Source organism: Streptomyces sp. NPDC048057 (assembly GCF_040653095.1).
Lineage (GTDB): Bacteria > Actinomycetota > Actinomycetes > Streptomycetales > Streptomycetaceae > Streptomyces.
In genome coordinates, this window is the sequence record NZ_JBEZNF010000002.1 from 286,787 (window position 1) to 344,457 (window position 57,671).

Annotated in this window: 48 protein-coding genes (2 of these 48 running past the window's edge); 30 read left to right on the top strand and 18 right to left on the bottom strand. The window is 73.3% G+C overall.

From position 1 onward, the window contains the following. On the top strand, window positions 1-243 hold the 3' portion of the coding sequence (locus AB0E05_RS03390) for a WhiB family transcriptional regulator (protein WP_361957984.1). It extends 3 nt beyond the left edge of the window; 243 of the gene's 246 nt are visible here — the last part of the coding sequence; the start codon falls outside the window, past its left edge; it ends in the stop codon at window positions 241-243. An 80-nt stretch (window positions 244-323) separates the two neighbouring features. On the opposite strand, the gene AB0E05_RS03395 is transcribed toward AB0E05_RS03390, so the two are convergent. Then, entirely contained in the window at window positions 324-1,241 is a 918-nt protein-coding gene (locus AB0E05_RS03395; protein ID WP_361957987.1) for a serine hydrolase, read from the bottom strand. Beyond that, complete coding sequence (locus AB0E05_RS03400; protein WP_361957990.1) at window positions 1,238-2,194, bottom strand: LysR substrate-binding domain-containing protein; 957 nt, start codon at window positions 2,192-2,194, stop codon at window positions 1,238-1,240. The genes AB0E05_RS03395 and AB0E05_RS03400 overlap by 4 nt, the downstream gene beginning before the upstream one ends. An 85-nt stretch (window positions 2,195-2,279) precedes the next feature. Here AB0E05_RS03400 and bla point away from each other — a divergent pair, with 85 nt between their 5' ends. Next, window positions 2,280-3,233: a class A beta-lactamase gene (bla, locus tag AB0E05_RS03405; RefSeq protein ID WP_361957993.1), complete on the top strand. Its 954-nt coding sequence runs from the start codon at window positions 2,280-2,282 to the stop codon at window positions 3,231-3,233. A 27-nt stretch (window positions 3,234-3,260) separates the two neighbouring features. Here the strand turns inward: bla and AB0E05_RS03410 are convergent, their stop codons facing one another. The 5 genes from AB0E05_RS03410 to AB0E05_RS03430 form a co-directional block, all read right to left on the bottom strand. Next, entirely contained in the window at window positions 3,261-4,235 is a 975-nt protein-coding gene (locus AB0E05_RS03410) for an acyl-ACP desaturase (protein ID WP_361957996.1), read from the bottom strand. A 245-nt stretch (window positions 4,236-4,480) separates the two neighbouring features. Continuing rightward, window positions 4,481-6,745 carry an excinuclease ABC subunit UvrA gene (locus AB0E05_RS03415; protein WP_361957999.1) on the bottom strand — a complete coding sequence of 755 codons (2,265 nt, stop codon included), beginning with the start codon at window positions 6,743-6,745 and terminating at the stop codon, window positions 4,481-4,483. Between the two features lie 139 nt (window positions 6,746-6,884). After that, on the bottom strand, window positions 6,885-8,540 hold the full coding sequence (locus AB0E05_RS03420) for an ABC-F family ATP-binding cassette domain-containing protein (RefSeq protein ID WP_361958002.1): 1,656 nt from the start codon (window positions 8,538-8,540) through the stop codon (window positions 6,885-6,887). A gap of 346 nt (window positions 8,541-8,886) precedes the next feature. Next, on the bottom strand, window positions 8,887-9,312 hold the full coding sequence (locus AB0E05_RS03425; protein WP_361958005.1) for an SsgA family sporulation/cell division regulator: 426 nt from the start codon (window positions 9,310-9,312) through the stop codon (window positions 8,887-8,889). Window positions 9,313-9,447: 135 nt separating this feature from the next. Next, the gene (locus tag AB0E05_RS03430; protein ID WP_361958008.1) at window positions 9,448-9,747 is read right to left on the bottom strand and encodes a YciI family protein; all 300 of its coding nucleotides are present in this window, start codon (window positions 9,745-9,747) and stop codon (window positions 9,448-9,450) included. A gap of 55 nt (window positions 9,748-9,802) precedes the next feature. Between AB0E05_RS03430 and AB0E05_RS03435 the strand changes: the two genes are divergently transcribed. The 3 genes from AB0E05_RS03435 to AB0E05_RS03445 all read left to right on the top strand — a co-directional run bounded on the left by AB0E05_RS03435 (window position 9,803) and on the right by AB0E05_RS03445 (window position 11,929). Then, window positions 9,803-10,504, top strand: a complete 702-nt coding sequence (locus AB0E05_RS03435) for an endonuclease V (protein ID WP_361958164.1) — start codon at window positions 9,803-9,805, stop codon at window positions 10,502-10,504. Window positions 10,505-10,805: 301 nt separating this feature from the next. Continuing rightward, on the top strand, window positions 10,806-11,027 hold the full coding sequence (locus tag AB0E05_RS03440) for a hypothetical protein (RefSeq protein WP_361958011.1): 222 nt from the start codon (window positions 10,806-10,808) through the stop codon (window positions 11,025-11,027). A 446-nt stretch (window positions 11,028-11,473) separates the two neighbouring features. Continuing rightward, entirely contained in the window at window positions 11,474-11,929 is a 456-nt protein-coding gene (locus AB0E05_RS03445) for a tellurite resistance TerB family protein (RefSeq protein ID WP_361958167.1), read from the top strand. 499 nt (window positions 11,930-12,428) lie between these two features. Here AB0E05_RS03445 and AB0E05_RS03450 read toward each other — a convergent pair whose 3' ends face one another. Continuing rightward, window positions 12,429-13,631, bottom strand: a complete 1,203-nt coding sequence (locus AB0E05_RS03450; RefSeq protein WP_361958014.1) for a saccharopine dehydrogenase NADP-binding domain-containing protein — start codon at window positions 13,629-13,631, stop codon at window positions 12,429-12,431. Window positions 13,632-13,905: 274 nt separating this feature from the next. Here AB0E05_RS03450 and AB0E05_RS03455 point away from each other — a divergent pair, with 274 nt between their 5' ends. The 3 genes from AB0E05_RS03455 to AB0E05_RS03465 are packed head-to-tail and all read left to right on the top strand — an operon-like array spanning window position 13,906 to window position 18,541. Next, complete coding sequence (locus AB0E05_RS03455) at window positions 13,906-15,060, top strand: CaiB/BaiF CoA-transferase family protein (protein ID WP_361958017.1); 1,155 nt, start codon at window positions 13,906-13,908, stop codon at window positions 15,058-15,060. A 25-nt stretch (window positions 15,061-15,085) separates the two neighbouring features. Then, on the top strand, window positions 15,086-16,306 hold the full coding sequence (locus AB0E05_RS03460; RefSeq protein ID WP_361958020.1) for an acetyl-CoA C-acetyltransferase: 1,221 nt from the start codon (window positions 15,086-15,088) through the stop codon (window positions 16,304-16,306). Between the two features lie 39 nt (window positions 16,307-16,345). Next, window positions 16,346-18,541: a 3-hydroxyacyl-CoA dehydrogenase NAD-binding domain-containing protein gene (locus AB0E05_RS03465; protein ID WP_361958023.1), complete on the top strand. Its 2,196-nt coding sequence runs from the start codon at window positions 16,346-16,348 to the stop codon at window positions 18,539-18,541. On the opposite strand, the gene AB0E05_RS03470 is transcribed toward AB0E05_RS03465, so the two are convergent. From AB0E05_RS03470 to AB0E05_RS03480, 3 genes are all read right to left on the bottom strand, one after another. After that, a complete protein-coding gene (locus AB0E05_RS03470) occupies window positions 18,538-19,344 on the bottom strand; it encodes a MerR family transcriptional regulator (RefSeq protein WP_361958025.1) in 807 nt (268 codons plus the stop codon). The genes AB0E05_RS03465 and AB0E05_RS03470 overlap by 4 nt on opposite strands. Window positions 19,345-19,466: 122 nt before the next feature. Continuing rightward, the gene (locus tag AB0E05_RS03475) at window positions 19,467-20,120 is read right to left on the bottom strand and encodes a response regulator transcription factor (RefSeq protein ID WP_361958028.1); all 654 of its coding nucleotides are present in this window, start codon (window positions 20,118-20,120) and stop codon (window positions 19,467-19,469) included. After that, a complete protein-coding gene (locus tag AB0E05_RS03480) occupies window positions 20,108-21,310 on the bottom strand; it encodes a sensor histidine kinase (protein WP_361958031.1) in 1,203 nt (400 codons plus the stop codon). The genes AB0E05_RS03475 and AB0E05_RS03480 overlap by 13 nt, the downstream gene beginning before the upstream one ends. Window positions 21,311-21,420: 110 nt before the next feature. Here AB0E05_RS03480 and AB0E05_RS03485 point away from each other — a divergent pair, with 110 nt between their 5' ends. Both AB0E05_RS03485 and AB0E05_RS03490 read left to right on the top strand, forming a co-directional pair. Next, complete coding sequence (locus AB0E05_RS03485) at window positions 21,421-22,224, top strand: ABC transporter ATP-binding protein (RefSeq protein WP_361958034.1); 804 nt, start codon at window positions 21,421-21,423, stop codon at window positions 22,222-22,224. After that, window positions 22,221-24,650 carry an ABC transporter permease gene (locus AB0E05_RS03490; protein ID WP_361958037.1) on the top strand — a complete coding sequence of 810 codons (2,430 nt, stop codon included), beginning with the start codon at window positions 22,221-22,223 and terminating at the stop codon, window positions 24,648-24,650. The genes AB0E05_RS03485 and AB0E05_RS03490 overlap by 4 nt, the downstream gene beginning before the upstream one ends. A gap of 113 nt (window positions 24,651-24,763) precedes the next feature. On the opposite strand, the gene AB0E05_RS03495 is transcribed toward AB0E05_RS03490, so the two are convergent. Then, window positions 24,764-25,852 carry a S1 family peptidase gene (locus tag AB0E05_RS03495; protein ID WP_361958040.1) on the bottom strand — a complete coding sequence of 363 codons (1,089 nt, stop codon included), beginning with the start codon at window positions 25,850-25,852 and terminating at the stop codon, window positions 24,764-24,766. Window positions 25,853-26,136: 284 nt separating this feature from the next. Next, window positions 26,137-27,060, bottom strand: coding sequence for a sphingomyelin phosphodiesterase (sph, locus tag AB0E05_RS03500; RefSeq protein ID WP_361958170.1), 924 nt, complete (start codon window positions 27,058-27,060; stop codon window positions 26,137-26,139). A gap of 249 nt (window positions 27,061-27,309) precedes the next feature. On the opposite strand from sph, the gene AB0E05_RS03505 reads away from it, so the two are divergent. From AB0E05_RS03505 to AB0E05_RS03520, 4 genes are all read left to right on the top strand, one after another. Then, window positions 27,310-27,801, top strand: coding sequence for a hypothetical protein (locus AB0E05_RS03505; protein ID WP_361958043.1), 492 nt, complete (start codon window positions 27,310-27,312; stop codon window positions 27,799-27,801). 251 nt (window positions 27,802-28,052) lie between these two features. Continuing rightward, window positions 28,053-30,029 carry a Xaa-Pro dipeptidyl-peptidase gene (locus AB0E05_RS03510; protein ID WP_361958046.1) on the top strand — a complete coding sequence of 659 codons (1,977 nt, stop codon included), beginning with the start codon at window positions 28,053-28,055 and terminating at the stop codon, window positions 30,027-30,029. Beyond that, a complete protein-coding gene (locus AB0E05_RS03515; protein ID WP_361958049.1) occupies window positions 30,029-31,315 on the top strand; it encodes a M14 family metallocarboxypeptidase in 1,287 nt (428 codons plus the stop codon). Before AB0E05_RS03510 ends, AB0E05_RS03515 begins: the two co-directional genes overlap by 1 nt. A 133-nt stretch (window positions 31,316-31,448) precedes the next feature. Beyond that, window positions 31,449-33,155 carry a BCCT family transporter gene (locus AB0E05_RS03520; protein ID WP_361958173.1) on the top strand — a complete coding sequence of 569 codons (1,707 nt, stop codon included), beginning with the start codon at window positions 31,449-31,451 and terminating at the stop codon, window positions 33,153-33,155. A gap of 66 nt (window positions 33,156-33,221) precedes the next feature. Here AB0E05_RS03520 and AB0E05_RS03525 read toward each other — a convergent pair whose 3' ends face one another. Beyond that, the gene (locus tag AB0E05_RS03525) at window positions 33,222-35,636 is read right to left on the bottom strand and encodes a Tex family protein (RefSeq protein WP_361958052.1); all 2,415 of its coding nucleotides are present in this window, start codon (window positions 35,634-35,636) and stop codon (window positions 33,222-33,224) included. A gap of 132 nt (window positions 35,637-35,768) precedes the next feature. Between AB0E05_RS03525 and AB0E05_RS03530 the strand changes: the two genes are divergently transcribed. From AB0E05_RS03530 to AB0E05_RS03540, 3 genes are all read left to right on the top strand, one after another. Beyond that, window positions 35,769-37,178 (top strand): CoA transferase, encoded by a 1,410-nt coding sequence (locus AB0E05_RS03530; RefSeq protein WP_361958055.1) that lies wholly within the window; start codon window positions 35,769-35,771, stop codon window positions 37,176-37,178. A 111-nt stretch (window positions 37,179-37,289) separates the two neighbouring features. Beyond that, window positions 37,290-38,261: a GlxA family transcriptional regulator gene (locus AB0E05_RS03535; protein WP_361958058.1), complete on the top strand. Its 972-nt coding sequence runs from the start codon at window positions 37,290-37,292 to the stop codon at window positions 38,259-38,261. Between the two features lie 32 nt (window positions 38,262-38,293). Beyond that, on the top strand, window positions 38,294-38,929 hold the full coding sequence (locus AB0E05_RS03540) for a DJ-1/PfpI family protein (protein ID WP_361958061.1): 636 nt from the start codon (window positions 38,294-38,296) through the stop codon (window positions 38,927-38,929). A 7-nt stretch (window positions 38,930-38,936) separates the two neighbouring features. On the opposite strand, the gene AB0E05_RS03545 is transcribed toward AB0E05_RS03540, so the two are convergent. Further along, a complete protein-coding gene (locus tag AB0E05_RS03545; RefSeq protein ID WP_361958064.1) occupies window positions 38,937-39,713 on the bottom strand; it encodes an enoyl-CoA hydratase/isomerase family protein in 777 nt (258 codons plus the stop codon). A gap of 63 nt (window positions 39,714-39,776) precedes the next feature. Between AB0E05_RS03545 and AB0E05_RS03550 the strand changes: the two genes are divergently transcribed. Continuing rightward, window positions 39,777-40,412 (top strand): DUF308 domain-containing protein, encoded by a 636-nt coding sequence (locus AB0E05_RS03550; protein ID WP_361958067.1) that lies wholly within the window; start codon window positions 39,777-39,779, stop codon window positions 40,410-40,412. 144 nt (window positions 40,413-40,556) lie between these two features. Then, window positions 40,557-41,117 carry an ATP-binding protein gene (locus AB0E05_RS03555; RefSeq protein ID WP_361958070.1) on the top strand — a complete coding sequence of 187 codons (561 nt, stop codon included), beginning with the start codon at window positions 40,557-40,559 and terminating at the stop codon, window positions 41,115-41,117. On the opposite strand, the gene idi is transcribed toward AB0E05_RS03555, so the two are convergent. The 3 genes from idi to galE form a co-directional block, all read right to left on the bottom strand. Next, on the bottom strand, window positions 41,083-41,688 hold the full coding sequence (gene idi, locus AB0E05_RS03560; RefSeq protein WP_361958073.1) for an isopentenyl-diphosphate Delta-isomerase: 606 nt from the start codon (window positions 41,686-41,688) through the stop codon (window positions 41,083-41,085). The two genes, AB0E05_RS03555 and idi, sit on opposite strands and share 35 nt — an antisense overlap. Window positions 41,689-41,942: 254 nt before the next feature. Further along, window positions 41,943-42,884 carry a cation diffusion facilitator family transporter gene (locus AB0E05_RS03565; protein ID WP_361958176.1) on the bottom strand — a complete coding sequence of 314 codons (942 nt, stop codon included), beginning with the start codon at window positions 42,882-42,884 and terminating at the stop codon, window positions 41,943-41,945. A gap of 287 nt (window positions 42,885-43,171) precedes the next feature. Further along, a complete protein-coding gene (galE, locus tag AB0E05_RS03570; RefSeq protein ID WP_361958076.1) occupies window positions 43,172-44,149 on the bottom strand; it encodes a UDP-glucose 4-epimerase GalE in 978 nt (325 codons plus the stop codon). A gap of 250 nt (window positions 44,150-44,399) precedes the next feature. Between galE and AB0E05_RS03575 the strand changes: the two genes are divergently transcribed. From AB0E05_RS03575 to AB0E05_RS03625, 11 genes are all read left to right on the top strand, one after another. Next, entirely contained in the window at window positions 44,400-46,223 is a 1,824-nt protein-coding gene (locus tag AB0E05_RS03575) for a DUF5941 domain-containing protein (protein ID WP_361958179.1), read from the top strand. Continuing rightward, window positions 46,220-46,957 carry a phosphocholine cytidylyltransferase family protein gene (locus AB0E05_RS03580; RefSeq protein ID WP_361958079.1) on the top strand — a complete coding sequence of 246 codons (738 nt, stop codon included), beginning with the start codon at window positions 46,220-46,222 and terminating at the stop codon, window positions 46,955-46,957. Before AB0E05_RS03575 ends, AB0E05_RS03580 begins: the two co-directional genes overlap by 4 nt. Continuing rightward, entirely contained in the window at window positions 46,945-48,006 is a 1,062-nt protein-coding gene (locus tag AB0E05_RS03585) for an iron-containing alcohol dehydrogenase family protein (protein WP_361958082.1), read from the top strand. Before AB0E05_RS03580 ends, AB0E05_RS03585 begins: the two co-directional genes overlap by 13 nt. Continuing rightward, window positions 47,984-48,763, top strand: coding sequence for a CDP-alcohol phosphatidyltransferase family protein (locus AB0E05_RS03590; RefSeq protein ID WP_361958085.1), 780 nt, complete (start codon window positions 47,984-47,986; stop codon window positions 48,761-48,763). Before AB0E05_RS03585 ends, AB0E05_RS03590 begins: the two co-directional genes overlap by 23 nt. Before the next feature lie 36 nt (window positions 48,764-48,799). Next, window positions 48,800-49,729 (top strand): ABC transporter permease, encoded by a 930-nt coding sequence (locus AB0E05_RS03595; RefSeq protein WP_361958088.1) that lies wholly within the window; start codon window positions 48,800-48,802, stop codon window positions 49,727-49,729. A 520-nt stretch (window positions 49,730-50,249) separates the two neighbouring features. Continuing rightward, the gene (hpnC, locus tag AB0E05_RS03600) at window positions 50,250-51,218 is read left to right on the top strand and encodes a squalene synthase HpnC (protein ID WP_361958091.1); all 969 of its coding nucleotides are present in this window, start codon (window positions 50,250-50,252) and stop codon (window positions 51,216-51,218) included. A 26-nt stretch (window positions 51,219-51,244) separates the two neighbouring features. Continuing rightward, entirely contained in the window at window positions 51,245-52,165 is a 921-nt protein-coding gene (gene hpnD / locus AB0E05_RS03605) for a presqualene diphosphate synthase HpnD (protein WP_361958094.1), read from the top strand. A gap of 85 nt (window positions 52,166-52,250) precedes the next feature. After that, window positions 52,251-53,657, top strand: coding sequence for a hydroxysqualene dehydroxylase HpnE (gene hpnE / locus AB0E05_RS03610; protein ID WP_361958097.1), 1,407 nt, complete (start codon window positions 52,251-52,253; stop codon window positions 53,655-53,657). A 122-nt stretch (window positions 53,658-53,779) separates the two neighbouring features. Continuing rightward, window positions 53,780-54,856 carry a polyprenyl synthetase family protein gene (locus AB0E05_RS03615; RefSeq protein WP_361958100.1) on the top strand — a complete coding sequence of 359 codons (1,077 nt, stop codon included), beginning with the start codon at window positions 53,780-53,782 and terminating at the stop codon, window positions 54,854-54,856. A gap of 278 nt (window positions 54,857-55,134) precedes the next feature. Then, on the top strand, window positions 55,135-57,228 hold the full coding sequence (gene shc, locus AB0E05_RS03620; RefSeq protein ID WP_361958103.1) for a squalene--hopene cyclase: 2,094 nt from the start codon (window positions 55,135-55,137) through the stop codon (window positions 57,226-57,228). Then, a protein-coding gene (locus AB0E05_RS03625; RefSeq protein ID WP_361958106.1) for a 1-hydroxy-2-methyl-2-butenyl 4-diphosphate reductase crosses the window boundary here: on the top strand, window positions 57,228-57,671 show its 5' portion. Its footprint extends 210 nt past the window's final position; the window shows 444 of its 654 coding nt (coding positions 1-444); its start codon is at window positions 57,228-57,230; its stop codon lies off the right edge, out of view. Before shc ends, AB0E05_RS03625 begins: the two co-directional genes overlap by 1 nt.

Below are 57,671 nucleotides of genomic sequence, written 5' to 3' on the forward strand. Positions count from 1 at the left end.
CTGATCAACACCACCGCCGCCGATGAGCTCTCCTGGCAGGAGACGGCACTCTGCGCCCAGACGGGCCCCGACTTCTTCTTCCCCGCCCCCGGCTCCTCCACCCGCGAGGCCAAGCAGCTGTGCCGGGCGTGCGAGGGCAGGGTGGCGTGCCTGGAGTACGCGCTGGAGCACGACGAGAAGTTCGGGGTGTGGGGCGGCCTGTCGGAGAAGGAACGCCACCGCCTGAAGTCCAACCGCGCCTGACCCGCTCGGTACGGGTCCGCGGCGAACGGGACCGCCGCGACGACTCGTCGGCCCCGCACGGGGGGTGGCCGGTCCGCGCGCTACGGCGCGCCCGCCCCCGCCCCCGGTGACCGCAGCGCGTCGACGGCGATCCGCGCCGCCGTGCCGATCACCGCGTCCGCCGCCGGCAGCGTCGCCGCCGGGGACGCCGCGCGGGTGAAGACCCCGACGGCGTACCGCCCGCCGTCGGGGTACTCGACGACGCCGACCTCGTTGCGCACCGTGGGCGCGCTGCCCGTCTTGCCTGCGACGTGGACGTCGTCGAAGGGGAAGCCCGAGGCCAGGCGGTGCGGCCACACCTGGAGCCCGAGGACGCGCCGCATCGCGGCGCAGTGCTCGGGGGTGCCGGCCTCGTCGCGCCAGATCGCCGACAGCAGCCGGGTCATGTCGCGGGGCGTGCTGTGGCTGGTGCGGGCCGGGTCGACCGCCCGCAGCCGGGCGATCACCCGGGGGTCCGCCAGCGCCTGCGGACCGGTCGGGCCGACGTCCTCCCTGATCGTGGTGAGGAACTCGCGGAAGGTCTGCACGGCGCGGGTGCGGGTCAGCCCCAGTCGGCGGGTGGTGTCGTTGACGGCGTCCAGTCCCACCCGCGCCAACAGCAGGTCCGCGGAGGTGTTGTCGCTCACGGTCATCATCAGATGGGCCGCGTCGCGCAGCGACAGCCGCACCTCGTCGAGCATCGCCGCGAGCCCCGTGGGCCCCGGGGTGCGGTCCCCCGGCGGCACCACGGTCTGCTCCGTGAGGTCCAGCCGGCCCGCGTCGGCCTCCCGGTGGAGGGCGACGAGCAGGCACAGCTTGTGCACGCTGGCCGTGACGACGGCATGGTCCGCGCCGACGTCGACCTGCCCGTCGGCGTCGACGTCGCGGGCGTGCAGCCAGCCGGTGACACCCGCGCTCGCGAAGGCATCCCGAATGCGGTCCTGGGTTCGGGTGTGGTCGGGGGTGGTGGATTCGGTCATAGCCAGTACTCGGCCGCCGGTCGTAGGTGCAGGGGACGGGACGGAAGGTCGGGGCCGGCTCCGGTGGTGCGGCCCAGGGCATCGGTGACGGTGTCGGCGAACGCGCGCACCGCGGCGTCGCCCCGCCCCTGGAGCCAGGCCGCGGAGTGCCGCAGGGCCAGCGGCGCACCGCCGAGCGGACGCCAGCACAGCTCGGTGTCGCCGGTCAGATGGGCGTCGCGCGGCGCGAACGCCACGGCGCGCCGGGACAGCAGCAGGCCACGGGTGAAGCTCGGGCCCTGCCCGTGGCGGATCGCCGCCGGGGTGTAGCCGTGCCGGGCACACGTCGTCAGCAGGTCGTCGTAGACCGCGGGCGACAGTGCGCGCGGGAAGAGGATCAGTTCGTGCCCCGTCAGCGCGGCGAGCGCGACGGTCTTGGTCCGGGCGGCCGGCGAGTCGTGGGGGAGCAGTACGCCCAGGTCGTGCCGGAGCACGGGGCCCAGCTCCAGACCGGAGACGTCGCACGGGTGGTGGATGAGGCCCACGTCGAGGTCGTGCGAGGCGAGTTGCGCGAGCTGCTCCGCGGTCGACAGCTCGTGCAGTTCCAGCTCCACGCCCTCGTGCCGGTCCCGGAACCCGGTCAGGACCGCGGCGACGGTCGCCCCGGACACGTCCGGCGGCAGCGCGGCCCGCAGCAGTCCGCCGTGCCCGTCCTGGACGCGTCGCGCCGTGGCCTTCAGCGCCTCCGCGCACGCCAGCAGCTGACGCGCCTCCGTCAGCAGCAGCTCGCCGCCCTTGGTGATCGTGACCTGACGGGTGGTGCGGTCGAAGAGTCGTACGCCCCATTCGCGCTCCAGCCGCTGGATGCGTTGTGACAGGGGTGGCTGGGCCATGCCGAGGCGCTGGGCGGCACGACCGAAATGTAACTCCTCTGCAACAGCCACAAAGCACTGCGCATGCAGGATCAGGTCCACGACCAGGGATCATATCCAAGTTCAATCAATGCAAGACTCATATGTGTCTTGGACGCAATGAGGAGCGCGCTGCTCTTCTCGGGGCATGAGGACCACACCCGTGAACCCCCGCACCGTCCGTGCGTCCCGCCGAAGTGCGCTCGCCGCCCTCGCCGGTCTCGCCGCGATCCCCCTCAGCGGGTGCCAGAGCAGTCCGTCGAAGGACGGCTCGGCGCGCCCTGCCCCCGGCACTTCGGCGCCGGCCTCCGGGGCGCTCCGCGACCCGGCGCGTGCTTTCGCCGAGTTGGAGCGGCAGTTCGACGCCAGGCTCGGTGTGTACGCGATCGACACCGGATCGGACCGGGTGATCACGAACCGGCCCGACGAGCGGTTCGCCTACGCCTCCACCTGCAAGGCGTTCCTGGCCGCCGCCGTGCTCGACAAGCGCTCGCTGACCCAGCTCGACCGGCGGGTGCGTTACGACCGCGGTGCCCCCGTGGGCCACTCGCCGATCACCCGGGAGAACCTCAGCACCGGTCTGACGCTGCGCGAGCTGTGCGACGCCGCCGTGCGCCACAGCGACAACGGCGCCGCGAACCTGCTCTTCGACGAACTCGGCGGGCCGTCCGGCCTCCAGGCGGCGCTGCGCGCCATCGGCGACCGGGTCACCCGGTGCGACCGCTACGAGGTGGAGCTGAGCGAGGCCACGCCGGGGGACCCGCGCGACACCAGCACGGCCCGCGCGCTCGCCACCGACCTGCGCACCTACGTCCTCGGGAACGCCCTGCCCGCCGACAAGCGGGCCCTGCTGACCGACTGGCTCAAGCGCAACACCACGGGTGACAAGGTCATCCGGGCCGGTGCTCCCGAGGGCTGGGTGGTCGGCGACAAGACCGGCACCGGGGGGTACGGCACCCGCAACGACATCGCCGTCGTCTGGCCGCCGAAGGCCGCGCCGATCGCGCTGGCCGTCCTGACCCGCCGCGACGTCCGCGACGCCGAGCCGAACGACGAACTCATCGCCCGCGCCGCGGAGGTCACGCTGAAGGCCCTGGCCTGAGCCAGGGCCTCGGCGAGGCGGGTGCGGTCAGTGCGCCGCGCGCGCCGCCAGCCTGGCCTTGCGCGCGGCCAGCTTCTCGTCGAACTTGAGCGCCTCCGCGTTCAGCCCGCCCATGTACAGGCCCAGCTCCTCCTGGGCCTTCAGACCGTCGGGGCCGAGCCCGCCGATCTCCAGGACCTTGAGGAACCGCAGCACCGGGGCGAGGACGTCGTCGTGGTGGATGCGCATGTTGTAGACCTCGCCGATCGCCATCTGTGCGGCGGCCCGCTCGAAGCCCGGGATGCCGTGGCCGGGCATCCGGAAGTTGACGACGACGTCGCGCACCGCCTGGAGCGTGAGGTCGGGCGCCAGCTCCAGGGCTGCGACCAGCAGGTTCCGGTAGAAGACCATGTGCAGGTTCTCGTCGGTCGCGATGCGCGCCAGCATCCGGTCGCAGATCGGGTCGCCCGACTGGTGGCCGGTGTTCCGGTGGGAGATCCGGGTGGCCAGCTCCTGGAAGGCGACGTACGCGATCGAGTGCAGCATCGAGTGGCTGTTGTCCGACTCGAAGCCCTCCGACATGTGCGCCATCCGGAACTCCTCCAGCTTGTCCGGGTCGACGGCGCGGGAGGTGAGGAGGTAGTCGCGCATCACGATGCCGTGGCGGGCCTCCTCGGCCGTCCAGCGGTGCACCCAGGTGCCCCAGGCGCCGTTGCGGCCGAAGAGGGTGGCGATCTCGTGGTGGTAGCTGGGGAGGTTGTCCTCCGTCAGCAGGTTCACCACGAGGGCGATCCGTCCTATGTCCGTGACCTTGGACTGCTCCGGCTCCCAGGCCACGCCGTCCTCGAAGAAGCCCGGGAAGTTGCGGGCGTCGCCGAAGGGCACGTACTCGTGCGGCATCCAGTCCTTCGCGACCTTCAGATGGCGGTTCAGCTCCTTCTCGACCACCTCTTCGAGGGCGAACAGCAGCCGGGCGTCGGTCCACGCTTCCGAACTGCCGAGGTGGGGAGAGGTGATGGTCACGGGTGCTCCTGGGGACGGGAGTGGAACCAGAGGGGAGGGGTTACCTACGGCTTCGTAGGTTACGAGACCGTAGGTTAAGGGCGGGGTAAGCCTTCGGCCAAGCCGGACCCCCGGAACCTCTCTTGTGTGGGATAAGTCACTCCACTTTGTCCAGGTTTTCACCCCTCGGGACGGGCCGACGAGGGCGCCCCGGCCGCGCGCCCGCCGAGAGGCAGCTCACGTCGTTCCCCTCCCGTGCGCGCCCCTCAGCCCCTGTCGAGGTCGCGCCGCAGGTACCGCGCCGTGACGGACTTCGGGTGCTCCAGCAGCGCTGCCGGAGTGCCTTCGAAGACCAGTTCCCCGCCGTTCTTGCCGCCGTCCGGCCCCAGGTCCACGATCCAGTCCGCCCGCTTGACCACGTCCGTGTTGTGCTCGACGCAGATGACCGAGTTGCCCGCGTCGACCAGCCGGTCCAGCAGGGTGACCAGGGTGTCCACGTCGGCCATGTGCAGTCCGGTCGTCGGCTCGTCCAGCACGTAGGTGCTGCCCGTGCGGTGCAGCTGGGTGGCGAGCTTCAGCCGCTGCCGCTCGCCGCCGGACAGCGAGCTCAGCGGCTGTCCCAGCGACAGGTACGTCAGCCCCACGTCGTCCAGCGTGGCCAGCTTCCGCCGTACCGCCTCGTCCTCGAAGAACCCCGCCGCCCGCGCCGCCGTCATGTCGAGCACGTCCACCACGGAGTGCCCCGCCACCCGGTGCCGCAGCACCTCCTCCTTGAAGCGGCGCCCCTCGCATCCGGGACAGGTCGTCGTCACCGGGTCCATGAACGCCAGGTCCGTGTGGATGACGCCACGCCCGGAGCACTCCTCGCAGGCGCCCGCCGAGTTGAAGCTGAACAGCTTCGGCGACACCCCGGCCGCGCGGGCGAAGACCTTGCGGAGGGTGTCCATGATCCCGAGGAACGACGCCGGGGTGGAGCGCGACGAGGCCGTGATCGCGCTCTGGTCGATCACCACCGCCTCCGGGTGCGCACCGGTGAACACCTCGGACACCAGCGTCGACTTCCCGGAGCCCGCGACGCCCGTGACCGCCGTGAGCACCCCGACGGGGAAGCTCACGTCCACGCCCTTGAGGTTGTGCAGATTCGCGCCCCGCACCGGCAGCCACCCCCGGGGCGTACGGAACGCCTCCTTCAGCTCCGTACGGCGCCGCAGGTGGCGCCCGGTGAGGGTGTCCGCGTCCCGCAGCGCCGCCACCGACCCCTCGAACACCACCCGACCGCCGTCCACGCCCGCCCGCGGGCCCATGTCGACCACGTGGTCCGCGATCGCCAGCACGTCGGGGTCGTGCTCGACCACCAGCACCGTGTTGCCCCGGTCCCGCAGCCGTGCGAGCAGGTCGTTCAGCCGTCCCACGTCCCGGGGGTGCAGCCCCACGCTCGGCTCGTCGAAGATGAAGGTCAGCCCGGTCAGCGAGCTGCCGAGGTGGCGCACCATCTTCAGCCGCTGGCCCTCCCCGCCCGACAGGGTCGTGGTCTCCCGGTCCAGCGAGAGATAGCCGAGGCCGATGTCGACGAGCCGGTCCAGCCGCTCCCGCGCCTCGGCCGCCACCGGGGTCGCCACCGGATCATCGATCCGGCCCAGGACCTCCACCAGGTCGGACACCTCCATCCGGCAGTGGTCGGCGATGCTGCGCCCGTCGATGCGGCTCGCCAGCGCCGCTCCGTTCAGCCGGGCCCCGCCGCACGTCTGGCACGCGTGCTGCACGGTGAACCGGTCGACCGCCTCCTGGCGCCGCTGCGAGAGGGTCCCGGTGTCCCGCTTCAGCGACAGTCGGGTGAACCGGTTGACGATCCCCTCGAACTGCAACTCGGCCGCGCCCGACTTCATGTCGATCCGGACCGAGAAGCCGCTGCCGTACAGCAGCAGCTCGCGTTCGGCCTCGGTGTACGCGCCGAGCGGCTTGGTCACGTCGAAGCGGCCGGACTCGGCGTACAGCTTCCACTCCCAGGAGCCGGGGGAGAGCCCGGGCAGCAGCAGCGCCCCGTCCGCGAGCGACTTCGACCAGTCGACGGCCCGGTCCACGTCGAGCTCCACCGTGCGGCCGATGCCGTCACAGTCGGGGCACATCCCGGAGGGGTCGTTGAAGGAGTACGAGGTGGCCGGCCCGGCGCTCGGGGTGCCGTGGCGGGAGAACAGCACCCGCAGCACCGCATTGATGTCCGTCATCGTCCCGACGGTGGAGCGGACGTTGCCGCCGATCGGCTTCTGGTCGACCACGATCGCCACGGACAGCTCGTCGATCGCGTCGACGTGCGGGCGCTCGTACTTCGGCAGCCGGTTGCGCAGGAAGGAGGTGAAGGTCTCGTTGAGCTGCCGCTGGGACTCCACGGCGATGGTGTCGAAGACGACGGACGACTTCCCCGAGCCGGACACCCCGGTGAAGACGGTGATCCGGTTCTTCGGGATGGTGAGGGAGACGTCCTGGAGGTTGTTCTCGCGTGCGCCGGTGATGACGATGTCTTGCTCAGGCATGCCGGCGAAGCTAACCAGAATACCGGACATCCCTTGTCTGGGTTTACGGGCGGGTTCTCGCGTGAGGCGTCGTGCGGACGCCCGCGGCGCGGGCCCGCCGGCGGGGGCGCCGTCCAGGACGACGCCCCCGCCGACCGCGCTACTGCTGCGGCACCGAGTGGTGCAGCCTGCCCTCCCGGACGTCCTCGGCGCTGACGTCCCGCAGCTCCCCGTCCAGCAGCAGCCAGCGGGTCACCCCGATCGACTCCAGGAACGCCACGTCGTGACTGGCCACGACCAGCGCGCCCTCGTACGCGTCGAGCGCGTCCGTCAGCTTGCGCACGCTCGCCATGTCCAGGTTGTTGGTCGGCTCGTCGAGCAGCAGCAACTGGGGCGCCGGCTCGGCCAGCAGCAGCGAGGCGAGGGCCGCCCGGAACCGCTCGCCGCCCGAGAGCGTCCCCGCCGGCCGGTCCGCCTTCGCGCCCCGGAAGAGGAAGCGCGCGAGCTGGGCCCGGATGCGGTTGTTCGTCGCGGTCGGCGCGACCGCGGCCACGTTCTCGACCACGCTCCGTGCGTCGTCGAGCACGTCGAGGCGCTGCGGCAGGAAGCGCAGCGGCACCTGCACCTCCACCTCGCCCGACACCGGGTCCAGGCCGCCCGCGAGGGTGCGCAGCAGCGTGGTCTTGCCCGCGCCGTTCCGCCCCACCAGGGCGATCCGCTCGGGCCCGCGGATGTCGAACTCGCCCGCGACCACCGCCCCGTAGTGCAGCTCCAGTTCCTTCATCCGCAGCACTTCCCGGCCCGGGTGGACCTGGGTGTGCGGCAGGTCGATGCGGATCTCGTCGTCGTCCCGGACCGCCTCCTGCGCCTCGCCCAGCCGTTCCCGGGCGCCCGCCAGCCGCTCCTGGTGCACGGCCCGCTGCTTGCCCGCGGACTCCTGGGCGGAGCTCTTGAGGGTGTTGGCCACGACCTTGGGGACGCGCTTCTCCTCCTGGGCCTTCTTCCCGTACCGCAGCCGACGGGCCTGCTTCACCTGCGACTCGATCAGTTCGCGCCGCTGCCGCCGTACGTCGGCCTCGGCGACGCGCACCATGCGCTCCGCCGCCTCCTGCTCGACGGCGAGCGCCCGCTCGTACGCGGTGAAGTTGCCGCCGTACCAGGTCACCTCACCGTCCCTCAGGTCGGCGATCTGGTCCACCAGCTCCAGCAGTTCCCGGTCGTGGCTGACCACGACCAGCGCGCCGGACCAGGACGCGACCGCGTCGTACAGCCGGCGCCGCGCGTACAGGTCGAGGTTGTTGGTGGGCTCGTCCAGCAGCAGGACGTCCGGCCCGGCGAGCAGCAGGGCGGCCAGTTGCAGCAGGACGCCCTCCCCGCCGGAGACCTCGCCGATGGTGCGGTCCAGGTCGACGTGGTCGAGTCCGAGCTGGTCGAGCGCGGCCCGGGCCCGCTCCTCGACGTCCCAGTCGTCGCCGACGGCCGTGAAGTGCTCCTCGCTCGGATCGCCGGCCTCGATGGCGTGGAGCGCGGCCCGGGCGGCGGCGATCCCCAGCACCTCGTCGACCCGCAGCGCGGTGTCGAGTACGAGGTCCTGCGGCAGGTAGCCGACCTGCCCGGCGGCGCGGACGGTGCCGCCGGCGGGCGTCAGCGCACCCGCCATCAGCTTCAGCAGGGTCGACTTGCCCGAGCCGTTGAGGCCGATCAAGCCGGTCCTGCCGGGGCCGATCGCGATCCGGAAGTCGTCGAAGACCTCCGTGCCGTCGGGCCAGGAGAACGAGAGCGCGGCGCAGGACAGATGGGTGGCGTTGGTGGACATCCGGGTCTCCCGGTTGCGTGGGGTGGAACAAGGGCAACGGGTGGAGACACCGCAGTGCGTACGACGGGGCGGGAAGAGGCCGTGCAGCCGCGCGGACCGGGCGGCGCAGGGAAGGGGTCCCGCGGAGGAAGGACGGCACGACAGGCCGAGGTCGCACGCACTGCGCACACGCCGAAGACGGCGGTGACGCACGGTGTCTCAGGACCTCAGACCTTCAACGTCCTTCTCCAATCGACGGTGATGGGACGGGGGAAACGTAACGGGGGCGCGCGAGGGGAGTCAACGGCTTTTTCGCGCCCGGCGCGGGCGACGTGCTCTCAAGGTGCGTTGGGGGCGGGACGCACCTTCAGCGCACGTCGCCGAGCAGCTGGCTCAGACCGTGGTCGAGGTCGAGGTAGCGGTGCTCGTGGCCCTCGGGCGCCACGTCCTCCACCCGCCGGAGGAAGCGCCGCACGTCTCCGCTGCGGACGTGCACCACCGCGATGCCCTCGGGGGCGTGGAACTCGACCACGGTCCGGTCGTAGCCGTACGGCCGCACCCGCACGTCACCGACCCCGACCGGCTCCGCCAGGCCCGCGGACAGCAGCGAGCGGGCGAACGCCCAGGACACCTCCCTGCCCTCCAGCGTCGCGTTCGGCGGGAACGCCATCCGCACCGCGAAGGGGTCGTCCGTCTCGTACCGCAGGGTGACGTGGAGGGGCTCCGCCCGAGGGGCCGAAGCGACGATCCGGGCCTGTGCGGCCTGCTCGATGACGACGGTTGATGTGGACATGGACGGACCCCTGTTCCCTGCACGCGCAGCCCCGCGGACGCTTCCCTGACACGGGGAAGGACGTCCACCGCGGCCCATCCGTGCATCGGCGGGGTGCGTGAGCTGTGTCACCGAGGGCCGGACCACCTCGCGGCGTCAGCCCGTCGGCTCGCCGCGCAGGGTCTCAAGGCCGGGCGCGGTCCTGGTCACGGCGACGGAGGTGATCCGGTACGCGCAGACTCCGGCGAGCACGAACGGATCGGTCGCCACGACCGCGTCGATCCGCGCGCGGTCGTCCCCCGCGGCCAGGACCACCCCGCCGTCCCGGGTGGCCTTGCGCCCCGACGCGAGGAACAGGCCGTCCGCGTAGTGGTCGTTCACCCAGGACATGTGCGCGTCGCGCACGGCGTCGACGCGCTCGACGGGCGCGGTGTAGGTCAGCTCCAGTACGAACATGATCGTCAGGCTAAGGGTCGGCCTCCTCGGCGCGCCGCATAGGGTGGGCGCCACCATGGAGATCATCGACACGCCCGACGACTGGCCGCGCGACGAGGCCGCCGCCCTCGCCCTCCAGGACGAACTGCGCGACCGCGTCGTCCTCGACGAGTCGGGACCCCCGGTCGGGTCCGGGACGGTGACCGGCGTGGACGTGGCGTACGACGACGGGCGCGACCTCGTGGCCGCGGCGGCCGTCACCCTGGACGCCGCCACGCTCGACGTCGTGGCGCGGTCCACCGCGGTCGGCCGGGTCTCCTTCCCGTACGTGCCCGGGCTGCTGGCCTTCCGCGAACTGCCGGCCGTGCTCGCCGCGCTGCGGGCGCTGACCGTCGCGCCCGGACTCGTCGTCTGCGACGGGTACGGGCGCGCGCACCCGCGCCGCTTCGGGCTCGCGAGCCACCTCGGGGTGCTCACCGGCCTCCCGGTGATCGGCGTGGCGAAGAACCCCTTCGTGTTCGCCCACGACGAGCCCGGGACGGAGCGGGGCGACTGGGCGCCGCTGACCGCCGACGACGGCGAGGAGGTCGGCCGCGCACTGCGCACCCGGGCCGGAGTGAAGCCCGTGTACGTCTCCGTGGGACACCGCGTCACCCTCGAAGCCGCCTGCGCCCACACCCTCCACCTCGCCCCCCGTTACCGCGTCCCGGAGACCACGCGCCACGCGGACCGCCTGTGCCGCGACGCCCTCACGGCGGCGACGCAGGACGTGCCGTAGGGCGTGTCCGCTGCGCCTCTTGACGGAGCCGCCGTTGCTCCGGGAGTGGCCGCCCTCGTCTGGCCGGGGCGCTTTTCGGACGTCCTGGAGCTTTCGGCCGGGACGCGGTGCGCGACGGTTCTTCCACCCCTATGCTTCTACATGCTTGTAGAAGAAGCGAGGGGTGGGTCGGGTGTTCCCGGCTGCCCCGCGGGCGGCGGCGGGAGGCGCGCAGGCTTGGAACGGCTCGCCGTCCACCGGGCGCGGCGACCGCGGCAGGCCGCCCGGACCACTGATTCACATGTGCCCTGGGAGGACTGTCGTGGCTTCGATCGATCTGGAGAAGGTGTTGGACAAGGCGTGGGCGGACAAGGGTCTGCCGGAGATCCTCGCCGCGCCCGTGTCCGCGCTCAAGGGAGTGTCCGACCGGGACGGTGAACTCCTTCAGGAGGCGTTCGGCGTGAAGACGGTCTCCGACCTGGCCGGCCTGAAGTACGTGCGCTGGGCCCAGGCGCTCGCCGCGCTGGACGCCCCCTCCAGGTAGGTGCGGCAACGCTGTCGGCACCCTGCTGGTCGCGGGGTGCCGGCAGCGTTCTGGCTTGCCCGGTGCGCCTGTACTGCACTCCCCGTACGGCTCCCGTGGCATCCCGGACGTGCGCCCGGTTCGGCTGTGGTCAGGTTCACCCCAGGGGCGGCGACGCCGACTTGGCCGCCGAGTGCATCGCCCGGAGGCTCGTGGCCCGCGTCGAGGTCGCGGGGCTGGATCTGCCGCCTCGTCGGGCATCGCGCTCACCGTGGCGCCCACGGCGCGCACGAGGAGGGCGGCTTGCTCTCCGTGCACGGCGCGATCCCGTGCCTGCGAGGCTCGGCATGCGTCTGCCCGACGGTCACGGGAGCCAACCCTTCCACTGCTATGTTCTACATTGCTGTAGAAGTTAAGGCGGTCCGCGCGCCCCTGGCGGAGCGGCCGCCCCGATGCCGGGAGTGTTCATGGCCCTGTGGGACCGCATCAAGGAGTCCGCGTCGCAGATGCAGACGCAGTTGGTCGCCAAGCAGAACGACCTCAAGTCCGGCGCCTTCCGGGACGCCTCGATGGCGATGTGCGCTCTGGTCGCCGCCGCGGACGGCACCGTCGACCCGTCCGAGCGGCGCCGGATCGCACAGCTGATCGCCTCGAACGAGGTGCTGCAGAACTTCGACGCGATGGACCTTCAGCGCCGCTTCGACGAGAACCTGGCCAAGCTGACGGCCGACTTCGACTTCGGCAAGGTCGGCGTGCTCCAGGAAATCGCCAAGGCGAAGAAGAAGCCCGCCGAGGCCCGGGCGGTCATTCAGATCGGCATCGTCATCGGTGGCGCCGACGGCGACTTCGACAAGACCGAACAGGCCGTCGTGCGCGAGGCGTGCTACGCGCTCGACCTGCCGCCGCACGAGTTCGACCTCTGAGGGTTGCCCCGTGGTCCCCGGCGGGCGCGCGGCGTCAGCCACGCCCCTGTGCCCGGCGGGCACGGCGGTACCCCCACGCTGCGTTGTCGGATCTTCCACGTGCATCGAGCGTGCGAACGCTCACCCCCGGCTTCTCCGGGAGGGCCCCACCTTGCGATCCACAGCACCAGACCCTGCTCGCTGACCCAGCCCGATCCGGAGGGGAGGGTTCAGGGAGTGTCCGGAAACCCCCGCGGGCTTCCCTGTGACCTTGGGCGGAGCCGCCGTAATCCCTGAGGGAGCGTTGGTCTCTGAAGCCCGTCTGTGGCTTGTCGCGCAGCTCCCCGCGCCCCTTACTGCCCACGGCCCTGCGGGCGTAGGGGGCGGAACTGCGCGAACAGCCCACCGCCGGGCCGAGGTCGCCACGACCACCGAGCCATCCACCGCGCTACCGGGCCTGCCGAGGCAGCGCATGTGCGTGCCGGGCGTCGCGGACCAGGCGGGGCATTCCGGACAGGCCCTAGCGCACCGCCGCCGTGCGGAAGCGGATGCCGGCCGCCCGCAGCCGGTCCAACAAGGCGTCGCCCATCGCCACCACCGGGGTGACCTGGCCCGCGACCTGCGGCAGTTCGTCGTGGGCGAGGCTGAGCGCGGACTCGGCGAAGATCTTCGCGGTCTCGTCGTAGCCGGGGTCGCCGCCGGAGACCTCCGTGTACACCGTCCGCCCGCCGCCCTCGCCCACGAACCGCACCGAGAACCAACTCCGCGCCCGGCGCTCCGCGTCCGGCCCCTGGCCGGGGCTGACGATCCGTTCGGACAGCCAGCGGCGGGCCCGCGGCAGCTGGGCAAGACCCGCGAGGGCGCCGGCCGCCGCCACCCCGCCCAGCGCCGTCGGCAGGGTGGGCACCGCGGCGTAGTGGCGGAAGCGGAAGTCGGGGCCGTAGCGGGGCAGCGCCCGCGCCGAAGCGGTGACGACGCGCCCGTCGAGCAGCGGCAGCGGCAACGCCCAGGCGCCCGCCTCCCGGCTGTAGCGGGGGCCGCCCAGCGGGGCGCGGGCCCGACGCGCCACCTGCCGGGGCTCGTACAGCCGCCGCTCGTGCGCCGCCCGCCGCATCTGTCGCCCGCGGCCGAGCGCGTTCAGCGCGGACGCCAGCGTCCCGCCGGAGAACGTGGCGTCGGTGCGGACGAAGCCGTCCACCCTCAGCGGCACGTCCTCCGGCAGCTGACGGACGGTGAAGTACACGCCCAGGTCCTGCGGCACGCAGTCGAAGCCGCACGCGTGCACCAGCCGGGCGCCCGTCTCCCGGGCGCGCGCTTCGTGCCGCACGTACATCAGGTCCACGAACTCCGGCTCGCCCGTCAGGTCCAGGTAGTCCGTGCCGGCGTCCGCGCAGGCGGCGACCAGCGGCTCCCCGTACCAGAGGTAGGGGCCGACCGTGGTCGCCACCACCCGGGCGGACGCGGCCAGCCGGCGCAGCGCCGCGGGGTCGTCCGCCGTCGCCTCGACCAACGGCAGCCCGGCGCAGTGCGGGTGGTCGGCCGCCAGCCGGTCCCGCAGGCGCTCCAGCTTCGCCCGGCTCCGGCCGGCGAGCGCCCAGCGGCAGCCCTCGGGCGCGTGCGCCGCCAGATAGCGGGCCGTCAGCTCGCCGACGAACCCGGTCGCCCCGAAGAGCACGATGTCGTGGGGGCGCCCAGCGCGACCGGCCCCGTCCTGCCTGTCCAATGGATCCTCCGCCGATGACGCCGTGCCGACGGGCGGGCCGCCGGCCACGAGGGAGTGCGGGCAGACCCTAACGCCGCCCGAACGCCCGGGGAAAGTGCAGGCCGCACCGGCCTGCGGAACCCGGCTCCGGGGGCGCACGGCACCCGGGCGAAGCGCGCCCCTCGGACGGCCGGGGAAAGTCGCGGAAAGACCGGGAAACCCTTGTAAGCGCTGAAACACGTTCTTACCATCGCTGGTGTTACATCAGATGTGTCACATCAAGGCTGGGGACTCGATGACGCCGACCTCGACGGCAGCGACAGGGAACGGCCCGCTCAGCGGGGTCAGGGTGGTCGAGCTGGCGGGCATCGGGCCCGGCCCCTTCGCCGCGATGCTCCTCGCCGACCTCGGCGCCGACGTGGTGCGCGTGGACCGGCCCGACGGCTCGGGGCTCGCCATCCCCGCCCCGTACGACCTCACCAACCGCAACAAGCGGTCCGTCCTGGTCGACCTCAAGGCAGCCGACGGCGCCGAGCGGGTGCTCGACCTCGTCGAGCGGGCGGACGTGCTGATCGAGGGGCTGCGGCCCGGGGTCGCCGAGCGCCTGGGCGTCGGCCCGGACGCCTGCCTGGCCCGCAACCCCCGCCTGGTGTACGGCCGGATGACCGGCTGGGGCCAGGACGGCCCCCTCGCCCAGCGCGCCGGACACGACATCGCGTACATCGCCGTCACCGGCACCCTCGGCATGATCGGCACGCCCGACGAGCCGCCGGCGGTCCCCGCGAACCTCCTCGGCGACTACGCCGGCGGCTCCCTCTACCTCGTCGTCGGCGTCCTCGCCGCGCTCCAGCACGCCCGCTCCGAAGGCGGCACGGGGCAGGTCGTCGACGCGGCCGTGGTGGACGGCGCCGCCCACCTCGCCACGATGATCCACGGCATGATGGCGGCCGGCGGCTGGCAGGACCGCCGCGGCGGCAACCTCCTGGACGGCGGCAGCCCCTTCTACGGCTGCTACGAGACCTCCGACGGCGCGTACATGGCGGTCGGGGCGCTGGAGCGACAGTTCTACGACGAGTTCGTCCGGCTGCTGGGCATCGCGGACCAGGCTCCGTCCCGCAAGGACTTCGACCGCTGGGACGAACTGCGCGAGCTGGTCGCCGCCCGCTTCAAGTCCCGCACCCGCGCCGAGTGGACGGCGGTCTTCGAGGGCTCCGACGCCTGCGTCGCCCCCGTGCTCTCCCTGCGGGAGGCCCCGGCGCACCCGCATCTGGCCGCCCGCGCCACCTTCACCGACCACGGCGGGATCACCCAACCGGCGCCGGCGCCCCGGTTCTCCACCACGCCCACCTCGATCCGCTCCGGCCCCACCGCGCCGGGCGCGGACGCCGCGTCCGTGGCCCGCGACTGGGACCTGCCCGCCCGCCCCGGGTCCGCCGGCGAAGCGCCCTGACCTCCCCACCCGAAAGGCAGTCGTCTTGACCACCGAAGCGTACGTGTACGACGCGATCCGCACCCCGCGCGGGCGCGGCAAGGCCAACGGCGCCCTGCACGGCACCAAGCCGATCGACCTCGTCGTCGGACTGATCCAGGAGCTGCGCAGCCGCCACCCCGAACTCGACCCGGCTGCCATCGACGACATCGTGCTCGGAGTCGTCGGCCCGGTCGGCGACCAGGGCTCCGACATCGCCCGGATCGCCGCCGTCGCCGCCGGGCTGCCCGACACCGTCGCCGGAGTCCAGGAGAACCGCTTCTGTGCCTCCGGCCTCGAAGCGGTCAACATGGCCGCGATGAAGGTCCGCTCCGGCTGGGAGGACCTGGTGCTCGCCGGGGGCGTGGAGTCCATGTCCCGCGTCCCGATGGGCTCCGACGGCGGGGCCTGGTTCGCCGACCCGATGACCAACACCGCCGTCGGCTTCGTCCCGCAGGGCATCGGCGCCGACCTGATCGCCACCATCGAGGGCTTCTCCCGGCGCGACGTCGACGAGTACGCCGCCCTGTCGCAGGAGCGGGCCGCAACCGCCTGGAAGGCGGGCCGCTTCGACCGCTCCGTGGTGCCCGTGCGGGACCGCAACGGACTCGTCGTCCTCGACCGCGACGAACACCTGCGCCCCGGCACCACCGCGGACACCCTCGCCGCCCTCAAGCCGTCCTTCGCCGGCATCGGCGACCTCGGCGGCTTCGACGCCGTGGCCCTGCAGAAGTACCACTGGGTCGAGAAGATCGACCACGTCCACCACGCCGGCAACTCCTCCGGCATCGTCGACGGCGCGGCCCTCGTCGCCGTCGGCACCAAGGAGGCCGGCGAGCGCAACGGGCTCACCCCCCGCGCCCGGATCGTGTCGGCCGCGGTCTCCGGCTCCGAGCCGACGATCATGCTGACCGGGCCCGCGCCGGCCACCCGCAAGGCCCTCGCCCGCGCCGGGCTGACCATCGACGACATCGACCTCGTCGAGATCAACGAAGCCTTCGCCGCCGTCGTCCTGCGCTTCGCGCGCGAACTCGACCTCCCCCTCGACCGGATCAACGTCAACGGCGGGGCGATCGCACTGGGCCACCCGCTGGGCGCGACCGGGGCGATGATCCTCGGCACCCTCGTGGACGAACTGGAACGCCAGGACAAGCGGTACGGACTGGTCACGCTCTGCGTCGGCGGCGGCATGGGCGTCGCCACCGTCGTCGAACGCGTCACGTCCTGAGCTTCCGCCGTCCGCCACAGCCCCCCGGAGACCGCAGCCATGACCACGACCACCGACGCGACCACCCACCCCGCCATCCGCTGGGAACGCGACGACACCGGCGTCATCACCCTCGTCCTGGACGACCCCCAGCAGTCCGCCAACACCATGAACGCGGCGTTCCGCGCCTCCGTCACCGCGATCGCGGACCGGCTGGAGGCCGAGCGGGACACCGTCCGCGGCATCGTCATCACCTCCGCCAAGAAGACCTTCTTCGCCGGCGGCGACCTCAAGGACATGATCGAGATCGGGCCCGCGCAGGCCCAGCAGGCGTTCGACGCCGGCATGGAGGTCAAGCGCGCCCTGCGCCGGATCGAGACCCTCGGCAAGCCCGTCGTCGCCGCGGTCAACGGCGCAGCGCTGGGCGGCGGTTACGAGATCGCGCTCGCCTGCCACCACCGCATCGCCCTCGACGCCCCCGGCTCCAAGATCGGACTGCCGGAGGTCACCCTGGGCCTGCTGCCCGCCGCCGGCGGCGTCACCCGCACCGTACGCCTCCTCGGCATCGCGGACGCCCTGCTCAAGGTCCTCCTCCAGGGCACCCAGTACTCCCCGCGCCGCGCCCTGGACAACGGCCTCGTCCACGAGGTGGCCGCGACCCCCGAGGAGATGCTCGCCAAGGCCCGCGCCTTCGTCGACGCCCACCCCGAGTCGCAGCAGCCCTGGGACGTCAAGGGGTACAGGATCCCCGGCGGCACCCCCTCGTCGCCGCGGTTCGCCGCCGAACTGCCCGCCTACCCGGCGAACTTGAAGAAGCAGACCGGCGGCGCCCCCTACCCCGCGCCGCGCAACATCCTGGCCGCCGCGGTCGAGGGCGCGCAGGTCGACTTCGAGACCGCGCAGACCATCGAGGCCCGCTACTTCACCGAACTGGTCACCGGACAGACCGCCAAGAACATGATCCAGGCGTTCTTCTTCGACCTCCAGGCGGTCAACTCGGGCGCCAGCCGCCCCCGGGGCGTCGAGCCGCGCCGGGTGGGCAAGGTGGCCGTGCTGGGCGCCGGGATGATGGGCGCCGGCATCGCGTACTCCTGCGCCCGCGCCGGGATCGACGTCGTCCTCAAGGACGTCTCCACCGAAGCCGCCGAACGGGGCAAGGCGTACTCGCAGAAACTGCTCGCCAAGGCGCTGGCCCGGGGCCGGACGACGGAGGCCAAGCGGGACGCCCTGCTCGCCAGGATCACCCCGACCGCGGACGTCGCCGACCTCGCGGGCTGCGACGCGGTGATCGAGGCCGTCTTCGAGGACACCGCGCTCAAGCACAAGGTGTTCCAGGAGGTCCAGGAGGTGGTGGCGCCCGACGCGCTGCTGTGCTCCAACACCTCGACCCTGCCCATCACCGCCCTCGCCGAAGGGGTGGCGCGCCCCGCCGGCTTCGTCGGGCTGCACTTCTTCTCACCGGTCGACCGGATGCCGCTGGTGGAGATCATCAAGGGCGCCGGCACCGGCGACGAGGCGCTGGCCCGCGCCTTCGACCTGGTGCGGCAGATCAACAAGACCCCGATCGTGGTCAACGACTCCCGCGGCTTCTTCACCTCGCGGGTCATCGGCCAGTTCATCAACGAAGGCGTTGCCATGGTCGGCGAGGGCGTCGAGCCCGCCTCGATCGAGCAGGCCGCGGCGCAGGCCGGGTACCCGGCCAAGGTGCTGTCCCTGATGGACGAACTCACCCTCACCCTGCCGAGGAAGATCCGCCGTGAGGCGCAGCGCGCGGTCGAGGAGGCCGGCGGCACCTGGGCCGCGCACCCGGCGGAAGCGGTCGTCGACCGGATGGTGGACGAGTTCGGCCGCCCCGGGCGCAGCGGGGGAGCGGGCTTCTACGAGTACGGCGAGGACGGCGCCCGGGCCGGCCTGTGGCCGGGGCTGCGCGAGCACTTCACCCGGCCCGACGTCGACGTCCCGTTCGTCGACCTTCAGGAGCGGATGCTCTTCTCGGAGGCGCTGGACGCCGTCCGCTGCCTGGAGGAGGGCGTGCTGACCTCGGTCGCCGACGCCAACATCGGCTCCATCATGGGCATCGGCTTCCCCGCGTGGACCGGCGGAGTGGTCCAGTACGTCAACGGCTACGAGGGCGGCCTGCCCGGCTTCGTCGCCCGGGCGCGCGCCTTGGCGGCCCGCTACGGGGAGCGGTTCGAGCCCCCGGCGCTGCTGCTCGCGAAGGCGGAGCGCGGCGAGCGCTTCACCGACGCGACCTAGCCATCCTGCTGCGGGCCGTCCACCGTGAAGGCGGCCCGCAGCTCCTCCTTCAACGACCGCTGGAACGCGGTCACCAGGGCCTGCACCACCAAGGGCCGCATGGGGGCGGACAGCGCGCGCATCGCCTCGGCGCGCTCCGCCTCCCCCTGGGCCCGCCCGTCGTCCTCCTCCCGGTCCCGGTACGGGTGCCACACCTCGTCCCGGAACAGTCGGGTCAGCTCGTGCGCCACCGAACGGGTGTGCTCCACCAGGACGGTGCGGGCCGCCAGGATCGTCTCGTACGCGATGGGGACGTCCAGCAACTGCGCGCCGAGCCGCAGCAGGCCCGGGTCGACGCGGTACGTGCCCGGCGCGCCGTCGCGCTCGCGCTCCACGGCGCCCATCGCGACCAGCCGCTCCACGTCGCCCTCGGCGAGCGTCCGCCCGAGCCGCCGCTCCACCTCCGCGTGCGTGGCCACTTCCGCGGAGTCCGGCATCCAGGACGCCACAAGGGCCCGGTGGATGGCCAGGTCCTGCGCGCTCAGGTCCCCGGGCAGCTGCTCCAGGTACCGCTCGACGGCGGCGAGCGTCATGCCCTGGCGCTGCAACTCCTCGATGAGCGCGAGGCGCGACAGGTGCGCGGCGCCGTACCGGCCCACGCGGCGGGGGCCGATCACCGGCGGCGGCAGCAGTCCGCGGGTGCCGTAGAACCGGATGGTCCGCACGGTCACCCCGGCCCGCGCCGCCAACGCGTCGACCGTGAACGTCGGCCCGTCGCCGTCGGGCGACCCGGGGTCCGTGGTCGCGCCGGTGCCGGTACCCATCCCTGCGCCTCACTCTCCCCTTCGCGGTGCAACAGTATTGCTGTCTCACCACTGCTGTGAAAGCCCCCGTGGACGGTCTGCCGCCGCGCCGTGGACGCCAGTGCCGCACGGTGCGCCCGCGCTCACGTGCCGCGGAGGTACGTGAGGACCGCGCGGACGCGGCGGTGGTCGTCCGGGGCCGGGGGGAGGTCGAGCTTGAGGAGGATGTTCGCGATGTGCTTCGCGACCGCCGCCTCGGTGACCACCAGCGCCCGCGCCACCGCCGCGTTCGAGCGGCCCTCGGCGATCAGGCCGAGGACCTCCCGTTCGCGCGGGGTCAGCCGGGACAGCGGATCGCGGCGGCGGGCCAGGAGTTGGCGTACGACCTCCGGGTCGACGACCGTGCCGCCGTCCGCCACCCGCTCCACCGAGGAGACGAACTCCTCGACGTCGCCCACCCGGTCCTTGAGGAGGTAGCCCGTGCCGGCCCGGTGCCGGGCGGCGACGAGTTCGTCCGCGAAGGTCTGTTCCACGTACTGACTGAGCACCAGCGCGCCCAGCGACGGTCGGAGCCGCTGGAGCTCGCGGACCGCGCGCAGCCCCTCGTCGGTGAAGCCCGGCGGCATGCGGACGTCGGCGATCACCACGTCGGGTCGGTGTTCCAGGGCCGCCGCCACCAGCGACGGCCCGTCCCCCACGGCCGCGGCCACCGTGTGGCCGAACCGTTCCAGGAGCCCCACCAGACCCTCCCGCAGCAGCACCGCGTCCTCGGCGATGACGACCTTCAGCGTGCGCACGGCGCGGCCTCCCCGGACGTCCCCACCGGAATCTCCACCCGTATCAACGTCGGCCCGCCGGCCGGGCTGGACAGCAGCATCCGACCGTCCACCGCGGCCACCCGGTCGGCGAGGCCCGTCAGCCCGGAGCCGCCGTCCGGCGACGCGCCGCCCCGGCCGTCGTCGCGCACCTCCACGACCAGCGTGCCCGCGTCGACCCGGCCGCTGATGCGGCAGCGGGCGGCGCCGCTGTGCCGCGCCGCGTTGGTCAGGGCCTCCGACACGGCGTAGTACGCGGCGACTTCGACCGTCGACGGCAGCCGCCGCGCCAGGCGCAGGTCCAGGTCGACGGGGACGGGGGAGCGGCCCGCCGCGTCCCGTACGGCCGCGGGCAGCCCGCGTTCGCTCAGCACCTGCGGATGCACCCCGCGGATCAGCTCCCGCAGCTCCGCCAGCGCCTCCTTGGCCATCCGGTGCGCATCGGCGACCTCCTGGGCGGCGCGCGAGCCGGGTGACAGGTCGAGCCCGGCGAGGCCGAGCTTCATCGTCAGGGCCACCAGCCGCTGCTGCGCCCCGTCGTGCAGGTCCCGCTCGATGCGCCGGCGTTCCGTCTCGTACGCGTCCATCAGCCGGGCCCGGGAGCGCCGCACCTCCCGCAACTCGCCCTCACGCGGCACCAGCACCGCCCGGGCGACGGCCGCCCGCGCGCCCGCCCACGCGGTGACCGGATACGCGGCCACCGGCAGCAGCAGGACACCCGCGACCGGCCCCGCCACGGCCGCCCACGGCGCCGCCGTGGGCTGGAGGGGCGCGGTGAGCAGCACTCCGGGGATGCCGGCCGCGACGATGAGCAGCGCCAGGTCCACCCATCCCACGGCGAGCACGGACAGGGCGCCGTACCCCAGCGCGCGCCAGCGGTCGCGGGGCTGCCCGTCCGCGCCGTCGGCCGTCGGGTCCACCAGGCGCAGCCTGCGCAGTTCCAGCGAACCGGAGATGGCCGCGACGAACGCGAGCACCGCGACCGCGCCCGATGCCGCGGTGACCGCCCCGATGCGGGGGGCCGCGGCGACGAGTCCTCCGACGGCCACCCAGGCGGCGACCCCGAGCAGCCCGCCGGACAGCAGGTAGCCGATCGAACGCCAGGGCCAGGACGTCAGCAGGAAGCGCAGCGGCTGCCGGGTCAGCGCCTCCAGGGCGGTGCGGTGGATCATTCCGCGACCGTAACCCCGCCCCGCGCCCGGCGCAGTAGTGCCAGGTGTAGTACGAGGACTAGCCCGGCCGCCCGTGCGTCGACGGGGTGCCGGGCGGTGGACTTTGCGCCATGCCCAGTACCTCTCCCCAACCCCGGACCCCAGCCCCCACCGCGGCGCACCCCGTCGAACTGCACGGCCTCACCCGGCAGTACGGCACCGGCGGCGGGGCCGTGACCGCGCTGGACGGGGTCAGCCTCGACTTCGCCCGCGGCACCCTCACCGCCGTCATGGGCCCGTCCGGCTCCGGCAAGTCGACCCTGCTGCACTGCGCCGCCGGCCTCGAACCCCCCTCCGCAGGCCGGGTCGTCCTCGACGGCACCGACCTGACCGGTCTCGACGAGACCGGGCTCACCCTGCTCCGCCGGGACCGCATCGGCTTTGTCTTCCAGACGTTCAACCTGGTCTCCGCGCTGACCGCGGAGGAGAACGTCGCCCTGCCGCTGCGGCTCGCCGGGCGCCGGCCCGACCCGACGGCCGTGGCCGTGGCGCTCGCCGAAGTCGGGCTCGCCGACCGGGCACGGCACCGTCCGAGCACCCTCTCCGGTGGGCAGCAGCAGCGCGTCGCCATCGCCCGGGCGCTGATCGGCGACCCGGCCGTCCTCTTCGCCGACGAACCGACGGGCGCCCTCGACACCAAGACGTCGTGGCACGTGCTGACGCTGCTGCGCGGTCTGGTCGACGAGCGCCGACAGACCGTGATCATGGTGACGCACGACCCGGTGGCGGCGTCCTTCGCCGATCGCGTGGTGTTCCTCGCGGACGGCAGGGTCGCCGACGAGACCCGCTCCCGTACGGCGGCCACGACGATCGCCGCCCGCATGGCCACCCTGGAAGCAGGCGCGGCCGGCCGCCCGTCGGAGGTCGGAGCGTGAAGACGGCACTCGCCTTCCTGCGCGAACGCCGGACCGCGTTCGTCGGCTCGTTCACCGCCCTGTGCCTGGGCGCCGCGATCCTCACCATGAGCGCCTTGATCCTGCTGTCCGGCGGCAGCGGCGTGCCCGAGCGGTACGCCGGCACCGCGGTGCTCGTCCAGAGCGGTCCGCTGGATCCGGCCACCTTCCAGGAGGCCGCGCCCTTCGCCCCCGAGGACGTGCGGCGCCTCACCCGTGACCTCGCGGCGGTGCCCGGCGTACACGCCGCCGTGCCCGACCGCTCCTTCTACGCCCAGGCCGTCGACGGCGCGCGCCCGCTCGGCGAGCAGCGCACCGGGGACCGGCTCGGCCACGGCTGGTCGAGCGCCGCCCTCGCCCCGTACCGCCTGACCTCCGGCCGGGCGCCGCAGACCGCGGACGAGGTCGCGCTCGACCGCTCCCTCGGCCTCGCCACAGGGGCGCGCACCACCCTGCTGACCGCGGACGGACCGGCCCCCTTCACGGTGTCGGGGACGGTCGACGGGCCCGGCTACTACCTCACCGACGCCCGCGCCGGCGAACTGTCCGCCGGCGTACGGGTGATCGGGCTGCGCCTGGAGGCGGGCGCCGATGCCGCCGCCGTCGCCGCGGGCGCCGGCCGGGTCGTCGGCGACGGGGGCCGGGTGCTGAGCGGCGCCGGGCGCGCCGACCTCGCGCCCGGGGAGGACGAGGAGATCCGGTGGATCGGCGGGCAGGTGGTGAGTGCGATGACCGGGCTCTCCGCCTTCGTCACCGTCTTCGTCGTCTCCTCCGCCTTCGCGTTCACCGTGCTGCGCCGCCGCCGCGAGTTCGGGCTGCTGCGGACCATCGGCGCGACGCCGCGTCAGGTCCGGCGCACGGTGTCCGTGGAAGGGCTGGTCGTCGGTGCCCTCGCCGCCGCCGTCGGCACCCTGCTCGGCACCGCGGGCGTGCCGGTGCTCGGCGACGTCCTCGTGGACGCCGGGTTCCAGCCGCGCGGCTTCGCCGTCCAGCAGCGGCCGTGGGTGTCCGTGCTGGCCTTCCTCGCGGGCGTGGCGATCGCCTTCGCCGGGGTCTGGACGGCGTCGCGCCGGGCCGCCCGCATCGGGCCGATGGAGGCGCTGCGCGAGGCCGCCGTCGACGACCGGCCGCTGACGCGGTGGCGCCGCATCACCGGGCTGGCCTTCGTCGCGCTCGGTGTGGGCGCGGCCGTCGCCACCGCGTCCGCCGCACCCGCCGACATGATCGTCTTCGCCCTGGTCACAGCCGTGGGGCTGATCACGGGCACGGCCCTGTTGATGCCGGCCTTCGTACCGCCCCTGGTGCGGCTGGCGACCCGCCCCTTCCGCGGCGCCCGGGGCGCCACCGTCGTCCTGGTGCGAGCCGGCATGCTGGCCGCCGTGCGCCGCACCTCGTCGACCGTCGCCCCGGTGCTCGCCACGGTCGCCTTCACCGTGCTGATCACGGTGAACACCGCGACCACGGCGCAGTCGTACGCGGACCGGGACGTGGCGTCCGTCAGCGCCGCGGCGACGGTCGTGCCGGACCGGACGCCCGGTCTGACGGACGCGGAGGTCCGACGGATCACCGGTTCGCCGATCGTGCCGACCGTGCTGTACGCGGGGAGCGCACGCACCCCGGTCGAGGCCGTCGGCGTCGAACCGGCGGCGTACGCCGCGGTCCACGGGCTGTCCGACGACGACCTCGCCGCGCTGAAGCAGGGGGAGGGGGCCGTGGTGGTCTCCCGCTCCGGCCTCGCCGCCTTCGGCGCCCGCGCGGGCGCATCGGTCCCGGTCACCTTCGAGGACGGCACCACCCGCCCCCTGCGGATCGCGGCCGTCCTCGACGACCGGGACCTGCCGCACGCCGCGGTGCTCACCCGCGCCCTGGTGCGCGCCCACGACCCCGCCGCCCTCACCGCGGCCGTGCACCGCACGGGCCCGCCCGTCGAGGTCCGCGGCGGCAGGGAGATCACGGTCGAGGAGTTCGGCGGACGCGACGCAGCGGCGGAGGACCGGCTCGTGCGGGTCTTCACCCTGTTGCTGGTCGCCCTGTCCGCCGGGTACACCGGCATCGCGGTGGCCGGCACCCTGCTGATGTCCACCGCGGACCGCGTCCCGGACCTGCGGATCCTGCGCCGCTCCGGTGCGACGGCCCGTCAGGTGCTCGGTGCGCTCGCCGCCGAGAGCGCGCTGGTGGTCGCGATCGGCACCGTGCTCGGCGCGCTGGTCGCCGTGCCGTCGCTGCTCGGCATCCGCGCCGGGCTCAGCGGAACGCTGGGGATCCCGGTCGCCCTGGTGGTGCCCTGGCCGCCGATCCTCGCGACCGTGGCGGCCACGCTGCTCCTCGCCCTCCTGGCCACGGTCCTGCCGGCGGCCAGGTCCCTGCGGACGAAGGAAGGCGCACCGGACCTGCGGACCACCGACTGAACCGGGGGTGAACAGCGCTGGGCGGGGCCCGATGTCGGACCCCGCCCAGGGCGTCGTGCCGTGCCGGCAGGCACCGCCGACGCTCGTACGCTCCGTGCCCGATCAGCACGGGCTCAGTACACGCTCACCCCGTACGCCGACAGCGCCTCGCGCACCGGCTGGTGGATCGCCGAGCCGTTGGTGCCCGAGCAGCCGGAGCTGCCGGAGTGGATGCCGAGCGCCGTGCCGCCGGCGAAGTGGGCGCCGCCGCTGTCGCCGCCCGCGGAGCAGGCGGTCGTGCGGACCATGTTGTAGACCGGGCCCTCGCTGTAGTTCACGGTCACGTTCACCGCGGTGACCACACCGCTGGTCACCCGGGTCGTCGAGCCGCTCTTCTGGAGCGACTGGCCGACGATCGCGTCCGCGGCTGACGTGATGTCCTGCGCGGTGCCGTTGTAGAGGTTCACGGTCCCCGGCGGCACGTCGCTGCCGCTGTAGCGGACCAGCCCGTAGTCGTTCGTGGGGAAGCTGGTGCCCTCCCGGGTGCCGATCGACGGTCCGCCCGAGGTGGCGGACCAACTGCTGGCCACGTTGGTGCAGTGCCCTGCGGTCAGGAAGTACCGGGCGGAGTCCTTGACCACGTTGAACGCCGCGGAGCAGCGGTAGCCGCCGCCGTAGATGGCGTCGCCGCCCTGGACCTCCTTGGTGAAGGCCCCGGGCACGCGTTCCACGCGCACCGCGTCGCCGAGCGAGGCGGCGACGGCCCGCAGCTTCGTCAGGGAGCGGGCGGAGAGGGACTGGTCGGCCTCCACGACGACCTGGTTGCTGGCGGGGTCGATGCCCCAGGAGGTGCCGGTGATCTTCGCCCGGGACTCCAGGACGCCCATCGCGTCCTCCAACTGCGCGGTGGAGCGCGCCACGACCTCGGCGCGGGCGCCCGACGCCCGCACCTGGGAGGCGGCGGCCGAGTCGGTGACGGCGACGACGAGTTCACCGGTCTCGGCGTCGAGATAGGTGCCGGCGGAGCGCTCGCCGAGGCTGCGTTCGAGCTGGGCGTCGAGCGCGTACTGGCTGGCGGACGCGGTGACTCCGGGCCCCGGGGTCGGGGCGGGAGCGACGGCCGTCGGAGGCGGTGCGGCGGACGCGGCCGTGGTGCCGAGTCCGGCGAGGGGCAGGGTCAGGAGGACGGACAGGCCGATGCGCGCGCTGAGCGTGCGTCTCATGGGGGGCTTCTCCTTCGCAGATATCCGTGGGGTGGATTGTGGGGGTTCGCGAAGTTCGGTGCGAACCGGAAGAGGGCGGCCCGCTCGATCAATGTGGCATGCCCCTGTCATCTCCGACAAGGGCGCGTCGCCGTGCGCCGCGCGCCCCCCCGGCAGTGGTAACGGCCCGTCAGGAGGGTTCCCCCGGACGGTCGCAGACGGACGCCGCCATCCGGGTGCGGTGCACTCCCGCCCGCCCGTACGGCCAGGAAGGTGAACGCGGCGCCGGCCTGCCGGTGTCCGCCCTACCGTCCGGAGCCCACCACCGGGTAGTGGTCCGACAGATGCGTGTACGTGTACGTCCGCCCCCAACTGGAGACCGTCCAGGGCGCGGTCCGCTCCGCCACCACGTCATTGGTCCACCCGGCCGGCCGCACGTGCCCGGCCCGGTGCAGCACGTGGTCCAGGTCCTCACTCGGCGTACCGGGGTAGCGGTCCGCGGCGATCGAGTTCGCGGCGGTGTCGAAGGAGTACGGGTGGCCGGTCCGGCCCTCGGGCGCGACCAGCCCCGCGTCCGCGAGCATCGTGGCGAACTCCGGCGTCCTGGTGTCCACGTTCAGGTCGCCGGCCACCAGCACCTGCTCGGACGCGGGGACGTCCTTGGCGTCCAGGAAGGCGTCCAGCTCGCGGAACTGCCGGCTGCGCACCTCGGCCGCCTCGCCCGCCCCGCACCCCGGGTCGGTGGACTGGGCGTGCGTGCCCACCACGTGCACCCGGGCGTCGTTCACCTGGAGCACCGCGTACACGAACCCCTTGTTCGACCACCAGTCCGCGCCGCACCCGTCCTTGAAGACGTACTGCTCCTTGCGGACCACGGGCCACTTGCTGAGCACCGTGACGCCGCCGTCCTCGGGCGTGGCGGCGGAGTACGAGCCGCCCGTGGCGTCCCAGCCGCTCTTGCTGCGGCCCAGCACCGGCGTCTGGTGCGGGTACTCGGCGGCGGCCTTCCGCTGGAGCTGGTCCGACGTCCCGTTGTCGAACGCCTCCTGGAGCACCACGACGTCGTTGCCGCGGAAGAACGGCGCCGCGGGGATCGCCGCGGCCCGGTGCTCCTGTCCCCAGTTCGGATAGAGGGTGCGGCTCATCAGGAACGCGTTGTACGTCAGCACCTTCAGCTCCGGGGTCGCCGGCGCGGCGGCGGCTGCCGCCGGCGACGCGGCGCCGGCCAGTGCGGCGGCTCCGAGGGTGAGGGAGAGGAGGGGGGAGAGCAGGGCGAGGCCGGTACGGCGGATGCGAGGGCGGCGCGACACGACGGCTCCTGGAAGAGGTGGGGATCAGGGGGGACGCCGACCATCCAAGCAGCCGTAGTTACCGTCAGGTAATGACTAGGTGCCCACTTCCTTGCCGCAGCGGTACGATCGTGACGACACGCCGACGCCGCAGCGCGCTCCAGACCCGGACAAGACAGGACGAACACCTTGAATGACAAGCTGCTCCCCCTCGACATCGGTCCGCTCAACCCCACCGGGTGGGGCCTCGTCGTGGGTTTTGTGGCCTTCGCCATCGTCTACGCGGTGCTCGCCGGCCGGCTGCTGCCCCGCGCCGCGGCCATCATCGCCGAGCGCGAGGCCAAGACTCAGGGCGTGATGGACGCTGCCGACGAGGTCCGCACCGAGGCGGAAGAGGTCCGCGCCCAGCGTGAGGCCATCCTCGCCGAGGCGCGCCACGAGGCCGCCCACACCCGGCAGCAGGCGCACGAGGAGGGCACCGCCCTGATCGCCGCCGCCCGCGCCGAGGCGCAGCAGGAGAAGGAGCGCATCCTCGCCGAGGGCGCCGCGGCCATCGAGGCCGAGCGCGTCGTCGCCGAGGCCGCGCTGCGCGCCGACGTGGACGCGTGGGGCCACTCGCTGGCCGAGCGCATCGTCGGCGAGCCCGTGCCGGCCCCGTCCAAGGGTCGCGCCTCCGAGTGACCTGCGTCACTCGCCGCCGGGCGGTGAGTGAGTGAAGCCCCTGAGGCGCCCCGAGCCTGACGGCCGGGGCGCCTCAGTCGTTGACGGCCCCTGCCTCCCGTGCCGCCGTGCCTCAGTCGTTGACGGCCCCTGCCTCCGGTGCCGCCGTGCCGCCCCGCGTTCCGGCATGGACACCCTGCGCGTCCCACCCGTCGCACGGACCACCCGATGGCCCCCTGTTGCCGGGTAGTTCGCCGGAGTACGGTCCGGCCATGTCGATACGCACGCGGGGCACCCGCATGACGTACAGATCGCTCACCGCGGCGGCGCTCGCCGCCCTGATGGCCATGACGCTCTCCCCGACGGACGCCCAGAGCGCCCCCGCCCGCGAGAGCAGACCCGTCTACTCCTACCCCGACGCGATCCGCGAGTCCGTCTGGGTGGACACCCGGATCGACGGCGACGGCGACGGCCGCACCGACCGGGTCGCCGTCGACGTCGTCCGCCCCCGGGAGACCGCCCGGCAGGGCCGCCGGATCCCCGTGATCATGGACGCCAGCCCCTATTACGCCTGTTGCGGGCGGGGCAACGAGAGCCAGCGCAAGACGTACGACGCGCAGGGCAACCCCGTCCAGTTCCCGCTCTACTACGACAACTACTTCGTCCCCCGCGGTTACGCCTTCGTCGCCGTCGACCTCGCGGGCACCAGCCGCTCCGACGGCTGCGTGGACGTCGGCGGCCGGTCCGACGTGCTCTCCGCGAAGGCCGTCGTCGACTGGCTGAACGGCCGCGCCCGCGGCTACAGCAGCCGCACCGGCGGCGAACGAGTCCGCGCCGACTGGTCCACCGGCCGCACCGGCATGATCGGCAAGAGCTACGACGGCACGATCGCCAACGGCGTGGCCGCCACCGGCGTCGAGGGCCTGGAGACCATCGTCCCCATCGGCGCGATCTCCTCCTGGTACGACTACTACTTCGCCAAGGGCGCCCCGCTGTACAACTCCGGGCCCGACTGGCTCTCGAACTACGTGGAGAGCCCCGCGGCCCGCCAGCGCTGTGGCGCCGTCCAGCAGCGCCTGGTCGACGGCGCCCCGCGCACCGGCGACCGCACCCCGCTGTGGGCCGAGCGCGACTACGTGCCCGACGTCGACAAGGTGAAGGCCAGCGTCTTCGCCGTGCACGGCATGCAGGACCTGAACGTCCGCATGAACCACTTCGGCCAGTGGTGGGAGGCCCTCGCGGACGCCGGGGTCGAGCGCAAGGTGTGGCTGTCGCAGGTCGGCCACGTCGACCCGTTCGACTTCCGCCGGGCCGAGTGGGTCACCACCCTGCACCGCTGGTTCGACCACTATCTCCTCGGCTACGACAACGGCATCGACGACGAGCCCATGGCGGACGTCGAGCGCGCCCCCGACCAGTGGTCCACCGACCGCGTCTGGCCGCCGCGCGAGACCCGGACCGCGACCGTGCGCCCCGACCGCGGCGAGGCCCCCGGCGTCGGCACCCTCGCCCTGAAGCCGGCCCGCCCCGGCGCCAGCGAGACCTTCACCGACGACCGCACCCTCGACGAGACCGACTGGGCCGCCGCCGTCGACCGCTCCACCCCCGCCAAGGCCGGCTTCACCACCCGCCCCCTCAGCCGCGACCTGAGGCTGTCCGGCTCCTCCCGGGTGAAGGTGACCGTCACCCCGACCACCAGCACGGCGCACCTGTCCGCCGTCCTCGTGGACCTCGGGCCGGACACCATCCGCGACTACGCGTCCTCCGGCGAGGGCATCACGACCCTGCCCGAACGCACCTGCTGGGGCGCCAGCACCAGCGGCGACAGCGCCTGCTACAAGGAGACCGCGGCGCACACCAAGGCCGTCGACTACACCATCTTCAGCCGCGGCTGGGCCGACCTCGGCAACCACGCCTCCGACGCCACGGGCCGCCCGCTGACCCCCGGCAAGCCGGTCACCATCACGCTCGACCTGCACGCCAGCGACCACGTGGTGCCCGCAGGCCACCGACTCGCCCTGATCGTCGCCGGCACCGACCGGGACCTGATCGACCCGCCCGCCAGCACCCCCACCCTCACCGTCGACCTGGCCAAGAGCGCGGCCGACCTGCCGGTCGTCGGCGGCGTCCGCGCGTTCCAGCAGGCGACGAAGGGCGCACCGGCGCAGCTCGCGCCGCGCGAGAGCGGTCTGCTCGACGGGGTCGCCGAGCCGCGCCCGATCCGCCCGATCCCCGGAGGCACCCCCTGATGAACCCCCGCATCCGCGCCCTCGCGGTGAGCGCTGCGGCAGCCGCGCTCGGCGCGACCCTGCTCACCGCACCCGCCCAGGCGGCCCACGACGGCACACCGCCGCGCACCGGCTTCGAGACCAGCGACGGCACCCGCTGGACCAGCCTGGCGGAGGAGCAGCAGTTCCTCGCCGCCGTCGACCGGGGCAGCGACCGGGTCTCGCTCAGCCGGATCGGCACCACCCGGCAGGACCGCCCGCTGCAACTGGTCCACATCGGCAACCGGCGCGCCGACAGCACTGTGCTCCTGATCTGCTCCCAGCACGGCGACGAGCCCGCCGGCCGGGAGGCGTGCCTGTCGACCGTCCGCGACCTCGGCCAGGCCCGGGACCGCGAGACCCGCCGCTTCCTGGAGCGCACCCGGGTCCTCGTCGTGCCCACCGCCAACCCCGACGGCCGCGCCGCCGACACCCGGGGCAACTCCGACGGCGTGGACGTCAACCGCGACCACCTCGCCCTGAAGACCGCCGAGGGCCGGGCGATCGCCGCCGTGCAGCGCGACCACCGCCCGGACGTCATCTACGACCTGCACGAGTACAGCGCCACGCCCCGCTACTACGACAAGGAGCTGACCGACCTCTGGCCGCGCAACCTCAACACCCACGCGGACGTTCACCGGGAGTCGAACGCGCTGTCGCAGCAGTACGTCCGCCCCGCCGCGCACGAGGAGGGGTACGGCACCGGCACGTACGGCATCTGGACCGACCCGGTGACCGGTGAACCGATCCGCCAGGTCGCCGGCGACGGCCAGGAGCGCATCCTGCGCAACGCCTCCGGCGTCAAGAACGCCGTCGGCCTGCTGATCGAGAGCCGGGTGGACGCGCAGACCGCGGAGGAGCAGGCCGACACGTCCGTGAACAACCGGCGCCGGGTGGGCAGCCAGCTCGCCGCGCTCGACGGACTGTTCGCCTTCGCCGACGAGCGGCGCGGCCGGATCGACGCGGCGACGAACGCCGCGCGCCTCGCCGGCTTCCGGGACCGGGGCCCGGTGTACCTCGGCGGCGCCGACAACGACCCCGCCAGCGAGGAGGAGACCCTGGCCGACCCGCCCTGCGGCTACCGGCTGGACGCCGCCCAGTACGCGGACGTACGGGACGAACTCGCCCTGCACGGCGTGGTGTCGCGCCCGAGCGGAGACGGCGCCTGGGTGCCGTTGCGGCAGTCGCAGCGCCAGCTCGTCCCGCTGCTGCTGGACGCGCGTGCGACGTATCACCTGACAAAGGGGCAGCCCGTCACCGCCTGTTGAACGGGGCGGCACACGTCACCTGTGGTAGGGGATACCTGAGGCAAACAGCGCATAGGTGCTGAACCTCACTTGTCTCCTGAAAGGTGCACTTGTGTCGCTCGGACAGACGCCCGACGACCGGGGGGCCCGGCCCGTGACGGCCGAGCCCTCCGGTCTGCCCCAGCAACCCGGGCACCCCACCACGGACCGCGTGGTCTTCGGGATCGCCGCCGTCCTCACGCTCGCGTTCGTCGTCTGGGGTGCCACCGCCACCGAATCGCTCAAGACGGTCTCCTCCACCCTCCTCGAAGGGCTCATCAAGAACGGCGGCTGGGCCTTCGTGCTGGCGGCCTCCGGCTTCGTGGTCTTCGCGCTCTGGCTCGCCATCAGCCGGTACGGCCGGATCCCGCTCGGCCAGGAGGGCGCCACCCCGGAGTTCCGCACCGTGTCCTGGGTCGCCATGATGTTCAGCGCCGGCATGGGCATCGGCCTGATGTTCTACGGAGTGAGCGAACCGCTCGCCCACTTCATCTCGCCGCCGCCCGGCACCACGCCCGGCAGCACCGGCGAGGCCATGCAGATCGCCATGGCGACCACCCTCTTCCACTGGACGCTGCACCCCTGGGCGATCTACGCGGTCGTGGGACTGGCCATCGCGTACAGCACCTTCCGCCGCCACCGCCGCCAGACCATCAGCGCCGTCTTCGAACCGCTCATCGGCAGGAAGCGCTGCCGCGGCGGCATCGGTCGCTTCATCGACATCCTCGCCATCTTCGCCACCCTCTTCGGCTCCGCCGCCTCGCTCGGCCTCGGCGCCCTCCAGATCGGCAGCGGGCTCACCGAACTCGGCTGGCTCAGCACGGTCGGCACCGGGCTGCTCGTCTCCGTGATCGCCGTGCTCACCGCGGCCTTCGTGCTCTCCGCGGTCTCCGGCGTCGAGCGCGGCATCCAGTGGCTGTCCAACACGAACATGGTGCTGGCGCTCGTCCTGGTCCTGTTCGTCTTCGTGGTGGGTCCCACGATCATCGTGCTCGACCTGCTGCCCACCTCCATCGCCGCGTACTTCGGCGAACTGCCCCAACTCGCCGGCCGCACCGAGGCCACCGGCGGCAAGGCCGTCGCCGACTGGCTCAGCAACTGGACCGTCTTCTACTGGGCCTGGTGGATCTCCTGGACGCCCTTCGTGGGCATGTTCATCGCCCGCATCAGCCGCGGGCGCACCATCCGCCAGTTCGTCGGCGGGGTGATCCTGGTGCCCAGCACCGTCAGCCTCGTCTGGTTCGCGGTCTTCGGCGGCACCGCGATGAAGCTCCAGGAGCGGGCGCAACTCGGCGACGAGGCCACCCCCGAGGGACAGCTCTTCGCCCTGCTCCAGCAGTACCCCATCCCCACGGCGACCAGCATCCTGGTGATGGTCCTCGTCGGCATCTTCTTCGTCTCCGGCGCCGACGCGGCGTCCGTCGTGATGGGCACCCTCTCCCAGCACGGCACCTTCGAACCGACCCGTCTCGTGGTGGTGTTCTGGGGCATCGTGACCGGCGCCGTCGCCGCGATCATGCTCCTGGTGGGCAGCGGCGAGGGGGACGCCCTCGCCGGCCTCCAGAACCTGACGATCCTGGTCGCCGCGCCCTTCGTCGTCGTCATGATCGGCATGTGCGTGGCCCTCATGCGCGACCTGCGGCACGACCCCCTGATCGTCCGCGGCGAAGTCGGCACGGAAGCGGTGGAGTCGGCCGTCATCGCCGGCCACGAGAAGTACGACGGCGTCTTCGAAATCCGCATCGGCCCCGGCACCGCACCCCCGCCGGACGAGAACGGGACCGACGGCAACGGCACGGACGCCACCGGCCGGTCCACGTGAGACGGGCCTGGGGGCCGACCACCAGGTCGGCCCCCAGGCCCGTTCCGGACTCCTCCAGCGGTCGGATCAGGTGCGACCGCGGTCCTTGCCCGTCAGCCCCGCGCGGCGCAGGGCGTCCGCCATTGCGCTGTTCACCGGTGCGGGGGCCTGGCGGTCGCCGCCGCGGCCCCGGGCGCCGCCGCCGCCCGAACCCTGGCCGCCCCGGCGCTGCTGCTGCGGACGCCCGCCGCGCTCGCCACCCCGCTCGCCGCCGCGCTCACGGCCGCCCTGCCGGGGCGCGCCCACCGCCTGCTGCGCCTCGTCGTCCAGGCGCAGCGTCAACGAGATCCGCTTGCGCGGGATGTCGACGTCCAGCACCTTCACCTTCACCACGTCACCCGGCTTCACCACGTCCCGCGGGTCCTTGACGAAGGTCCGCGACATCGCGGACACGTGCACCAGACCGTCCTGGTGGACGCCGACGTCCACGAACGCGCCGAAGGCGGCCACGTTCGTCACGACGCCCTCCAGCACCATCCCGGCCACCAGGTCGCCGATCTTCTCGACGCCGTCCTTGAACGCGGCCGTCTTGAACGCCGGCCGCGGGTCCCGGCCCGGCTTCTCCAACTCGCGCAGGATGTCGGTGACCGTCGGCAGGCCGAAGGTCTCGTCCACGTACTCGCCGGGCCGCAGCGACCGCAGCACGGCCGTGTTCCCGACCAGGGCCGCCACGTCCCCGCCGGTCGTCTTCACCATGCGGCGGACCACCGGATACGCCTCCGGGTGCACGCTGGAGGCGTCCAGCGGGTCGTCGCCGCCGCGGATCCGCAGGAAGCCCGCGCACTGCTCGTACGCCTTCGGGCCGAGCCGCGCCACGTCCTTCAGCGCCCGCCGGGACCGGAAGGGGCCGTTGGCGTCGCGGTGGGCGACGATGTTCTCCGCGAGCCCCGCGCCGATGCCCGACACCCGCGACAGCAGCGGCGCGGACGCGGTGTTCACGTCCACCCCGACGCCGTTCACACAGTCCTCGACGACCGCGTCCAGCGAACGGGAGAGCTTCACCTCGGACAGGTCGTGCTGGTACTGGCCGACACCGATCGACTTGGGGTCGATCTTCACCAGCTCCGCCAGCGGGTCCTGGAGGCGGCGCGCGATGGACACCGCCCCGCGCAGCGAGACGTCCAGCTCGGGCAGCTCCTGCGAGGCGAACGCGGACGCGGAGTACACCGAAGCGCCCGCCTCCGAGACCATCACCTTGGTGAGCTTCAACTCGGGGTGCTTGCCGATCAGTTCGCCCGCCAGCTTGTCGGTCTCCCGCGACGCGGTGCCGTTGCCGACGGCCACCAGGTCGACCGAGTGCTCCTTGGCGAGCCGCGCCAGCTTCGCCAGCGCCTCGTCCCACTTGTTCGCCGGCACGTGCGGATAGATCGTGTCGGTGGCGACCACCTTGCCGGTCGCGTCGACGACGGCCACCTTCACGCCGGTGCGGAACCCGGGGTCGAGGCCCAGCGTGGCCCGCGTCCCCGCCGGCGCCGCCAGCAGCAGATCGCGCAGGTTCGCCGCGAAGACGCGCACCGCCTCGTCCTCCGCCGCCGTGCGCAGCCGCAGCCGCAGGTCGATCCCGAGGTGCACCAGGATGCGGGTGCGCCACGCCCAGCGGACCGTGTCGGCCAGCCACTTGTCGCCCGGCCGGCCCCGGTCGGCGATCCCGAAGCGCCGCGCGACGCGGTTCTCGTACGGGGAGGGGCCGGGCGCGTCCGAAGGCTCCTCCGGCTCCAGGACCAGGTCGAGGACGTCCTCCTTCTCGCCCCGCAGCATCGCGAGCACGCGGTGCGACGGCAACTGCCCGAAGGGCTCGGCGAAGTCGAAGTAGTCCGCGAACTTCGCGCCCGGGCCCTGCTCGGCGTCGCCCTTGCCGTCGCGGACCTTGGAGACCAGCCGCCCCCGGGTCCACATCGTCTCGCGCAGGTCGCCGATGAGGTCGGCGTCCTCGGAGAACCGTTCGGTGAGGATCGCCCGGGCGCCCTCCAGCGCGGCGGCCGGGTCGGCGACGCCCTTGTCCGCGTCGACGAACGCGGCAGCCGCGGCGGCCGGCTCCACCGACGGGTCGGTCAACAGGCCGTCGGCCAGCGGTTCGAGCCCCGCCTCCCGGGCGATCTGCGCCTTCGTCCGCCGCTTCGGCTTGAACGGCAGATAGATGTCCTCCAGCCGCGCCTTGGTGTCCGCGGCCCGGATCTGCGCCTCCAGCGCGTCGTCCAGCTTGCCCTGCTCACGCACCGACTCCAGGATCGCCGTACGACGGTCCTCCAGCTCGCGCAGATACCTCAGCCGCTCCTCCAGGGTGCGCAGCTGGGTGTCGTCGAGCATCTCGGTGGCCTCTTTGCGGTACCGCGCGATGAAAGGCACGGTCGACCCGCCGTCCAGCAGTTCCACGGCGGCCCTGACCTGCCGCTCCCGTACGCCGAGCTCCTCGGCGATCCTGCCTTCGATCGACATCGTCACGGTTCCCCGACTCGCCTTCCATGCTGGCTGTGCTTGCCCCTGCATTCTGCCAAACCGCTCCCCGGGCCGGGCTCGACCACGCGGCCCGCGGCCGGAACCGACCGGCGCCGAGGCGTCGGGCAGACTGGTTCGGTGATCGACACCGCCGAGCCCACCGGACCGACCGATCGCCCCGACGCGGCCACCGCACACGCCTGGGCCGCCTTGGGCGGCGCACCCGAAGCAGCGTCCCCCGTGACCTACCGGCCGGCGCCCGGCGCACTCCAGGCGCACCTGCCCGTGCGGGAGTTGGCGCGCGCCACCGTCGGCGTCTGCTCCCTCGCCGCCGCCGAACTCCTCGCCCGCCGCCGCGGGACGCCGGTGCCCGCCGTGCAGGTGGACGAGGCGGCGGTGGCCACCGCCTTCGTCAGCGAGCGGCACCTGCGGATCGACGGCCGCGTCCCCACCTCCTTCGCACCGCTGTCCGGCTTCTGGCGCGCCGCCGACGGCTGGGTGCGCACCCACGCGAACTATCCGCACCACCGCCTTCGGCTGCTCGACGCCCTCGGCATGGACGACCCCGGAAGCGACCCGGCACGGGCCCGCGCCGCGCTCGCCGCCGAACTGGCCGGGCGCTCGGCCACTTCGGTGCAGGAGGCGGTGTACTCGGCCGGCGGCCTCGCGGTCGCCGTGGCACCCGCGCCACCTGGCGTCCTTGCGGCCGGGCTCCCCCTCGTCGAGGCCCGCGGGCCTCGGGAGGGACCGGCACGGGAGCTGCCGCCCGCGGCCCTGCCCGCCGGGGGCGTACGGGTCCTCGATCTGACGCGGGTCATCGCCGGGCCGGTGGCCACCCGCACCCTCGCCCTGCTCGGCGCCGACGTGCTGCGCGTCGATCCGCCCGCCCTCCGCGAGGACCCCGATGCCCACGCGGACACCGGCATCGGCAAGCGCTCCACCCTGCTCGACCTCGCGAACCCCGAGGACCGGCGCGCCTTCGACACCCTCCTCGACGGCGCCGACGTGGTCGTGCACGGGTACCGCCCCGGCGCACTCGACGCGTACGGACTGACCCCTGACGTGCTCGCGGCCCGGCGCCCCGGGCTGATCGTCGCCGAGCTGTGTGCCTGGGGCCACCGGGGGCCGTGGGCCGGCCGACGCGGCTTCGACAGCCTCGTCCAGGCCGCCAGCGGGATCGCCGCCGTCGAGGCGGACGCCGACGGTCACCCCGGCGTGCTGCCCGCGCAGGCCCTGGACCACGGCACCGGCTATCTGCTCGCGGCGGCCGTGCTGCGGGCGCTGACGGAGCGCCACGCCAACGGCGGCGGACGGCTCGTCCGGCTCTCCCTCGCGGGCACCGCGTCCTGGCTGCTGAGCGGTCTGGACGCCGCGCAGCCCGACGTACCGTCGACGACGGCGCCCGACCCGGGGCCCTGGCTGACCGAGACCGTCTCGCCGTACGGCACCCTCCGCCACGCCGTGACACCCGTGCACTACGACGGCGCGCCCCGCACCTGGCGCCGCCCGCCCACCCGGTGGGGCACCGACCGCCCCGTCTGGGCGTAGGGCGCGTCCACACAGTCCGGCCACGCCCAAGGCAGCCGCCCGCGCCCGATGGCAGGAAAGGTGGGGTGCTCGTCATTGCGGCCGTGACCCGGCCGTACGGAGGATGGGCCCATGACCGAACGAGCCGTCCTCGTGGTCCTCTTCGACGGGGTCCAGAGCCTGGACATGACCGGACCCGTCGAGGTCTTCAGCGGAGCGGACGCGATCACGGGGCGCACCGCGTACCCCCTGTGCACCGCGTCGCTGGACGGGAAGCCCGTACGGACCTCCAGCGGGCTGACCCTGCTGCCCGACACGGACCTCGCGTCCGCCCCGCAGCCGCACACCCTGCTGGTGCCGGGCGGCCCGGGGACCCACGGGCCCGCGCCCGCGCTCGTGGACTGGCTCCGCGAGCACGGGCCGCGCGCCGAGCGGCTCGTCTCGATCTGCACCGGCGCCGAACTGCTCGCCCACGCCGGGCTGCTGGACGGCCACCGCGCCACCAGCCACTGGGCGCACTGCGCCGACCTCGCCCGCGCGTACCCGGCGGTGCAGTTCGACCCCGAGCCCATCTTCGTCCGGGACGGCAAGGTCGCCACCTCCGCGGGCGTGACCTCCGGCATCGACCTCGCGCTCGCGCTCGTCGAGGAGGACCTGGGGCGCGACGTCGCCCTCAGCATCGCCCGCCACCTGGTGGTCTTTCTGCGCAGACCCGGGAACCAGGCCCAGTTCAGCGCCCAGCTCGCGGCCCAGACCGCGCAGCGCGAACCGCTGCGGGACGTGCAGAGCTGGATCAGCGAGCACCCCGCCGACGATCTGTCCGTCGACGCGCTGGCCGCCCGTGCTCGGCTGTCCCCGCGCCACTTCGCCCGCGCCTTCCGCGCCGAGACCGGGGTCACCCCGGGCCGGTACGTGGACCGCGTACGCCTCGAACACGCCCGCCGGCTCCTGGAGGAGACCTGCCACGGCGTCGAAGAGGTCTCCCGGGCCAGTGGCTACGGCACCCCGGAGGCGATGCGCCGGGCGTTCGTGCGCGCCCTCGGCACCGCGCCCGCCGACTACCGCCGCCGCTTCCACGTCCCCGCCGCGGCGGGGACCTCCTGACCCGATCACCCGCCCACGACGCAAGGAACCCCATGCAGATCGCCGTCCTGCTCTACGACCGCTTCACCACCCTCGACGCCGTCGGCCCCTACGAACTCCTCGGGCGGCTGCCCGGCTCCGAGGTGGTCTTCGTCGGCAAGGAGACGGGGCCCGTCCGCGGCGACCAGGGCACCCTCGCCCTCGTCGCCGACCGCACCCTGGCCGAGGTGACCGCCCCGGACATCCTGCTCGTGCCCGGCGGACCCGGCGACGAGGCGGCACGGGCCGACGCCGAGATCACCGAGTGGCTGCGCACCGTCGACGCCGCCACGACCTGGACCACGTCCGTGTGCACCGGCTCCCTGCTGCTCGGCGGCGCCGGGCTGCTGTCCGGCCGACGTGCCACCAGCCACTGGCTCGCCCTGGAGGAGCTGGAGAGCCTGGGCGCCCGGCCGTCCAAGGAGCGCGTGGTCTTCGACGGCAAGTACGTGACCGCGGCCGGAGTCTCCTCCGGCATCGACATGGCGCTGCACCTGCTCGGCAGGATCGCCGGCGACGAGGTCGCCCAGAGCGTCCAGCTGCTGACCGAGTACGACCCGCAGCCGCCGTACGACGCGGGCTCGCCGGACAAGGCGCCGGCGCACCTCGTCGCCCAGTGGCGCGCCGGCGCCGCCGAGATCATGCAGTGACGCCGCTCTAGACGGTCCAGGTGAAGCGGGGGGCCCGCCGTCCCAGGAACGCGGCGACGCCCTCCGCGGTGTCACCGCCCGACCCCGCCTGCTCGGCCGCCCGCTGCTCCCAGTACGCGTCCCGGTCCCTGCGCCCGGCGACGAACTCCTTCGCCGCGACCTGGGTGAGCTGGGAGCGGGTGGCGAGGGTACGGGTGAAGTCGGCGACCCGCGCGTCCAGTTCGCCGCTCGGCAGCACCTCGTCGACCAGCCCGGTCCGCAGCGCCCGCGCCGCGTCGATCAACTCGCCCGAGAACAGCAGGTACTTCGCCGTCGACGGCCCCACCAACGCGGCCAGCCGACGGGTCGGAGCGGACAGGTACACCACGCCGAGGTTCGCCGGGGTGACGCCGAACCGCGCGCCCTCCTCGGCGAACCGCAGGTCGCAGGCGACCGCGAGCTGACAGCCGCCGCCGACACAGTGCCCGCGGACGACGGCGAGCGTCGGCTTGGGGAAGGCGGCCAGCGCCTCCTCCGCCTGCACGGCGAGCGCCGGGAGCGACTGGTCGGGCTCCCGCAGGGCGGACACGTCCGCCCCGGCGCTGAAAGTGGCCCCCTCGCCCCTGAGCACCAGGACGCGGACCTCCGGATCCCCGGCGAGCCGGTCGAACAGCGGCGGCAGCGCGCGCCACATCGCCGGGGTGAGGGCGTTGCGCTTGGCGGTGTGGCCGATGACGACCGTCGCGACGCCGTCGGCGACGGCGTGCGAGACCTTGGGCCCCGGGCCGGAGCGGGCTGCCTCCATGCGCCGGATGCTATCCGCAGCGGTGCGGCCTACGATCAAGGAGGGGTGAGGAGGCAGAAGGACATGGCCGGTACCACCCGCTCTCCCGGACCGGAGGAGCCCGGGAAGCTCAAGCGCAGCTTCAGCCTGTTGGCCGTGCTCGGCACCATCCTGGTCATCGCCGGTGTGGTGGGCCTGATCTACACCGGGGTCGCGACGCTCACCTCGATGCTGCTGTTCGGCTGGCTGCTGCTGATCGGCGGCATCGTCGGGCTGGTGCACGCGGTCCAGTCCCGGGGCAGCGACTACTTCTGGCTGGCCGTGGTGGTCGCCGCGCTGAACATCGCCGCCGGGATCGTCGTCATCCGCCACCCGTACGGCTCGGCGGAGGCGCTGACGCTCTTCGCCGCGCTGCTCTTCCTCACCGGCGGGCTGTTCCGGCTGGTCGGCAGCCTGGTGGTGCGCGGACCGCAGTTCGGCTGGACCGTCTTCCAGGGCGCCGTGGGGCTGGTCCTCGGCATTCTGGTGCTGGGCAACTGGCCGGAGAGCAGCCGTTACGTGCTGGGCCTGTTCTTCTCGCTGGCGCTGCTCTTCGACGGCCTCGGGCTGCTCGCCATCGGCGTCGGCGGGCGCCGGATCGTCACCCTGGTCACCGAGCCCGACGTGTCGGCATCGCCGACCGATCGACCGGGGAACGGTCAGGGGCGTTCACCGCTCTGATCGCACCGCGCGCACGCGGTCAAAAACCATCGATTGGCGTTGTTTTCCGGTCCGGTCCGCGGTCCTCACCGGCGCGCCGCCAACACTCTTTACCCGAGGGTCAGTGGCAGTGCCAGTCGAGCCGATCGTGGGGGACTGAATCGTATGGAGAGCCGCGGAAGCGTCCCGGCCTGGCCGTCCACGGGCAACGGCGGGGGGTGCGGCGGAGTCTGGCGCTTCACCGTGCCCACGGCGGACGCGTCCGTGCCCGAGGCCCGGCACGCGGTGCGCGACCTCCTGGGCAGACAGGGGCTCGCGGCCGGCGACGACGTGGTCCAGGGGCTGCTGCTGATCCTGACGGAGCTGGTCACCAACGCCGTGAAGCACGCGGCGCTGCTCTCGCCCGAGGTCGCGGTGGAGGTCGCCGTCGGCGCGGCCCGGATCCGGGTCGCCGTCGAGGACGACCACCCCTACCGCCCCACGGCGCTGGAGACGGACTGGCGGCACACGGGCGGACGCGGGCTGCTGCTCGTACGGGAGATCACCCGGGAGGCGGGCGGGGCGTACGACGTCGAGCCCACCGCGGGCGGCGGGAAGGTCGTCTGGGCCGAGCTGCCGCTCACCGCGGCACGGCCGGGCGGCGGCCCCCCGCCCCTGCCGGGGCCGGTGCCGCCGCCCGTGCCGAGGTCCGTCACCAGCCGCCGGCCGGACCCGTCAGCTCCCTGATCGCGGGCCGCGCCGCGTCCAGCACCGTCATGAACCAGGCGGAGAACGGGGCGGACGCGTGCCGCTCGGCCAGTTCGTCGGGGGTGACGAAGACCGTGTCGTCCACCTCCTCCGGGTCGGGGTCGGCCGCGGCCTGCACCATGCCGACGAAGAGGTGGTTGTACTCCTGCTCCACCAGGCCGGACGCCGGGTCGGGGTGGTTGTAGCGAACCGTTCCCGCTTCGGCGAGCAGGGAGGGCGAGACGCCCAGCTCCTCGTAGGTGCGCCGGGCGGCGGCGGCGAAGGGTGACTCGCCGGGGTAGGGGTGCCCGCAGCAGGTGTTGGACCAGACGCCGGGGGAGTGGTACTTCCCGAGCGCGCGGCGCTGGATCAGCAGCCGGCCCCGCTCGTCGAAGAGGAAGACGGAGAAGGCGCGGTGCAGCCGGCCGGGCGGCTGGTGCGCGGAGAGCTTCTCCGCAGTGCCGATGGTGTTGCCGTGCTCGTCGACCAGTTCGAGCATGATCGCTGGTGGGGCTCCGTTCGACGCGCTGGTGGACGCGCTGTTCGGGGCGGTGGCTGGTGAGGTCGGCATAACCATCCTTCGCATCGGTGCTCGGCCCTGGGGGCCAGCCCAGTCTGCCGCACAAAAGCGGCTTGTCCGCACTTCGGCGGAGCGGGCATGTTCCCTGCGACCCCGCCGCGCGGCACCGCGCGCCGGACGCCCCGCGGCCCCCCGGATACCGGATCGTGCCCCGCTCCGTGCGATCGGAACCGTACGGAGCGGGGCCGAACTGGTGATCCAGGTAACCCCCGGTCGGAGCGGGTGGCGGGCCGCGGGCACCCCCGTCAGTGGCAGAGCTTGGCCTCGTGCGCCGCGTGGCCGACCGGCTCCAGTTGGAAGGTGCAGTGCTCCACGTCGAAGTGGTCGCCGAGACACCCTTGGAGGTCGTGCAGCATCTTCTCGTGGCCGACCGCGTCCAGCACCTCCTGGGCGACCACCACGTGCGCCGACAGCACCGGCATCCCGGACGTGATGGTCCAGGCGTGCAGATCGTGCACGTCCTCGACCCCCGGCAGCGCCAGTACGTGCGCCCGCACCTCGGCCATGTCGACGTTCTTGGGCGCCGCCTCCAGCAGGACGTTCAAGGTCTCCCGCAGCAGCTTCACCGTCCGCGGCACGATCATCAGTCCGATCAGCAGCGAGGCGATCGGGTCCGCGGCCTGCCAGCCGGTGAGCAGGATGATCACGGCCGAGATCAGCACCGCGACGGATCCGAGCGCGTCGTTGAGGACCTCCAGATACGCGCCGCGGACGTTCAGGCTGTCCTTCTGGCCGCGCATCAGCAGCGACAGCGAGATCACGTTCGCCACCAGGCCGACCAGGGCGAACGCGATCGTCAGCCCGCTCTTGGTCTCGGCGGGCGTGATGAACCGCTCCACCGCCTCGAACAACAGGAACGCACCCACGCCGAGCAGCAGCAGGCTGTTCGCCAGCGCCGCCAGGATCTCCGTCCGGGCCAGCCCGAAGGTCCGGTTGGTGCTGGGCGGCCGGTTCGCGAAGTGGATCGCCAGCAGCGCCATCGTCAGCCCGATGCCGTCCGTCGCCATGTGCGCGGCGTCCGCGACGAGGGCGAGCGAGCCGGTGACGACACCGCCCACGATCTCCAGCACCATCACGCTCAGGGTGATCGTCAGCGCGACGCGCAGCCGCCCCTTGTAGGCCGCGGCGGCGGTGCCGGTCGGCGGCGGCCCTCCGTGCGCATGCCCGTGGTCGTGCCCTGCCCCCATGAAGAACGCCTCCAGATCGTCGGGGAAATCTCCCTGCCGAGTCATAAGTGAACTACGGGTGGGGGGTATGTGGCAACACGGCACTGAACACCGTTGTCATTCCCCTGACCTGCGGAAACAGGCTCGCAGGTCAGCCGGGTGGAGATCGTCCGTACGGGGGTCGAGGGCTCGTTTCCGACGGCGTTTTCGCGCCGTGGCGAAACTGCGTCGAAGGCCGCCGGGAAACACTCGGGCCCCCGTCGAAGCGACCTCTTCGACGGGGGCCCGGAGAGCGTGCCGTACGGGCGTCAGCGCGCCTCGGGATGGCGCAGCAGCCACCCCTCCCAGGCGGACTCGACCATCTCCCGCACCCCGCGGCGGGCCCGCCACCCCAGCTCGTCGGAGATCAGGTCCACCGCGGCGACGGCCCGGGCGGCGTCGCCCGGGCGGCGCGGCTCGACGACCGGCTCCACGTCCCGACCGGTGACCTCGGCGACGACCTGTGCCAGCTCGCGCACCGACACCCCGACGCCGCGCCCCACGTTCACCGTCAGGTCCCCGGCGCCGTCCTCGCGGGCCAGCCGGGCGGCCACGGTCAGATGCGCGTCCGCGAGGTCCGCGACGTGGATGTAGTCACGGATGCAGGTGCCGTCCGGCGTCGGGTAGTCGTCGCCGAAGATCCGGGGGGCCTCGCCGCGGGTGATCCGGTCGAAGTACATCGGGATGATGTTGAACACCCCGGTGTCCGACAGCTCGGGGCCGTCGGCGCCGGCCACGTTGAAGTAGCGCAGACAGGCCGTGGAGATCGAGTGCGCCCGGCCCGTGGCCCGCACCAGCCACTCGCCGGCGAGCTTCGTCTCGCCGTACGGGTTGATCGGCACGCACGGCGCGGACTCCGGGATCGGGTCCACGTCGGGCACCCCGTACACCGCCGCGGACGACGAGAACAGGAACCTGCGCACCCCGGCCGCGACCACGGCCTCCAGGAGCACGGTCAGCCCGTACACGTTCTCCCGGTAGTAGCGCAGCGGCTGCTCGACCGACTCCCCGACCTGCTTCTTCGCCGCGAAGTGGACCACACCCGAGACCCCGTGCTCGCGCAGGACCCGGTCCAGCAGCTCCCGGTCGCGCACCGAGCCGCGCACCAGCGGAACCCCGGCGGGCAGACGCTCGACGATCCCGGACGACACGTCGTCCAGGACCACGACCTTCTCACCCGCCTCCGCCAGCGCGCGCGTCACGTGCGCACCGATGTACCCCGCCCCACCTGTGATCAGCCATGTCATACGAACCACCCTATGACCTGCGACCGCCCTGACCCGGTGGCCCGCACCTCGCGGTTTGTGAGGTGAGCCTCTGATCGACAATGATGATCTACCGACGGGTCCTCACCGCGCGTTCCCCGCGTCGAGCGGGTGCAAACAGCCAGTGAACTCCCGCCCGAACACATCCGATAGCCTCTGCCGACGAGCTGCCGCCCGTGCCCCGGGCCGAGCCGCCGGCATCCGCACCCTCGGTTCCAAGGAGTGAGTTCGTCTGTCGACCGCCATCCTCACCGGTCCGCCCGTGCCCGGATCGTCGCTTGAGGGCGATCTGCGGTCGTTGGGCTTCGACGTACGGGTCTCGCCCGGCGCCGAGGAGACCGCCGCGCTGCTCGCCGCCGCCCCCGCCGCGGACCGCGTCGCCGTGGTGGACTCCCGCTTCGTGGGGCACGTGCACGCCCTGCGTCTCGCGCTCACCGACCCCCGCTTCCCGCTCGCCGCGATCCCGGGTGCGCTCACCGCGCAGCCCGCGGCCCGCGCCGGGCTGACCCGGGCCCTCGCGGACGCCGTCCCCGCCGCCGGCGGCAACGGCGCCGTCGCGACCTCCGAGCGTGCCGACGCCCTGCCCGACGCCCTCGCCGCCGCACTCGACGCCGAGGGCACCGCCGTGCACCGGCCGGAGCTGGGCTCGCTCGTCGCGACCGTCCCGGACGACCCCCAGGCCCGCAACGAGGCCCGCCAGGCCGTCGCCGCCGTCGACGACGAGGCCGTGCGGCTGCGCTCCGCGGTCAAGGCGCGCGACGGCTTCTTCACCACGTACTGCATCAGCCCGTACTCGCGCTACATCGCCCGCTGGTGCGCCCGGCGCGGACTGACCCCGAACCAGGTCACCACCGCCTCGCTGGTCACCGCGCTGATCGCGGCCGGCGCTGCGGCCACCGGCACCCGCGCCGGCTTCGTCGCCGCCGGCCTCCTGCTGCTCTTCTCCTTCGTCCTGGACTGCACCGACGGGCAGCTCGCCCGCTACTCGCTCCAGTACTCGACGATGGGCGCCTGGCTCGACGCCACCTTCGACCGCGCCAAGGAGTACGCGTACTACGCCGGCCTCGCGCTCGGCGCCGCACGCGGCGGCGACGACGTGTGGGCGCTGGCGCTGGCCGCCATGGTCCTCCAGACCTGTCGACACGTCGTGGACTTCTCCTTCAACGAGGCCAACCACGACGCCGTCTCCAACACCAGCCCCACCGCCGCCCTCTCCGACCGCCTCGACAGCGTCGGCTGGACGGTGTGGGTGCGCCGGATGATCGTGCTGCCGATCGGCGAGCGCTGGGCGATGATCGCCGTGCTCACCGCCGTCACCACGCCCCGGATCGTCTTCTACGCCCTGCTCGTCGGCTGCGCCTTCGCCGCCTGCTACACCACCGCGGGCCGCCTCCTGCGCTCGCTGACCCGCAAGGCGAAGCGGACCGACCGCGCCGCGCAGGCCCTCGCGGACCTCGCCGACTCCGGTCCGCTCGCCGAGGCCGTCGCCCGCGGCGGGCGCTCCGTCGCCGCCAAGCTGCCGGCCTTCGCGGCGCCCGTGATCGCCTTCGTCGGCGGTGCGGCCGTGGTCGCCGCGGCGGCCTTCAGCGACTACGGCTCCTCCGTCCCCGTCGGCGCCGCGGTCCTCTACGTCCTGACCTCCGGCCTCGCCGTCGCCCGCCCCCTCAAGGGCGCCCTCGACTGGCTGGTCCCCCCGATCTTCCGGGCCGCCGAGTACGGCACCGTCCTGGCGATCGCCGCCCGCGCGGACGTCCCCGGCGCCCTGCCCGCGGCCTTCGGCCTGGTCGCGGCGGTCGCCTACCATCACTACGACACGGTGTACCGCATCCGCGGCGGCACGGGCGCGCCCCCGCGCCTGCTGGTGCGGCTGATCGGCGGGCACGAGGGCCGCACCCTGGCCGTCGTCCTGCTGGCGGCCCTGCTGAGCGCCACCGACCTCACCATCGCGTTGACGGCGCTCGCGGTCGCCGTCGCCCTCGTGGTGCTGGTGGAGAGCATCCGGTTCTGGGTGTCCTCCGCCGCACCCGCAGTACACGACGAAGGAGAACCCGCATGATCGGCCTCGTACTGGCAGCCGGTGCCGGACGGCGTCTTCGCCCCTACACCGACACCCTTCCGAAGGCCCTCGTGCCGGTCGACGGCGAGCGCACCGTCCTCGACCTGACCCTGGCCAACTTCGCCGAGATCGGCCTGACCGAGGTCGCGATCGTCGTCGGCTACCGCAGGGAGGCCGTGTACGAGCGCCAGGCGGAGCTGGAGGCGAAGTACGGCCTGAAGCTCATCCTCGTCGAGAACGACAAGGCCGAGGAGTGGAACAACGCCTACTCCCTGTGGTGCGCCCGTGACGTGCTGAAGCGCGGCGTCATCCTCGCCAACGGCGACACCGTCCACCCGGTCTCCGTCGAACGGACCCTGCTGGCCGCCCGCGGCGAGGGCCGGAAGATCATCCTCGCCCTCGACACGGTCAAGCAGCTCGCCGACGAGGAGATGAAGGTCATCACCGAGGACGGGCTCGGGGTGCGCCGGATCACCAAGCTGATGGACCCGGCGACCGCGACCGGCGAGTACATCGGCGTCACGCTCATCGAGCCGGAGGCCGCCGTCGAACTCGCCGACGCCCTGAAGGCCACCTTCGAGCGCGACCCGGACCTCTACTACGAGGACGGCTACCAGGAGCTGGTGAACCGCGGCACCACCGTCGACGTCGCCCCCATCGGCGACGTCCGCTGGGTGGAGATCGACAACCACGACGACCTCGCCAAGGGCCGGGAGATCGCGTGCCAGTACTGACCCGGCTGATCCCGTCGCCGGTCGTCGTCGACATCCGCCCGGGTGCGCTGGACGACCTCGCGGGCATCCTCGCCGACCAGCGGATCTCGTCCTCCGGCACGCTCGCCATCGCCATCAGCGGCGGCTCGGGCCGCGCCCTGCGCGAGCGGCTGGAGCCGTCCCTGCCCGGCGCCCACTGGTACGAGGTCGCCGGCGGCACCATCGACGCCGCCGTGCAGCTCGCCGACAGCATCAAGGGCAAGCGGTACGACGCCGTCGTCGGGCTCGGCGGCGGGAAGATCCTCGACGTGGCGAAGTACGCCGCCGCGCGCGTGGGGCTGCCCATGGTCGCCGTCGCCACCAACCTGGCGCACGACGGCATCTGCTCCCCGGTCGCCACGCTCGACAACGACAACGGCCGCGGCTCGTACGGACTGCCCACCCCGATCGCCACGGTGATCGACCTCGACGTGATCCGCGACGCCCCGCCGCGCTACATCCGCTCCGGCATCGGCGACACCGTCTCCAACCTCTCCGCGCTCGCCGACTGGGAGCTGTCCCAGCGCGTCAACGGCGAGAAGGTCGACGGGCTGGCCGCCGCCATGGCCCGCACCGCGGGCGAGTCGGTGCTGCGCCACCCCGGCGGGGTCGGCGACGACGCGTTCCTCACCGTCCTCGCCGAGGCCCTCGTCCTCACCGGGATCGCCATCTCCATCAGCGGGGACACCCGGCCGTCGTCCGGCGCCTGCCACGAGATCAGCCACGCCTTCGACCTGCTGTACCCGCAGCGCGCCGCCAGCCACGGCGAACAGGTCGGCCTGGGCGCGGCGTTCGCCATGCACCTGCGGGGGGCCACAGAGCAGTCCGGTCTCTTCGCCGACGTCCTGCGCCGGCACGGGCTTCCGGTGCTGCCCGACGAAATCGGCTTCACCGCCGAGGAGTTCGTCGCGGCGGTGGAGTACGCGCCGCAGACCCGCCCCGGCCGCTTCACCATCCTCGAACACCTCGACCTCACCACCGACCAGATCAGGGACGCGTACGCCGACTATGCCAAGACCATCCGTAGCTGAACTCCGCCCGGTCGTTCACCCGGAGGGCGTGAAGGACCGGAGAAGCGGCGAGCACTGGGCCGGACGCCTGTACATGCGGGAGATCTCGCTGCGCGTCGACCCGTATCTGGTGAACACCCGGATCACCCCCAACCAGCTGACCTACCTGATGGTCGTGGTCGGGGTGCTGGGCGGCGCGGCGCTGCTGATCCCCGGGCTGACCGGCGCCGTCCTGGCGGCCGTGCTGTTCCAGGTGTACCTGCTGCTCGACTGCGTCGACGGCGAGGTCGCCCGCTGGCGCAAGCAGACCTCGGTCACCGGGGTCTATCTGGACCGCATCGGCCACTACCTGTGCGAGGCGGCCCTGCTGGTCGGGTTCGGCGTCCGCGGCGCGGACGTGTTCGGCGACGGCCGGGCCGAGTGGCTGTGGGCCTTCCTGGGCACGGTCGCAGCGCTCGGCGCCATCCTGATCAAGGCCGAGACGGACCTGGTCGACGTGGCCCGGCAGCGCAGCGGTCTGGCGGCGGTCAAGGACGAGGCGTCGGTGCCTCGCTCGTCCGGGCTGGCGCTGGCCCGTCGGGCCGCCGCGGCGCTGAAGTTCCACCGGCTGGTCGGCGGCATCGAGGCCAGCTTGTTCATCCTGGTCGCGGCGGCGGCGGACATGGTCCAGGGGGACCTGTTCTTCACCCGCCTCGGCATCGCGGTCCTCGCCGGGATCGCCGTCGTGCAGACCCTGCTGCACCTGGTCTCCATCCTGGCGTCCAGCAGGCTCAAGTGATACTCCGCCGTGCTTCCCGAAGAGAGAGTTCCACTGGTGAGTGACACAACGCAGAACGGTGCCACGGCGACGGCCGCCCGGTTGTCCGCGGACGACGCCCTGACCCCGGCCCAGCTCGCCGACAAGTACGGCCTCACGGTCAGCGGCGCCCGGCCGGGCCTCGTCCAGTACGTCCGGCAGCTGTGGGGCCGGCGCCACTTCATCCTGGCGTTCTCGCAGGCCAAGCTGACCGCGCAGTACAGCCAGGCGAAGCTCGGCCAGCTCTGGCAGGTGGTGACGCCGCTGTTGAACGCGGCCGTCTACTACCTCATCTTCGGGCTGATCCTGAACTCCGGGCGGGGGATGAGCAAGGACACCTTCATCCTCTTCCTGGTGACGGGCGTCTTCGTCTTCACCTTCACCCAGACCACCGTGACCGCGGGCGTGAAGTCCATCTCGGGCAACCTGGGCCTGGTGCGGGCGCTGCACTTCCCGCGCGCCTCGCTGCCGATCTCGCTGGCGCTCCAGCAGCTCCAGCAGCTGCTGGTGTCGATGATCGTGCTCGGGCTGATCGCGGTCTCCCTCGGGAGCTACCCGGCGCTGTCCTGGCTGCTGATCCTGCCGGCGCTCACCCTCCAGTTCGCGTTCAACACCGGCCTCGCGCTGATCCTGGCCCGGCTCGGCAGCAAGACCCCGGACCTGGCGCAGCTGATGCCGTTCATCATGCGGACCTGGATGTACGCCTCCGGCGTGATGTTCTCCATCCCGGTGATGCTGAAGGACAAGCCGGAGTGGATCGCCAACCTGCTCCAGTGGAACCCGGCGGCGGTCTACATGGACCTGATCCGGTTCGCGCTGATCGACGGCTACGGCTCGGAGAACCTGCCGCCGCACATCTGGGCCTTCGCCCTGGGCTGGGCGGTCCTCTTCGGCGTCCTGGGCTTCGTCTACTTCTGGAAGGCCGAGGAGCGCTACGGACGTGGCTGACGGCACCGCGTGCGAGCGCGCGGCGGAGGCGCGGCGCCACCGGCCCGCGCCACCCGCGCTCCGCACGCGGTGACGCAGGGCGGCCGGACACCGAGTCCGACCCCGATCGAGGCCCCCGCGGTGACATCCGGGCGGGGGCCTTCTCGCGTCCTGTAGGGGGGGGAGGGCGGGCCCGTCGGCCGGTGCCCGTCGGGCGGCCTCTAAGGTCAAGGGGAGGTCAAGTCGGCTTGTGAGAGGGAAGGTTGATCATCGATGGCGAGTTCCTGCTATCACCACAACACCCCCGCCGTCGGGCGAGCGTTGTGCAACGTAAGCTGTACCGGTGCCCAATCGCGGCAAGTGGGGCGATACGCCCTCGGCGCGCCGTCGGGCGGGCGGTCCCCGCGCGGGAGCCGACACCGGCGGCGTGTCCGAAATAGGATGGATTGGATCAGCAGTGTAGAACGGGAGATGTGACGGCAATGATCGAAAATCTCCAGCTCCGCGAGGCTTTCGCCGTCCCCGCACCGGGCAGTCCCGCATGACCGGAACCCGGCCGGAGCGCACCGCGCTCCCCCTCGACCCACCGGGCCACGAGCAGGCCACCCTCGACAAGGCCCCGCACGAGAACTTCCCCGTGGCACCCTTCTTCCTCCCGCGCTCCTGGCGCGACGACCTGATGGCGCTGTACGGCTACGCCCGCCTCGTCGACGACATCGGCGACGGCGACCTCGCGCCCGGTGGAGCGGACGCCCGCGCCCTCGGCGTCGCGCCCGACGAGGCCGACGACCGGCTCGTGCTGCTCGACGCCCTCGAAGCGGACGTGCGGCGCGTCTTCGCCCGCGCGGACGCGGCCGCCCCGGACGGGCCTGCGGAGGTCGACGGGCCGCGCCATCCGCTGCTGCGCGCCCTGGAGCCCACTGTCCGCCGCCGTTCGCTCACCGCCGACCCCTTCCACGGGCTCATCGCGGCGAACCGCCAGGACCAACGGGTCCGCCGCTACGAGACGTACGAGGAGCTGCTCGCCTACTGCGAGCTGTCCGCCAACCCCGTGGGGAACCTGGTCCTCCAGGTCACCGGCACCATGAGCCCCGAGCGGCTGCGCCGCTCCGACGCGGTGTGCACCGGACTCCAGATCGTCGAACACCTCCAGGACGTGAGCGAGGACCTCGCCCGCGACCGGATCTACCTGCCCGCCGAGGACATGCGGCGTTTCCATGTCACCGAGGCCGACCTGTCCGCCCCGACCGGGAGCGCGTCGGTGCGCGCCCTGGTCGCGTTCCAGGCCGAGCGCGCCCGTCGGCTGCTGGACGAGGGCCATGCGCTGGTGGGCAGCGTCCACGGCAGGCTGCGACTGTTGCTCGCCGGGTTCGTGGGCGGCGGCCACGCCGCCCTCGACGCGATCACGGCCGCCGGCTTCGACGTACTGCCCGGGCCGCCCAAACCCGCCAAGACGACCCTCCTGCGCCAGGTCGGAACCGTCTTGCGCAGAGCCCGTAGAGAGGGGTGAGCCGGTCCATGGAGCAACCGGTCAGCATGTCCGCACCGGTGCAGGCCGCGTACAGCTACTGCGAGGCCGTCACCGGACAGCAGGCACGGAACTTCGCCTACGGGATCAGACTGCTGCCGGCCGACAAGCGGCAGGCGATGTCCGCGCTGTACGCGTTCTCGCGGCGGGTGGACGACATCGGCGACGGGTCGCTCGACCCGCAGGCCAAGCGGGAGCGGCTGGAGAGCACCCGCGACGTGCTCACGCGCGTGCGCAGCGGCGCGGTCGCCGAGGACGACACCGACCCGGTGGCCGTCGCCCTCAGCGACGCCGCCAACCGCTTCCCCATCCCGCTCGACGGCCTCGACGAGCTGATCGACGGCGTGCTGATGGACGTCCGCGGCGAGACGTACGAGACCTGGGACGACCTCAAGGCGTACTGCCGCTGCGTGGCGGGCGCCATCGGCCGGCTCTCGCTGGGCGTGTTCGGCACCCAGCCCGGCGCACGCGGCACCGAGCGCGCCGCCGAGTACGCCGACACGCTCGGCCTCGCGCTGCAACTCACCAACATCCTCAGGGACGTTCGCGAGGACGCCGCAAACGGCCGCACCTACCTGCCCTCCGACGACCTCGCCAAGTTCGGCTGTTCCGCCGGCTTCCACGAGGCGACGCCGCCGCCCGGCTCGGACTTCACCGGGCTGGTGCACTTCGAAGTCCGCCGCGCCCGGGCGCTGTTCGCCGAGGGCTACCGGCTGCTGCCGATGCTGGACCGGCGCAGCGGCGCCTGCGTGGCCGCGATGGCGGGGATCTACCGCCGCCTCCTCGACCGCATCGAGCGCGACCCCGAGGCCGTGCTGCGCGGCCGGGTCTCGCTGCCCGGCCGGGAGAAGGCGTACGTCGCCGTGCGCGGTCTGTCCGGGATCGACGCCCGGCACATCACCCGCCAGGGCCTCGGGGGGCGGGCCTGATGCCCGAACGGCAGCCGCACCGGCTGCGAGCAACCACGGACGTCACGGCGGCGTCCCAGAGCCCGACGGTCCGAGGGGAGGGCACATGACGGACGGTACGCACGCCTCATCGACACGGGGCGCCCGCACGCACGACGCGGTGGTGGTCGGCGGCGGCCTCGCCGGCGTCACCGCGGCACTCCAGCTCGCCGACGCCGGTACGCGCGTCACGCTGCTGGAGGGCCGGCCGCGGCTGGGTGGACTCGCCTTCTCCTTCCAGCGCGGCGGGCTGACCGTGGACAACGGCCAGCACGTCTACCTGCGCTGCTGCACCGCGTACCGCTGGTTCCTGGAGCGGATCGGCGGTGCGCACCTCGCGCCCGTCCAGGACCGACTGGACGTGCCGGTGCTCGACGTCGGCCGGCCCGGCCGGGCCCGGCTCGGCCGGCTGCGCCGCACCGACCTGCCCGTGCCGCTGCACCTCGCCGCCAGCCTCGCCACCTATCCGCACCTGTCGCTGGCCGAGCGGGTCTCGGTGGGGCGCGCGGCGCTCGCGCTGGGGCGGCTCGACCCGGCCGACCCGGCGCTCGACGGCATCGACTTCGCCACCTGGCTCACCCGGCACGGCCAGTCGCAGCGCACGGTGGAGGCGTTGTGGGACCTCGTCGGGGTGGCGACCTTGAACGCCACCGCCACCGACGCCTCCATGGGGCTGGCCGCCATGGTCTTCAAGACCGGGCTGCTCTCCGACCGGGGCGCCGCCGACATCGGCTGGGCCCGGGTGCCGCTCGGCGAGCTCCACGACACCCTCGCCACCGCGGCGCTCGAAGCCGCCGGCGTGCGCGTGCTCACCTCCACCCGGGTCCGGGAGGTCGCCCGGGACGGCCTCGGCCGCTGGCAGGTGCGCACGGACACCGACGTGCTGGACGCGGACGCGATCGTCCTCGCCACGGCGCAGCGCGAGGCCCACGCCCTGCTGCCGGAGGGCGCCCTGGAGGCCCCCGACCGGCTGCTGGAGATCGACACGGCGCCGATCCTCAACGTCCACGTGCTGTACGACCGGCCGGTGCTGCGCCGACCCTTCTTCACCGCGCTGGGCTCCCCGGTGCAGTGGGTCTTCGACCGCACCGAGGCGTCCGGGTTCGCCGACGGCCAGTACCTGGCGGTGTCCCAGTCCGCCGCGCAGGCCGAGATCGACGCGCCCGTGGCGGAGCTGCGCGCACGGTACCTGCCGGAGCTGGAGCGCCTGCTGCCGCCCGCTCGCCGGGCGAAGGTGCTGGACTTCTTCGTCACCCGCGAGCGCACCGCGACCTTCGCCCCCACGCCCGGCGTCGGTCGGCTCCGCCCCGGGACGCACACCCGCGCGGCCGGCCTCTACCTGGCCGGCGCGTGGACCGACACCGGCTGGCCCGCCACCATGGAAGGTGCGGTACGGAGCGGATTCACCGCGGCGGGCGCCGCGCTCGGCGCCCTCGGCCGCCCCCACGAACATCCGCTCAAGGAGACGGCATGAGCCTCAGCGCCGGGACGACCGGAGCAACGGGCGCGACCGCAGCGACCCGAGAAGTCACACCAGCCTCGGCGGCCGGAAGCGCAGCCGGAAAAATTGACGAAAACCGGAAATGGGGAGAGACCGTGCCGACAGTTCCTTCGGCGAACCCGGCAGAACACCTGGCCCGCACCGTCGACATCGTGGCGTTGCTGGAGCGTGGCAGGGCCATGTCGACGCCGGTGCTGCGCGCCGCCGTGGACCGCCTCGCACCCCCCATGAACACCGTCTCGTCCTACCACTTCGGCTGGATCGACGCCCAGGGCCGGCCCGCCGAGGGCGACGGCGGCAAGGCCGTGCGTCCGGCGCTCGCCCTGCTCTCCGCCGAAGCCGCGGGGGCCGCGCCGGAGGTCGGCGTCCCGGGTGCGGTCGCCGTGGAGCTGGTCCACAACTTCTCGCTGCTGCACGACGACCTGATGGACGGCGACGAGCAGCGCCGACACCGCGACACGGTGTGGAAGGTGCACGGCCCCGCGCAGGCCATCTTGGTGGGCGACGCGCTGTTCGCGCTGGCCAACGAGTTGCTGCTGGAGCTGGGCACGGTCGAGGCCGGGCGCGCCACCCGCCGGCTGACCACCGCCACCCGCAAGCTGATCGACGGCCAGGCGCAGGACATCTCCTACGAGCACCGCGAGCGCGTGACCGTCGAGGAGTGCCTGGAGATGGAGGGCAACAAGACCGGTGCGCTGCTGGCGTGCGCGGCCTCCATCGGCGCGGTCCTGGGCGGCGCCGACGACCGCACCGCCGACGCGCTGGAGCGGTACGGCTACCACCTCGGGCTCGCCTTCCAGGCCGTCGACGACATCCTCGGCATCTGGGGCGACCCGGAGTCCACCGGCAAGCAGACCTGGAGCGACCTGCGTCAGCGCAAGAAGTCGCTGCCGGTCGTCGCGGCGCTCGCCGCCGGCGGACCCGCCTCGCACCGCCTGGGCGAACTGCTCGCGGCCGACGTCAAGAGCAATGACTTCGAGAGCTTCTCCGAGGAGGAGTTCGCCGCGCGGGCGGCGCTGATCGAGGCGGCCGGCGGCCGGGACTGGACCTCGGAGGAGGCCCGTCGGCAGCACGCCGTCGCCGTCGAGACCCTGGACGCCGTCGACATGCCCGAGCAGGTCCGGGCCCAACTGACGGCCCTCGCGGACTTCGTCGTCGTCCGCAATCGGTGACCGTGCGGCGGCGCCCGTCCGACGGGACGTGCGCCGCCGTCCACCGGGCGACGATCCCTCGTACGGCCGGATCCCGCGCGATTCCCGCCCACTCCGGCAAATCCCTCGACAAAGCGTCCCCGGGCAACTAAGACGGGACATCCGTACAAGGAGATGATCGCCATCAGATCGACCTCGATACGCATCGCAGTCGCCGGCAGGTGACCGGATAACCGTTTCACCAGTCGACGGCATACCCCAGCACAGCGCAGACGTACCCGTGCACGGAAGGGGAAGCCATGACAGCGACGACCGACGGGAGCGGCGGGTCCGCGGGGACCCGCGCCGATGCGGCCAGTGAGACACCTCTGCTCGACGTCCCGGCGAACGGCACCGCCGCCGGGAGCACCCTCGCGGAAGAGACCTCCGCGAGCGATCCGCCAGCACTCGCCCGCCGGGCGGTCCAGCGGTCCGTGGACCACCTGCTGGGCAGACAGGACCCCGAGGGCTGGTGGAAGGGCGACCTGGAGACCAATGTCACCATGGACGCCGAAGACCTGATGCTCCGTCAATTCCTCGGTATCCAGGACCAGTCCACCACCGAGGCAGCCGCCCGCTTCATCCGTGGTCAGCAGCGTGCCGACGGCACCTGGGCCACCTTCTACGGCGGCTCGGGCGAGGTCTCCGCCACCATCGAGGCGTACGTCGCGCTCCGACTGGCCGGCGACCGGCCCGACGACCCGCACATGGCGCGCGCCGCGGCCTGGGTCAGGGAGTCCGGCGGCATCGCCGCGAGCCGGGTCTTCACCCGGATCTGGCTGGCCCTCTTCGGCTGGTGGAAGTGGGAGGACCTACCGGTCGTCCCGCCCGAGCTGATCTTCCTGCCGAAGTGGTTCCCGCTGAACATCTACGACTTCGGCTGCTGGGCCCGGCAGACGATCGTGCCGCTGACGATCGTCTCGGCACGGCGCCCGGTCCGGCCCGCGCCGTTCCCGCTGGACGAACTGCACGCCGACCCGACGGCGACGAACCCGCCGCGCCCCCTCGCCTCCGCCACCACCTGGGAGGGGCTGTTCCAGCGGGCGGACAAGGCCCTGCACCAGTACCACAAGGTCGCCCCCCGCGCGCTGCGCGAGGTCGCGATCAAGACCGCTTCCCGCTGGATCGTCGAGCGCCAGGAGAACGACGGCTGCTGGGGCGGCATCCAGCCGCCGGCCGTGTACTCGATCATCGCCCTGCACCTGCTCGGCTACGACCTGGACCACCCCGTGATGCGCGCCGGCCTGGAGTCCCTGGACCGCTTCACGGTGTGGAGCGCCACGGAGACGGGCGCCCCGGTGCGGATGGTCGAGGCGTGCCAGTCACCGGTCTGGGACACCTGTCTGGCCACGATCGCGCTCGCCGACGCGGGCGTCGCCCCCGACCATCCGGCGCTGGTGCGGGCCGCTGACTGGATGCTCGGCGAGGAGATCGACCGCTCGGGCGACTGGGCCGTGCGCCGGCCCCGACTCGCGCCCGGCGGCTGGGCGTTCGAGTTCCACAACGACACCTACCCCGACATCGACGACACCGCCGAGGTCATCCTCGCGCTGCGCCGCGTGCGGCACCCCGAGCCGGCACGGGTCGACGGCGCGGTGGCGCGGGCGGGCCGGTGGACGCTCGGGATGCAGTCGAAGGAGGGCGCCTGGGGCGCCTTCGACGCCGACAACACCAGCAAGTTCCCCAACCGGCTCCCGTTCTGCGACTTCGGCGAGGTGGTCGATCCGCCGTCGTCCGACGTCACCGCGCACGTGGTCGAGATGCTGGCGTACGAGGGCCGGGCCCACCACCCGAGCGCCCGCCGCGGCATCGACTGGCTCCTCGCCGAGCAGGAGGAGTGCGGCGCCTGGTTCGGCCGCTGGGGCGTGAACTACCTGTACGGCACCGGGTCGGTGGTCCCGGCCCTGGTCGCGGCGGGCATCCCCGCAGCCCATCCGGCGGTCCGCCGCGCCGTGCGCTGGCTGACCTCCGTACAGAACCCGGACGGCGGCTGGGGCGAGGACCTGCGGTCGTACCGCGACAAGGGCTGGGTCGGCCAGGGCACCTCCACCGCCTCCCAGACCGGCTGGGCCCTGATGGCGCTGCTGGCGGCGGGGGAGCGGGAGAGCGCGGCCGTACGGCGCGGCGTGACCTGGCTGGCGCAGACGCAGCGGGCCGACGGCGGCTGGGACGAGCCGTACTTCACCGGCACCGGCTTCCCCTGGGACTTCTCCATCAACTACCACCTCTACCGACAGGTCTTCCCCCTCACGGCGCTGGGGCGGTACGTGCACGGCGAACCGCCGGTCGGCGGCGTGCGCGCCGGTGACCGGGAGCGTCCCGACGCCCGGGTACGCGTCGGCAAGGGGAGCTGATGGCCGCCTCCCCGGGGTCACCGGACCCCACGGCGCCGCTGCTGATCGCCTGTGCGCTCGGCATCGAGAAGGTGGCCCTGCGCAGCGGTGACCACAGCGGCGCCCGCGGGCCGGTGACGGTGCTGCGCACCAGGATGGGCCCGGCGAACGCGGAGCGCGCGGTGCGCGCAGCGCTCGACGCCGGGGCGATGAACGGCGCCGCGGTCGTCGCGTCCGGGTTCTGCGCGGGGCTGGCCCCCGGCATGCACCCCGGGGACGTGGTGATCGCCGAGGAGACCCGCCTCGGGGACGACGCCACCACGTGCACGGACACGGAGCGGCTGGTCGCGGCCGTGGCGCGGGCCGTCCCCGGCCGGCGCGTGCACACCGGGCCGCTGATCGGCTCGGACCACGTCGTCCGCGGCCCGGAGCGCGCGCAGCTGCGGGCCGGTGGGGCGATCGCC

Excerpts from the sequence above, each read along its gene's own strand:
- AB0E05_RS03395 (WP_361957987.1), bottom strand. The coding sequence starts at position 1,241 with ATGACCGAATCCACCACCCCCGACCACACCCGAACCCAGGACCGCATT.
- bla (WP_361957993.1), top strand. The coding sequence starts at position 2,280 with ATGAGGACCACACCCGTGAACCCCCGCACCGTCCGTGCGTCCCGCCGA.
- AB0E05_RS03415 (WP_361957999.1), bottom strand. The coding sequence starts at position 6,745 with ATGCCTGAGCAAGACATCGTCATCACCGGCGCACGCGAGAACAACCTC.
- AB0E05_RS03420 (WP_361958002.1), bottom strand. The coding sequence starts at position 8,540 with ATGTCCACCAACGCCACCCATCTGTCCTGCGCCGCGCTCTCGTTCTCC.
- AB0E05_RS03425 (WP_361958005.1), bottom strand. The coding sequence starts at position 9,312 with ATGTCCACATCAACCGTCGTCATCGAGCAGGCCGCACAGGCCCGGATC.
- AB0E05_RS03430 (WP_361958008.1), bottom strand. The coding sequence starts at position 9,747 with ATGTTCGTACTGGAGCTGACCTACACCGCGCCCGTCGAGCGCGTCGAC.
- AB0E05_RS03435 (WP_361958164.1), top strand. The coding sequence starts at position 9,803 with ATGGAGATCATCGACACGCCCGACGACTGGCCGCGCGACGAGGCCGCC.
- AB0E05_RS03445 (WP_361958167.1), top strand. The coding sequence starts at position 11,474 with ATGGCCCTGTGGGACCGCATCAAGGAGTCCGCGTCGCAGATGCAGACG.
- AB0E05_RS03455 (WP_361958017.1), top strand. The coding sequence starts at position 13,906 with ATGACGCCGACCTCGACGGCAGCGACAGGGAACGGCCCGCTCAGCGGG.
- AB0E05_RS03465 (WP_361958023.1), top strand. The coding sequence starts at position 16,346 with ATGACCACGACCACCGACGCGACCACCCACCCCGCCATCCGCTGGGAA.
- AB0E05_RS03470 (WP_361958025.1), bottom strand. The coding sequence starts at position 19,344 with ATGGGTACCGGCACCGGCGCGACCACGGACCCCGGGTCGCCCGACGGC.
- AB0E05_RS03480 (WP_361958031.1), bottom strand. The coding sequence starts at position 21,310 with ATGATCCACCGCACCGCCCTGGAGGCGCTGACCCGGCAGCCGCTGCGC.
- AB0E05_RS03485 (WP_361958034.1), top strand. The coding sequence starts at position 21,421 with ATGCCCAGTACCTCTCCCCAACCCCGGACCCCAGCCCCCACCGCGGCG.
- AB0E05_RS03495 (WP_361958040.1), bottom strand. The coding sequence starts at position 25,852 with ATGAGACGCACGCTCAGCGCGCGCATCGGCCTGTCCGTCCTCCTGACC.
- AB0E05_RS03510 (WP_361958046.1), top strand. The coding sequence starts at position 28,053 with ATGTCGATACGCACGCGGGGCACCCGCATGACGTACAGATCGCTCACC.
- AB0E05_RS03515 (WP_361958049.1), top strand. The coding sequence starts at position 30,029 with ATGAACCCCCGCATCCGCGCCCTCGCGGTGAGCGCTGCGGCAGCCGCG.
- AB0E05_RS03535 (WP_361958058.1), top strand. The coding sequence starts at position 37,290 with ATGACCGAACGAGCCGTCCTCGTGGTCCTCTTCGACGGGGTCCAGAGC.
- AB0E05_RS03540 (WP_361958061.1), top strand. The coding sequence starts at position 38,294 with ATGCAGATCGCCGTCCTGCTCTACGACCGCTTCACCACCCTCGACGCC.
- AB0E05_RS03545 (WP_361958064.1), bottom strand. The coding sequence starts at position 39,713 with ATGGAGGCAGCCCGCTCCGGCCCGGGGCCCAAGGTCTCGCACGCCGTC.
- AB0E05_RS03550 (WP_361958067.1), top strand. The coding sequence starts at position 39,777 with ATGGCCGGTACCACCCGCTCTCCCGGACCGGAGGAGCCCGGGAAGCTC.
- AB0E05_RS03555 (WP_361958070.1), top strand. The coding sequence starts at position 40,557 with ATGGAGAGCCGCGGAAGCGTCCCGGCCTGGCCGTCCACGGGCAACGGC.
- idi (WP_361958073.1), bottom strand. The coding sequence starts at position 41,688 with ATGCCGACCTCACCAGCCACCGCCCCGAACAGCGCGTCCACCAGCGCG.
- AB0E05_RS03565 (WP_361958176.1), bottom strand. The coding sequence starts at position 42,884 with ATGGGGGCAGGGCACGACCACGGGCATGCGCACGGAGGGCCGCCGCCG.
- galE (WP_361958076.1), bottom strand. The coding sequence starts at position 44,149 with ATGACATGGCTGATCACAGGTGGGGCGGGGTACATCGGTGCGCACGTG.
- AB0E05_RS03580 (WP_361958079.1), top strand. The coding sequence starts at position 46,220 with ATGATCGGCCTCGTACTGGCAGCCGGTGCCGGACGGCGTCTTCGCCCC.
- AB0E05_RS03590 (WP_361958085.1), top strand. The coding sequence starts at position 47,984 with ATGCCAAGACCATCCGTAGCTGAACTCCGCCCGGTCGTTCACCCGGAG.
- hpnC (WP_361958091.1), top strand. The coding sequence starts at position 50,250 with ATGACCGGAACCCGGCCGGAGCGCACCGCGCTCCCCCTCGACCCACCG.
- hpnD (WP_361958094.1), top strand. The coding sequence starts at position 51,245 with ATGTCCGCACCGGTGCAGGCCGCGTACAGCTACTGCGAGGCCGTCACC.
- hpnE (WP_361958097.1), top strand. The coding sequence starts at position 52,251 with ATGACGGACGGTACGCACGCCTCATCGACACGGGGCGCCCGCACGCAC.
- shc (WP_361958103.1), top strand. The coding sequence starts at position 55,135 with ATGACAGCGACGACCGACGGGAGCGGCGGGTCCGCGGGGACCCGCGCC.